The organism is Paenibacillus sp. UNC496MF, from assembly GCF_900113915.1.
Classification (GTDB): domain Bacteria; phylum Bacillota; class Bacilli; order Paenibacillales; family Paenibacillaceae; genus Paenibacillus_Z; species Paenibacillus_Z artemisiicola.
In genome coordinates, this window is record NZ_FORE01000004.1 from 829,351 (window position 1) to 887,021 (window position 57,671).

At 63.6% G+C, this 57,671-nt stretch carries 52 protein-coding genes and 1 pseudogene (2 of these 53 only partly in view); 47 read left to right on the forward strand and 6 right to left on the reverse strand.

Annotation, left to right across the window (positions count from 1 at the left end):
• From BMZ79_RS03710 to BMZ79_RS03720, 3 genes are all read left to right on the forward strand, one after another.
• Positions 1 to 124, forward strand: partial view of a copper amine oxidase N-terminal domain-containing protein gene (locus tag BMZ79_RS03710; RefSeq protein ID WP_177221995.1) — the end only. The gene continues 1,886 nt to the left of window position 1, outside the view; the window shows 124 of its 2,010 coding nt (coding positions 1,887-2,010); the start codon falls outside the window, past its left edge; it ends in the stop codon at positions 122 to 124.
• 234 nt (positions 125 to 358) lie between these two features.
• Positions 359 to 721 (forward strand): hypothetical protein, encoded by a 363-nt coding sequence (locus BMZ79_RS03715; RefSeq protein ID WP_090636633.1) that lies wholly within the window; start codon positions 359 to 361, stop codon positions 719 to 721.
• A gap of 358 nt (positions 722 to 1,079) precedes the next feature.
• The gene (locus BMZ79_RS03720) at positions 1,080 to 3,557 is read left to right on the forward strand and encodes a golvesin C-terminal-like domain-containing protein (protein WP_256252532.1); all 2,478 of its coding nucleotides are present in this window, start codon (positions 1,080 to 1,082) and stop codon (positions 3,555 to 3,557) included.
• A gap of 88 nt (positions 3,558 to 3,645) precedes the next feature.
• Here the strand turns inward: BMZ79_RS03720 and BMZ79_RS03725 are convergent, their stop codons facing one another.
• The 3 genes from BMZ79_RS03725 to BMZ79_RS03735 are packed head-to-tail and all read right to left on the reverse strand — an operon-like array spanning position 3,646 to position 7,128.
• On the reverse strand, positions 3,646 to 4,707 hold the full coding sequence (locus BMZ79_RS03725; RefSeq protein WP_090636634.1) for a Ger(x)C family spore germination protein: 1,062 nt from the start codon (positions 4,705 to 4,707) through the stop codon (positions 3,646 to 3,648).
• Positions 4,704 to 5,795, reverse strand: a complete 1,092-nt coding sequence (locus BMZ79_RS03730) for a GerAB/ArcD/ProY family transporter (protein ID WP_090636636.1) — start codon at positions 5,793 to 5,795, stop codon at positions 4,704 to 4,706. Before BMZ79_RS03730 ends, BMZ79_RS03725 begins: the two co-directional genes overlap by 4 nt.
• 1 nt (position 5,796) lies before the next feature.
• On the reverse strand, positions 5,797 to 7,128 hold the full coding sequence (locus tag BMZ79_RS03735) for a spore germination protein (RefSeq protein ID WP_177221996.1): 1,332 nt from the start codon (positions 7,126 to 7,128) through the stop codon (positions 5,797 to 5,799).
• 297 nt (positions 7,129 to 7,425) lie between these two features.
• Between BMZ79_RS03735 and BMZ79_RS34650 the strand changes: the two genes are divergently transcribed.
• From BMZ79_RS34650 to BMZ79_RS03750, 4 genes are all read left to right on the forward strand, one after another.
• The gene (locus BMZ79_RS34650) at positions 7,426 to 7,566 is read left to right on the forward strand and encodes a hypothetical protein (protein WP_218154643.1); all 141 of its coding nucleotides are present in this window, start codon (positions 7,426 to 7,428) and stop codon (positions 7,564 to 7,566) included.
• A gap of 189 nt (positions 7,567 to 7,755) precedes the next feature.
• On the forward strand, positions 7,756 to 8,799 hold the full coding sequence (locus tag BMZ79_RS03740; RefSeq protein ID WP_177221997.1) for a phosphotransferase enzyme family protein: 1,044 nt from the start codon (positions 7,756 to 7,758) through the stop codon (positions 8,797 to 8,799).
• A 239-nt stretch (positions 8,800 to 9,038) separates the two neighbouring features.
• A complete protein-coding gene (locus BMZ79_RS03745; protein ID WP_090636642.1) occupies positions 9,039 to 9,392 on the forward strand; it encodes a hypothetical protein in 354 nt (117 codons plus the stop codon).
• 120 nt (positions 9,393 to 9,512) lie between these two features.
• Positions 9,513 to 10,817 (forward strand): phage tail protein, encoded by a 1,305-nt coding sequence (locus BMZ79_RS03750; RefSeq protein ID WP_090636644.1) that lies wholly within the window; start codon positions 9,513 to 9,515, stop codon positions 10,815 to 10,817.
• Between the two features lie 175 nt (positions 10,818 to 10,992).
• On the opposite strand, the gene BMZ79_RS03755 is transcribed toward BMZ79_RS03750, so the two are convergent.
• The gene (locus BMZ79_RS03755) at positions 10,993 to 12,546 is read right to left on the reverse strand and encodes a glycosyltransferase family A protein (protein WP_090637128.1); all 1,554 of its coding nucleotides are present in this window, start codon (positions 12,544 to 12,546) and stop codon (positions 10,993 to 10,995) included.
• A 191-nt stretch (positions 12,547 to 12,737) separates the two neighbouring features.
• Between BMZ79_RS03755 and BMZ79_RS03760 the strand changes: the two genes are divergently transcribed.
• The 4 genes from BMZ79_RS03760 to BMZ79_RS03775 all read left to right on the forward strand — a co-directional run bounded on the left by BMZ79_RS03760 (position 12,738) and on the right by BMZ79_RS03775 (position 16,056).
• Positions 12,738 to 13,601: a glycosyltransferase family 2 protein gene (locus BMZ79_RS03760; protein ID WP_090636646.1), complete on the forward strand. Its 864-nt coding sequence runs from the start codon at positions 12,738 to 12,740 to the stop codon at positions 13,599 to 13,601.
• A 52-nt stretch (positions 13,602 to 13,653) separates the two neighbouring features.
• On the forward strand, positions 13,654 to 14,793 hold the full coding sequence (locus BMZ79_RS03765) for a DegT/DnrJ/EryC1/StrS family aminotransferase (protein ID WP_090636647.1): 1,140 nt from the start codon (positions 13,654 to 13,656) through the stop codon (positions 14,791 to 14,793).
• The gene (locus BMZ79_RS03770; RefSeq protein ID WP_090636649.1) at positions 14,790 to 15,473 is read left to right on the forward strand and encodes an acetyltransferase; all 684 of its coding nucleotides are present in this window, start codon (positions 14,790 to 14,792) and stop codon (positions 15,471 to 15,473) included. Before BMZ79_RS03765 ends, BMZ79_RS03770 begins: the two co-directional genes overlap by 4 nt.
• Before the next feature lie 178 nt (positions 15,474 to 15,651).
• Positions 15,652 to 16,056 carry a YciI family protein gene (locus BMZ79_RS03775; protein ID WP_090636650.1) on the forward strand — a complete coding sequence of 135 codons (405 nt, stop codon included), beginning with the start codon at positions 15,652 to 15,654 and terminating at the stop codon, positions 16,054 to 16,056.
• A gap of 137 nt (positions 16,057 to 16,193) precedes the next feature.
• Here the strand turns inward: BMZ79_RS03775 and BMZ79_RS03780 are convergent, their stop codons facing one another.
• A complete protein-coding gene (locus BMZ79_RS03780) occupies positions 16,194 to 16,895 on the reverse strand; it encodes a C40 family peptidase (protein ID WP_256252533.1) in 702 nt (233 codons plus the stop codon).
• Between the two features lie 326 nt (positions 16,896 to 17,221).
• On the opposite strand from BMZ79_RS03780, the gene BMZ79_RS03785 reads away from it, so the two are divergent.
• The 27 genes and pseudogenes from BMZ79_RS03785 to BMZ79_RS03910 all read left to right on the forward strand — a co-directional run bounded on the left by BMZ79_RS03785 (position 17,222) and on the right by BMZ79_RS03910 (position 45,417).
• Positions 17,222 to 17,587, forward strand: coding sequence for a hypothetical protein (locus tag BMZ79_RS03785; protein ID WP_090636652.1), 366 nt, complete (start codon positions 17,222 to 17,224; stop codon positions 17,585 to 17,587).
• 111 nt (positions 17,588 to 17,698) lie between these two features.
• A complete protein-coding gene (locus BMZ79_RS03790; RefSeq protein WP_090636654.1) occupies positions 17,699 to 18,094 on the forward strand; it encodes a YkvA family protein in 396 nt (131 codons plus the stop codon).
• 279 nt (positions 18,095 to 18,373) lie between these two features.
• The gene (locus tag BMZ79_RS03795) at positions 18,374 to 19,270 is read left to right on the forward strand and encodes a L,D-transpeptidase family protein (protein WP_371263623.1); all 897 of its coding nucleotides are present in this window, start codon (positions 18,374 to 18,376) and stop codon (positions 19,268 to 19,270) included.
• A 408-nt stretch (positions 19,271 to 19,678) separates the two neighbouring features.
• Positions 19,679 to 20,659 carry an aldo/keto reductase gene (locus BMZ79_RS03800; RefSeq protein ID WP_090636658.1) on the forward strand — a complete coding sequence of 327 codons (981 nt, stop codon included), beginning with the start codon at positions 19,679 to 19,681 and terminating at the stop codon, positions 20,657 to 20,659.
• A gap of 106 nt (positions 20,660 to 20,765) precedes the next feature.
• Entirely contained in the window at positions 20,766 to 21,680 is a 915-nt protein-coding gene (locus BMZ79_RS03805) for an aldo/keto reductase (protein WP_090636661.1), read from the forward strand.
• A 355-nt stretch (positions 21,681 to 22,035) separates the two neighbouring features.
• Positions 22,036 to 22,764 carry an amino acid ABC transporter ATP-binding protein gene (locus BMZ79_RS03810; RefSeq protein WP_090636663.1) on the forward strand — a complete coding sequence of 243 codons (729 nt, stop codon included), beginning with the start codon at positions 22,036 to 22,038 and terminating at the stop codon, positions 22,762 to 22,764.
• Between the two features lie 93 nt (positions 22,765 to 22,857).
• A complete protein-coding gene (locus BMZ79_RS03815) occupies positions 22,858 to 23,751 on the forward strand; it encodes a transporter substrate-binding domain-containing protein (protein WP_090636665.1) in 894 nt (297 codons plus the stop codon).
• An 80-nt stretch (positions 23,752 to 23,831) separates the two neighbouring features.
• Positions 23,832 to 24,485: an amino acid ABC transporter permease gene (locus tag BMZ79_RS03820; RefSeq protein ID WP_090636667.1), complete on the forward strand. Its 654-nt coding sequence runs from the start codon at positions 23,832 to 23,834 to the stop codon at positions 24,483 to 24,485.
• A gap of 63 nt (positions 24,486 to 24,548) precedes the next feature.
• On the forward strand, positions 24,549 to 25,199 hold the full coding sequence (locus tag BMZ79_RS03825) for an amino acid ABC transporter permease (RefSeq protein ID WP_090636669.1): 651 nt from the start codon (positions 24,549 to 24,551) through the stop codon (positions 25,197 to 25,199).
• Between the two features lie 99 nt (positions 25,200 to 25,298).
• Positions 25,299 to 26,603 carry an ATP-binding protein gene (locus tag BMZ79_RS03830; RefSeq protein ID WP_090636671.1) on the forward strand — a complete coding sequence of 435 codons (1,305 nt, stop codon included), beginning with the start codon at positions 25,299 to 25,301 and terminating at the stop codon, positions 26,601 to 26,603.
• A 3-nt stretch (positions 26,604 to 26,606) separates the two neighbouring features.
• Positions 26,607 to 27,509, forward strand: coding sequence for a response regulator (locus tag BMZ79_RS03835; RefSeq protein ID WP_090636672.1), 903 nt, complete (start codon positions 26,607 to 26,609; stop codon positions 27,507 to 27,509).
• 269 nt (positions 27,510 to 27,778) lie between these two features.
• Positions 27,779 to 28,762 (forward strand): LacI family DNA-binding transcriptional regulator, encoded by a 984-nt coding sequence (locus BMZ79_RS03840; protein ID WP_090636674.1) that lies wholly within the window; start codon positions 27,779 to 27,781, stop codon positions 28,760 to 28,762.
• A 5-nt stretch (positions 28,763 to 28,767) separates the two neighbouring features.
• On the forward strand, positions 28,768 to 29,703 hold the full coding sequence (locus tag BMZ79_RS03845; RefSeq protein WP_090636676.1) for a carbohydrate ABC transporter permease: 936 nt from the start codon (positions 28,768 to 28,770) through the stop codon (positions 29,701 to 29,703).
• Positions 29,704 to 29,715: 12 nt separating this feature from the next.
• Positions 29,716 to 29,835, forward strand: a pseudogene (locus BMZ79_RS35555) (pentapeptide repeat-containing protein); the annotation flags it as partial.
• Positions 29,836 to 30,027: 192 nt separating this feature from the next.
• Entirely contained in the window at positions 30,028 to 30,762 is a 735-nt protein-coding gene (locus tag BMZ79_RS03850; RefSeq protein WP_256252534.1) for a carbohydrate ABC transporter permease, read from the forward strand.
• 135 nt (positions 30,763 to 30,897) lie between these two features.
• Complete coding sequence (locus tag BMZ79_RS03855; RefSeq protein ID WP_090636680.1) at positions 30,898 to 32,373, forward strand: ABC transporter substrate-binding protein; 1,476 nt, start codon at positions 30,898 to 30,900, stop codon at positions 32,371 to 32,373.
• Between the two features lie 29 nt (positions 32,374 to 32,402).
• Positions 32,403 to 33,749 carry a sulfatase family protein gene (locus tag BMZ79_RS03860; RefSeq protein WP_090636682.1) on the forward strand — a complete coding sequence of 449 codons (1,347 nt, stop codon included), beginning with the start codon at positions 32,403 to 32,405 and terminating at the stop codon, positions 33,747 to 33,749.
• Positions 33,750 to 34,107: 358 nt separating this feature from the next.
• Positions 34,108 to 34,497 carry a hypothetical protein gene (locus BMZ79_RS03865; RefSeq protein ID WP_090636684.1) on the forward strand — a complete coding sequence of 130 codons (390 nt, stop codon included), beginning with the start codon at positions 34,108 to 34,110 and terminating at the stop codon, positions 34,495 to 34,497.
• A 29-nt stretch (positions 34,498 to 34,526) separates the two neighbouring features.
• A complete protein-coding gene (glpX, locus tag BMZ79_RS03870) occupies positions 34,527 to 35,513 on the forward strand; it encodes a class II fructose-bisphosphatase (protein ID WP_090636686.1) in 987 nt (328 codons plus the stop codon).
• A 910-nt stretch (positions 35,514 to 36,423) separates the two neighbouring features.
• Entirely contained in the window at positions 36,424 to 38,172 is a 1,749-nt protein-coding gene (locus BMZ79_RS03875; RefSeq protein ID WP_090637132.1) for an ABC transporter ATP-binding protein, read from the forward strand.
• Between the two features lie 65 nt (positions 38,173 to 38,237).
• Positions 38,238 to 40,265 carry an ABC transporter ATP-binding protein gene (locus BMZ79_RS03880; RefSeq protein ID WP_090636687.1) on the forward strand — a complete coding sequence of 676 codons (2,028 nt, stop codon included), beginning with the start codon at positions 38,238 to 38,240 and terminating at the stop codon, positions 40,263 to 40,265.
• A gap of 810 nt (positions 40,266 to 41,075) precedes the next feature.
• Entirely contained in the window at positions 41,076 to 41,294 is a 219-nt protein-coding gene (locus BMZ79_RS03885; protein WP_090636690.1) for a hypothetical protein, read from the forward strand.
• A 23-nt stretch (positions 41,295 to 41,317) separates the two neighbouring features.
• Entirely contained in the window at positions 41,318 to 42,034 is a 717-nt protein-coding gene (locus BMZ79_RS03890; RefSeq protein WP_090636692.1) for a hypothetical protein, read from the forward strand.
• Complete coding sequence (locus BMZ79_RS03895) at positions 42,031 to 43,236, forward strand: glutathionylspermidine synthase family protein (RefSeq protein ID WP_090636694.1); 1,206 nt, start codon at positions 42,031 to 42,033, stop codon at positions 43,234 to 43,236. Before BMZ79_RS03890 ends, BMZ79_RS03895 begins: the two co-directional genes overlap by 4 nt.
• An 8-nt stretch (positions 43,237 to 43,244) precedes the next feature.
• On the forward strand, positions 43,245 to 43,937 hold the full coding sequence (locus BMZ79_RS03900) for a hypothetical protein (RefSeq protein WP_090637134.1): 693 nt from the start codon (positions 43,245 to 43,247) through the stop codon (positions 43,935 to 43,937).
• Positions 43,937 to 44,329 carry a DUF350 domain-containing protein gene (locus BMZ79_RS03905; protein WP_090636696.1) on the forward strand — a complete coding sequence of 131 codons (393 nt, stop codon included), beginning with the start codon at positions 43,937 to 43,939 and terminating at the stop codon, positions 44,327 to 44,329. Before BMZ79_RS03900 ends, BMZ79_RS03905 begins: the two co-directional genes overlap by 1 nt.
• Before the next feature lie 71 nt (positions 44,330 to 44,400).
• Positions 44,401 to 45,417, forward strand: coding sequence for a potassium channel family protein (locus tag BMZ79_RS03910; RefSeq protein ID WP_090636698.1), 1,017 nt, complete (start codon positions 44,401 to 44,403; stop codon positions 45,415 to 45,417).
• Between the two features lie 142 nt (positions 45,418 to 45,559).
• Here BMZ79_RS03910 and BMZ79_RS03915 read toward each other — a convergent pair whose 3' ends face one another.
• Positions 45,560 to 46,489 carry a hypothetical protein gene (locus tag BMZ79_RS03915; RefSeq protein ID WP_256252535.1) on the reverse strand — a complete coding sequence of 310 codons (930 nt, stop codon included), beginning with the start codon at positions 46,487 to 46,489 and terminating at the stop codon, positions 45,560 to 45,562.
• A gap of 322 nt (positions 46,490 to 46,811) precedes the next feature.
• Here BMZ79_RS03915 and BMZ79_RS03920 point away from each other — a divergent pair, with 322 nt between their 5' ends.
• The 9 genes from BMZ79_RS03920 to BMZ79_RS03955 all read left to right on the forward strand — a co-directional run.
• Positions 46,812 to 48,500 (forward strand): type 2 periplasmic-binding domain-containing protein, encoded by a 1,689-nt coding sequence (locus BMZ79_RS03920; RefSeq protein ID WP_090636700.1) that lies wholly within the window; start codon positions 46,812 to 46,814, stop codon positions 48,498 to 48,500.
• Positions 48,501 to 48,558: 58 nt separating this feature from the next.
• Complete coding sequence (locus BMZ79_RS03925) at positions 48,559 to 49,482, forward strand: ABC transporter permease (protein WP_090636702.1); 924 nt, start codon at positions 48,559 to 48,561, stop codon at positions 49,480 to 49,482.
• Between the two features lie 10 nt (positions 49,483 to 49,492).
• A complete protein-coding gene (locus BMZ79_RS03930) occupies positions 49,493 to 50,374 on the forward strand; it encodes a carbohydrate ABC transporter permease (protein WP_090636703.1) in 882 nt (293 codons plus the stop codon).
• Positions 50,375 to 50,478: 104 nt separating this feature from the next.
• Positions 50,479 to 51,609, forward strand: a complete 1,131-nt coding sequence (locus BMZ79_RS03935) for a glycoside hydrolase family 88 protein (protein WP_090636704.1) — start codon at positions 50,479 to 50,481, stop codon at positions 51,607 to 51,609.
• A 381-nt stretch (positions 51,610 to 51,990) separates the two neighbouring features.
• Entirely contained in the window at positions 51,991 to 54,330 is a 2,340-nt protein-coding gene (locus tag BMZ79_RS03940) for a helix-turn-helix domain-containing protein (protein WP_090636706.1), read from the forward strand.
• Between the two features lie 12 nt (positions 54,331 to 54,342).
• Positions 54,343 to 56,028: an extracellular solute-binding protein gene (locus BMZ79_RS03945; RefSeq protein ID WP_256252536.1), complete on the forward strand. Its 1,686-nt coding sequence runs from the start codon at positions 54,343 to 54,345 to the stop codon at positions 56,026 to 56,028.
• A 103-nt stretch (positions 56,029 to 56,131) separates the two neighbouring features.
• Positions 56,132 to 57,253 (forward strand): VanZ family protein, encoded by a 1,122-nt coding sequence (locus BMZ79_RS03950; RefSeq protein WP_090636709.1) that lies wholly within the window; start codon positions 56,132 to 56,134, stop codon positions 57,251 to 57,253.
• A 175-nt stretch (positions 57,254 to 57,428) separates the two neighbouring features.
• A complete protein-coding gene (locus BMZ79_RS33515) occupies positions 57,429 to 57,635 on the forward strand; it encodes a hypothetical protein (RefSeq protein ID WP_143088883.1) in 207 nt (68 codons plus the stop codon).
• Positions 57,636 to 57,671: the start of a glucuronyl esterase domain-containing protein gene (locus tag BMZ79_RS03955; protein WP_090636711.1), read on the forward strand. Its footprint extends 885 nt past the window's final position; the window shows 36 of its 921 coding nt (coding positions 1-36); the start codon lies at positions 57,636 to 57,638; its stop codon lies beyond the right edge, outside the window. It abuts the gene before it with no gap.

Sequence of the window (57,671 nt, forward strand, 5' to 3'; positions counted from 1 at the left end):
AGCGTCGGTGCTCTATCGGACGGGCGACGGCGAGGAGCCGGTGGACCTCGTGTTCACCATCGCGTCGGGCAGCAATTTGCCGATCGCGATGACGTTCACGCCGCTGCCGCCGATCCGGCAATAGCCCTTCGGCTCAACCGCAGGCAGCCGCCCGCAAGCCTTCCGCCTATATATCGGCGGGACGGCTTGCGGGCGGTTTTTTTTGCGCGGACTTCTCTCGTCAAGGGACAAGCGCTGTTGCCGCGAGCCGATGCGAACATATAGTAGATCACGGGATTCGAAGGGACGGGCTCGGGCGCGCCGCGCCGGAGACGGACCCTTCGGATTCCGCGACATCGCGCGGAAAGGAGGGATTCCCATGCCCTTCTCGACAGGCATCATCACGAACACGAGAGCGACGGGCACCGCGGCAACGACCGTCGTCGTGAACACGCGCAACGAGAACCTCTCGGCCGCGTCGACGATCACGATCGTACTCTACGCGTCCGTCGATTCCCACACGTTTTACACGGCGTACGTCACGTCGTTCGTCATCCCGCCCAACTCGTTCGACGTCCGGACGTTCTTCATCAGCGGCAACGTCGCCTACGAGGTACAGACGAACACGTCGTCCCCGCAAGTGCTGTTCTCGGTTTACGGATTGGACGAATTCGGCAACCTCGTTACGGAGCAAGGCAAGCTTCAGGCCGATCTCAGCTTCATCGGCTCGCTGACGCTGTAACGCAAGTCCGGCTCCATGAGGGCCAGGAGCGGTATGAGGCAGTCCGACGCTTGCGCGGTAAGCGATGGACTGCCTTTCGCGCGTTCATGCTCCAAATCGGCGCAACGGAACCGGGCATTCGCCGTTCTTTTATCGGCCTATGCCCGCATATATGGATATTGGAAGCGCATTCCAGGGGGGCAGAGACGCATCGGTTATGGATTCCAAGGCAGAAGGGAGGAGACGCGCACACACTTACCCGATTGACGCGGCAGGAATACGCGCAAAATGTAAAGCGCTTACAACTGGAGGGGTATGCCTATGGAAAAGCGGTTCAAACAAACGCTGCGCTTTTTTCGCGGTGGCGTTCGCCGTCTGTTTGACGGCCGGTAACGTAGAAACGGCGCGGGGAGAAGGCGCGAACTTCATCACGCGAAGCGGCGACAAGCTGATGGACGGCGGCACGGAATACCGGTTCATCGGCACGAACGCGCCGTTCCTGGAGCGGGCTTGGGCCGATCCCGCGGAGATCGAGGACGAAATAAGGGCGGCCAGCCGTTCGGGCATCGGCGTCATCCGCCTCTATCCGTTCGAGGTACGCATGAGCGGAGATCCCGCCGGCACGTTCCGGCACGTCATGGGACCCGGATCCTACAATGAAAGCGCATTCAAGTTATTCGACAAGGTGCTCCAGCTCGCCAACGCGTACAACGTCAAGCTGATCGTGCCGTTCGTGGACAGCTACACGTACGTCGGCGGCACGGCCGACTGGGCGGCTTTCCGGGGCCAACCGGCCGACGCCTTCTGGAGCGATCCCGTCGTCCGGCAGGATTTTAAACAATTCATCGCCTACGTGGTGAACCGGGTCAACACGTATACGCAAGTGCCCTACAAGAACGATAAAGCCATTCTCGCCTGGCAGCTCGGCAACGAGCTGCGGTCCACGGATGCTTGGACGAGCGAAATGGCCGCCTACGTCAAGAGCCTGGATCCCAATCACCTCGTCGGCGACGGCGGCTATGTGCGGGCGCAGGGCATCCGGGCGAACGCGCTGAACGACCCCAATATCGATTTTATTGATCCGCATATCTATCTATACCACAATTATGCCGATCCGCTCGCCAAGCTGAACGAGTGGCGGACGGCCACGAAAGACAAGAAGCCGCTCCTGATCGGCGAATTCGGCGATTTCCCGCCCGCCGTGAACGAACAGCTGCTGCAAACCGTTCAGGCGAACGGGACGGCCGGCGCCATGATCTGGGGCAGCATGCCCCATCACCGGATGGGCGGCTGGCATTGGCCGCCGGTCGGCGACTGGTCGTACCTGCGCTATCCCGGCTTCGCCACGGGCGATTGGGCGAACGAATCGGCCGTCTTCGGCCAGCTGCGCGCGCAGGCGTACGCCATCCGCGGCGCGGCCGTGCCGTCTTGGACGCCGCCGCCGGCGCCCGCGCTGTTTCCCGCCGATTCCGCGCATACGCTGTCCTGGCTCGGCGTCTCGACCGCGTCGGCGTACGACGTCGAGCGCGCGGACGCGCCGTCCGGGCCATGGAGCGTCGTCGCGGCGGACGTGACGGACGACGTCGTCGCGCCGGACGATTACAACTACGCCGTGCCGTTGTTCGACGACGCTTCCGCCGCCGCCGGTACCCGCTATTACTACCGAATCCGGGCGAAAAGCCCGGACGGCGCCTATTCGCCGTATTCCAACGTCGTCGGGCCGATTACGTCCCGGACGGCGCTTGTCGTCGACAACGGCGGCGGCGGCTACTCGGAGACGGGAGCCTGGTCCGACAGCGCGCTTCCGGCCAGCTACGGCGGCGGCTCCCGGTACAGCAATACGGCGGGCAGCACGGCCGCCTGGGCGCTGAACGTGGAAACGCCCGGCTATTACAACGTGTACGTCCGTTATCCGTACCATCAAACCTCGTCGCAGAACGTCGCTTACGCCGTCCGGCACGACGGCCGGACCGACGCGATCCCCGCCGTCGACCAGACGACGATCGCCAAGGGACAGTGGCGGCTGATCGATACGGCGTTTTTCGCGGCCGGAGGCGAACAAGGCATCACGCTGACCGCCGGATCCAAGGCGGGTTCGGGCAACGTCACGCGCGCCGACGCGGTGATGCTGGAGCCGGTCGCGTACGGCGATCTGTTCCAAAGCGGCGTCCTCGCCGGCTGGACATCCGGCAGCGGCTCGTGGGCGCCCGCGGTCGACGTCGCGAAGTCGCTCGTCTCGCAGACGCTCAAGCAGTCCGCGGCGGGCATCGCGGAGGCGCGGGCGGAGGGGACCTACGGCGATCTATCCGTCACGGCCGCCGTCAAGGCGTACGACCGGACGGCCGCGGATTCCTCGTCCGGCCTGATCGCCCGGGCCAGCGCGGACTTCGCCAGCTATTACACGCTGCGCCTCAATTACGGCCAGCATAAAATCCAGCTGTACAAGAAAGCGGCCGGCAATTGGACGAAGCTCGGCGAAGCGGAGCTGCCCGCGAGCCCGGGCGCGTGGTACGTGCTGCGTCTCGAGCTTCGCGGCGGCGCGATCGCCGGCTATGTCAACGGCATCCGCAAGATCGCCGTCAGCGACGGTACGCTCACGCAGGGCTACGCCGGACTGCGCACCTACGAGCAGACGGCCGTCTTCGACAACTTCGTCGTCGCGGTCCCGGATCCGCCGCCGGCCGGCGGGAAGAGCGCCGAAGCGGCGACGGGCGGGGCGGCCGTTCCGGATACGACGGCGGCGCCCGGAGCGCCGGAGACGTCCGAAGCGCCTGAGGCGCCGGTACCGCCGGTCGCGCCGGTGCCTCCGAAGGCCGACGGACCTCCGAAGGCGCCCGAGACTCCCATGCCTGCATGAACCGAATAAAACAAAAGCCGCACGGCCATTGCCGCGCGGTTGTAGTCGATCGAACCGTGCGTCCGGCCTTGGGCCGGCCGTTCCTGCCCTAGGTCTTCAGATTGCCCGTATTGCGAATGACCGTATTGACCTTCAGCTCGATTTGAAGCCGCGGCAAGTACTTGGTCCGCCAGTCGGCCAGCTGCGGACGCGGCAGCTCGTCCCGAAAATGCTGACCGAGGCCGAAAATGTCGGCCTCGTGATGCCTCGCCTTCGCGATAATCGCTTCGAACCGTTCGGAAACGACCCGCCGCAGCTCCGATTTTATCGCTTCGTCGGTCGGATCGCCGCGCTTGTCCATGACGATGACTTTAAGGCGGATCGTGCTTTTGAGCTGCGGCCGGCCGCTTCGGATCGTGCCTTTGTTCCGGATGCGGCTGCTCGTGATTTGGACGGTGGCGTGGCCCATCACTTCGATTTTTCCCTGCGTGTTCATGCCGTCGAAGACGTTGTACAGCAGCGTTTCCTCGTTGTTCAGGCGCCCGACCATCTTGCCGTTCTTCAGGATCGCCGAGCCCGTGCTTCGGATAATCGTCGTGTCGCCCGATTTCACGATCGGAATGACGACGTCGTGCGTGTAGGAGTGAATGCTGCGGAAGATGCGCCAGGTCGGGGTATACGCGATGTCGGGGCTCCAGCCGGCGCTCTTCTGGAAGAAATCGTAGATCGCGGTGTTGTTGTCGTCGGCCCGGGCCTGCATATGCTTGAAGAAATCGGCGAGCGGCTCGTCGCACACGACGAACATCGTCTTGGGCGCGATATGCCGGGAGCGGACGATGCTGGCGATGCCTTCGGACAGCCCGTTCTGCGCGAATTCGCGGTCGACGATGATGACCTTCAAGTGAAGCAGGTCGACCTGGCTCTCCATGTTCATGCTGATATGATCAATGACTTTATTGATGGAATCCCCCGTGTCGGAGATCACCTGAATGCCTTCGGAATCCGACTCCGAGACTTCCGGGATGTCCAGGAAGAGGGCGTATTTGCCCGCGTGATAGGAGATCCCCATGGCGATCGGCAGCGAGCGGTGGTTGATGTCCTTGTTGGTCCAGCAGCCGGCGAGCAAGAGCAGCAGCAGGACCGCGGCCGCCGTTTTCGACAGTGTTCTCATGGCGCCTCCTTCTGCAGCTGGCCGACGTAACGGCGGCCGACGGCGAACACGACGAGCGGCGTCACGACGGTCACGTAGCCCCAGAGGTACGAATGCCAGCGGAAAATGGCGTTGACCGCCTTCCAGTCCGGAATGACGAGACAGACGACGAACAGGACGGAGGCGAGCGCCGGCAGCAGAATGCCCGACCGGACGTTGCGGACGCTGAGGCGGAACACGTTTTCCATTTGCCAGATGAGCGCCGCGATGAACAGCAGGATGAAGGCAAGCAGACCAAGCACCAGGAACATCGTTACCCGGTCGAACATGAGCCACTCGATGTCGATCGTGTCGGCGGTGAAGATGAACGGGAACTCCAGCTGGCTGGCGGTCTCTTCGCCGAGCGTCATGAGCGGAATGTAGACGGACATGAGGTACATGGGAACGAGGAGACCGCAAGCGATAAAAATACCCCGGGCGGTAAACGAGACGTAGGACGGAACCAGTCCCATGAACAAGAAGCAACCCGTGAACACGAACAGGCTCTTGTAATACGAGGCATGCCCGAGAAACGCGAAATCCGCCGGTTTCCGGGGAAGGAGCGGCATCGCGTAATGCGGATCGATGTTCTGGAGCGACGCGGCGAGCACGAAGAAGACGGAAGGCAGGAACAGGACGGCAATCAGCAGGCCTAGCCGCATCAACCCCTGAATGCCGCCGCGCAGCACGATGTACGTCGGGATGGCGATGAACATGAAGTCGAAATGCCAAAGCGGCATCGACGACGAGACGATGATCGAGATGATCTCCGCGAACGCCCGGACCGTCAGGGCGGCGAGCGCGCCGATGTATACCCACAGCGGCAAGAGCGTCGCCCAGGCGAGCCAGCGGTTCTTCCGCATGAGCACGCGGACCATGTTATGGCCCTTATAGTAACGGATGCCTTTCAGATAAAGCGCGATGATCGCGACTTGAATCAACAGTCCGGTCGCGATGGGCAGCCAATGGATCTCCTTCGTGCTGGCGATGATGTCCGTGGGGAAGAGGAAGAACATCATGCCCGTATGCATCAGGAAAAACGCCAGCGGCACTTGCATGTTTTTGAACACGTCATTCACCTTCCGGTTTGTTCAGCTGCAAATAAGGAATGTCCAGCGTTTTCTCGCAGGCCAGATACGCGCAAACCAAGACCAGTCCGGCCATCGTGCCGAGCACGCCGTAAAGGGCGGACAGAACGAGCGTGACATACTTGAACATCCGGAACGTCAGCACGTTCTGAAACCCGACCGCGGTCGCGCCGGAAATCGTGCCGGCCGCCAGCACGATGATGAGCAGATTGCTGACCAGCTTCGCCGCCACGGCCGCCTGTCCGAGCACGATGCCGCCGACCATCGTGATCGCGGGACCGATGCTGGCCGGAAGCCGGATGAGCGCCTCCATCAGCAGCTCCAGGATAACCATCATCACGAGCGTTTCGACGAAGGCGGGGTAAGGCACTTCCAGCCGGCTCTTCGCGATCGAATGGGCCAGCTCGAACCGCAGCACGTCGGGATTGACCGAGACGAGCGAGACGTAGAGCGCCGGCAGGAGGATCATCAGGAGCAGGCCGAAGACGCGATAGCACCGCAGCACCATCGCGATCGCGAACGGATAGTTGCGGTCTTCCTCCGACATGATGAAGTCCGATGCCAGGCTGGGCACCACGATCGCGTAGGGCAGGCATTCGATGAAGATGACGGCCCGTCCGTTGCGCAAAGCCCGGACCGCGTTGGCCGGCGTCTCGCACGTGCGGAAACGGGTCACGAAGCCGGACTTGGACAAGCCGAGCAATTTAATCAAATCCTGCAGATTGCCGATGTCCAAGCTCGCCTGAGCGGTCCGGGAGGTCAGCCGGTCGGTCAGCTTGCGCAGCAGCGTAGGATGGATTTCGCCTTCGAGGTAGGCAAGCGTCACGCGGCTTTTGTAGGTACGGCCGAAGCTGTGCGTCGAGAAATGGAAGTTGTCCGAATTGATCCGCATGCGCAGCATGCCGAGGTTCAAGTCCATGTCCTCGTTGAAGGCGCCGCTCGGGTTCAGGATCGGATTCTCCGTGAGCGGCTCCGACACGGAACGGTGCAGCGGCTGCGTGATCGGGAACAGGCTGAAGACCGTCTCGGACGGCTCGTGGACGACGAGCAGCCTCGCGTTCCTCAGCTCGGCGGTCAGCTCGTCCAGCCGTCCGTTCTCCAGCTTGCGCCCGATTCCCGCCAGCATGCGCAGCAGCTCGCCTTCCGAGCTGCCGCCGTCGTGCAGCTGCTGCCGGAGCATCGTCAGCGATTGGGGGAAGTCGATCATCGTCTTGAAGCCGGCAAGAGCAACCGGCGCGCCCCCGAAGTAAGCGCGGCGTAACATGAAATCCTCGTCTTTCGCGTAATGCCGTTCCAATTCCGTCGCAATCGACATGATTCGCCCTCCTTTGCCGGGTGTCCGCGTCATGTTTCGCATGGTACCGATATACTTGTCCATTATCTCTCATTGGCGAGCGCGCTAAACCTGAAAGGGGGCGATCGCCCGGCAAAGCGGGGGAGGACGTAGGAAGAACGCTTGCGGAAGATGCGGGGGCGGCAAGACGGCTCGCGAATTTTGTTAATGTCATTAATAACTGTTTGTTAATGACATTAACAGAGTCCGCGATTGACTCGCCGACAGCTCTGCGATTCGAATGAAACGACGCGTTCTTTCGGGCATTTTATGTATTTCATGGCATTAATTAAAGCGCTGGCCGCTTCCGCCTTTCGACAGCTCGTCGTCTGCTCGTTTTCGACAAAGATTCGCGCCGGCGGCCGCGTCGTCGCGATCGGAGCAGGCGAATCGGGTACGTTCGGGCTTGATCGGGCATAACGGCGAAGCGCCGCGCGGGGGACTTTCCCGGGCGGCGCTTTCGGCGTTCGCCCGCTCGTGAACCGCACGGATCGGCCCGCGCGCTTGATCATGCAGGAAGGCGGACGTTTCGCGCCGAATGGACAGAGGACGAAGTCTAGCCAAGCTTGCCCGCAGTCTACGCAAAGAGGCGCAATGAGGAGGGATCCGATGAAAGTTCGTTATCCGATCGCGGACGACGCGCTCGCAAGCAGCCTGGAACGCGCCTATCCGATTCGTATCCGGGAAATCCGCTTTATTCCGTACGGCGATTCCGCGTACTCGTACAAGCTCGTCTGCGCCGACGGAGCCGCCTATTATCTGAAGCTGTACGATCACGGAAACGACGCGCAGCGGAGCGGGATCGGGCGGCTGCCGCGGTACTTGCCGCTGACCCGGCGGCTGCATGACGAGGGTTTGTTGCCGAACGCGGCTTGCCCGGTTCCCAATCATCGCGGCGAGCTGTCGTCCGCCTGCGAGGGATACACCGTCGTGCTCTACGGCTTCATCGAAGGCGAGACGCTGGCGGACGCTTATCCGTTCCCCGACGGCCTGCTCGAGGAAGTCGCGGACGCGATGGCCGGCATCCATCGGCTCGCTTCCGTCGCGGCCGCCGAGGGCGTCGCGGCCGAGTCGTTCGAGCTGGACTTCGAGGATCGGCTCGCGTCCAGCCTGTCCGCGCTTGAGCGGAGGGACTTCGCCGAGAGCCCCGTCCGGCTGGCCCTGCAGGCGCTCGTCGCGCCCGAGAGCCCGCGCCTCCGCGGGCTGATGCGGCTTGTCCGCGAGCTTCGGCGCGATGCCGTCGCGGATGAGCGCGAATACGTGCTCTGCCACGGAGATCTGTGGGGCGGCAACCTGATTCGGGGCGAACGCGGCTTGTACGTGCTCGATTGGGAGAACGCGCTGCTGGCGCCGCCGGAATTCGATTGGTTCGGCTATATCGGCGACCGGTTCGGGCGCTTCATCGCCGCCTATGAGCGTCGCCGGGGATGTCCGGCGGCGATTGACGCGCGTCTGCTGCGCTTCTACGCGTACCGCCATCACTTGCGCAATCTGACGAACTGGCTGCTGAACATCCTGGAGCGCAACGGCGACGACGCGCAGAGCGCGCACGATTTGGACCTGATCGCGCATCATTGCTTGAACCGGCTGGATGCGATCGAACCGCACGCCGCGCGCGTGGAGCGCGAATTCGGCCGGACGGGACGTTCCTGACGGTCATCTTAATCGCTTCATCGAAATCGGACAGCGGCCGCGGCCGGCTGTCTTTTTCGGCGTTTTTGGGCGTGATTTTCCGTTTCTCTATGAAAAGGCGATGAAAAACAGGGCGTTCGAACAGACCGCTCTAGCGGCGCGTTCATAGAGTATAAGGAACTCTAGCTCGGCCCGCTGTCCGATTAACGGGGCAAGGGACGACGCACCTAGAGGGATAGGAGAAGGGAGGTGTCGGCTTCGTGGCAATCATCTCGACGGGACCTATCGACAACAGTCCGACGGCCGGACTCGGCATCAGCCAGCAGGCGGCGATCCATCTGGCGAACCGCAGCGCTTCCGGATCGGCGACGGTGCTGATACAGGGCTACCATCTGACCGGTTCGAGAACGTTGTACGTCCTCGAGCAAATCGTGCTTGCCCCGAATGAGCATGCGGTCAAGCGGTTTTTCTCCGGTCTTGCCGCATTCGAATTCGTGCTGGACGTCTCCGGTCCGGGGCAAGCCGGAGTCGAAGCCGCGCTGATGGGCGTCAGCGCGAGCGGCGCGATCGTCGCGGCCGTACGCATGGCGGCGGCCGAAGGCTTGCGGCGCTGACTCCCTCCTGCCGGTCGGGCGCCCGACCGTCCGGCGGCAACGGCAAGCAAGGCAAGACAGGCGGCGGATAGGGAATCCCGCAGCCGCCGATTTTCATTCGAAGAAAGGAGGTAACGACGCATGTCGATCTTATCTACGGGTCCGATCGCGAACGATCCCGTGAACGGCGTTTCGCCGACGCAGCTGGTTACGATCAAATTGGACAACCGTGACAACGCGAACACCGGCTTCGTGCTGATCGAGGGCTACTTTTTGACTTCGACGCGCGTGCTGTACGTGCAGGAACTGGTGACGCTCGGACCGAACGGCGTCGTCACCAAGTCGTATTTCGCGGGGCTTAGCGCGATCGAATTCGTGTTTACCACGAGCGGGTTGGGCGCGGACGGCATCCAAATCTCGCTCTGGGGCAAGGACGCGGGCGGCCAAATGGTAGCGGCGCACCGGTTCGTATCCGGCGAGCTGCTCGGCTCCGCCATCGGCGGCGTTCAAGGCCCTGCTGGCCCGCAAGGACCGCAAGGCATGCAAGGGCTTCAAGGACTCCAAGGGCTTCAAGGCACGCAGGGAACGATCGGTCCTCAAGGAACCGCGGGACCGCAAGGCAGCCAAGGACCGCAGGGTACCGGGGCGCCTGGACCGCAGGGCGACGCCGGGCCGCAGGGCGATCAAGGGCCGTCCGGCGACCAAGGGCCGCAGGGCACCGGGGCGCCGGGCCCGCAGGGCGACCAGGGTCCGCAGGGCGCGCAAGGACCGCAGGGCTCCGGCGCGCAAGGCGAGGCAGGACCGCAAGGCGATCAAGGCGACGCCGGTCCGCAGGGCGACCAAGGACCTCAAGGAACCGCGGGAGCGCAAGGCGCGGCAGGTCCGCAAGGCGCAGTAGGGCCGCAAGGCGCGCCCGGACCGCAAGGCGACCAAGGCGACGCCGGTCCGCAGGGCGACCAAGGACCGCAAGGAGCTACGGGAACGCAAGGCGCGGCAGGACCGCAAGGCGACCAGGGCGACCAAGGCGACGCCGGTCCGCAGGGCGACCAGGGACCGCAAGGCGTAACCGGTGCGCAAGGCGCGGTTGGGCCGCAAGGCGACCAGGGCGACCAGGGCGACCAAGGCGATCAAGGCGACGCCGGTCCGCAAGGCGACCAGGGACCGCAAGGAGCTACGGGAACGCAAGGCGCAGCCGGACCGCAAGGCGACCAGGGCGACCAAGGCGATCAAGGCGACGCCGGTCCGCAAGGCGACCAAGGTCCGCAAGGCGTAACCGGTGCGCAAGGCGCGGTTGGGCCGCAAGGCGACCAGGGCGACCAGGGCGACCAAGGCGACGCCGGTCCGCAGGGCGACCAAGGACCGCAAGGCGTAACCGGTGCGCAAGGCGACCAAGGACCGCAAGGCGCGACGGGTGCGCAAGGCGACCAAGGTCCGGCAGGACCGTAACGTACGGCGGTTTCACGATTATTGTTTCGGCAATACGGAACGGCTCGGCGGTTCGATGGAACCGCCGGGCTTTTTTTTGCTGCCGTCCTATTCGAAGCTTACAACGCGAACTACCCCGCTCCCGCGGGGTTGTTCGGCTTATGCATGCCGACGCGGCCGACGCGGCCGGCGCGGCTCAAGGCACGATGACGATCTTCTCCTTGCAGGACGCGATCATCGCGGCGTAGCGGATGCACGTCTCGACGTCGTCCCCCGGCTCCATCGGCCACCACCGGACGGCACCCGTCGGCGCTTGGGCGGCGCAGCCTTCCAGCCAGTCCGGAATGCGGCCGACGACGACGATCTGCGCGTGCTTATAGCCGGTGCGACGACCTTTATCCAACTCACGGATCAGCTCGGGATGGTCCGTATCCGGTTCGGAATAGGGGAGGGGGAACAGGATCGCGGGCCGCGAGCCGTCTTCGTCCGCGACGTGCGCGGTCAGCCGCGCCGGATCGTCCGCCGGTGTTTGCCATACTCTGCGATACGGGAACGGCCGCTCGGGGATGCCGAGCTGCCGCAGACGTGCCGCGATGCGCGGCTCGTACGTCCGGTTCAGCTCCTTGACGAGCGCCTGGATCTGCTTGTTGCGCCGGAAGGTCGTATTGCCGCTGCTCGCGTTGCGGTACTGGACGTAGAGCAAGTCGGGCACGGCGACGAAGCGGGTGCACAGAAACGTGCGCACGAGCAAATCGTAATCGTCGGCGACGAGCAGCTCGCTCCGATGGCCGCCGGCCAGGTGGTAGCAGTCCCGCGTCCACGCCCGCGGATGGTTCGGCAGGCCGACGAGGTGTCGCAGCGTGCTCGCGTTCATCGTGGAATGCTTCTGAACGTTCTGCCACCGGTTCATGCCGCGCAGCCATACCCGGTAATGCAGGCTGTAGCCGAACCCGCAGTCCCAGCCGTACCAATGCGCGCGCAGCGTCTCGTCGTAAACCTCGGCGCAGTCCCCGTACGCGAAGCCGCAGTCGGGATGCCGCCGGAACGCCTCGACGAGCTTCGCCAGGCAGTCCGGCATCAACTCGTCGTCATGGTCGACTTCGACGAGAATTTCGCCCGCGCACAGGCCGGCCGCGTACCGCTTGATCGCGCCGATATAGCCGCTGCGGTCGTCCTGCCGGTACCGGCGGACGCGGGGATCGGCGAGCGGCAGCAGGTGCTCCCGGTACGTCTCGTCGCCGTCGCCCGAATCGTCCACGATGACCCATTCCCAGTTCGCGTACGTTTGCTTCAGGAGGGATTCGTAGGGACGGCGGATCTTCTCCTCCGACCGGTAAGCCGCGGTGAACACGGAGACGAGCGGCGTATCGGACGCGAAGCGAGACGGCGGGATGGGGCGGTTCTCCGGCAGCGGATCGGTGGCCTTCAGCCAGCAGTAAAACAGCTGGTCGGGCCCGACTTCGTCCGGCGTCCGAAAGTGGAGCCACCGCCGCTTCTCGTGAACCGGCAGCGCGGCAAGCGCGGGGAATTCCCGCCAGTCCTCGCCGATCGACGCGTAGACGCGGGGGGCTCGCGGCCCGGACTCGGCTAACGGCCGGTCCGCTTCGTATCGCTTCGCGGCGATATGGCGTTCGGCCAATCGCTCGATAAGACGCTGCAGCCGCTGGTCATCCTCGGCCGTCCCGCCGGCGGCGAACAGATGGGCCGTCAGCAAAGGCGTTTTCTCTATTGAAGTTGAAGGCGAAGGCATGGGCATGGGCACTCTCCTTTTTCGGCAGTCCGAGCCTCGAAGGCTGCGTTTCTATTATATGTATGTCCCCGCCGATGCGAGGGTCACCGCGAATGGACGCGCGTCCGCCGAACCTTCCCGCGGAAAATCGCATATGAATAACCAACTCTATTCATTCGTTCGCCGAAGGCGATAGAAAGGCAGGGCACCGCGTGGATAATCCGCTCGTCAGCGTCGTCATTCCCGCCTACAACCGGCCGCATACGCTGCGGATCGCCCTCGACAGCGCGCTTGGGCAGACGCACGCGAATCTCGAGGTCGTCATCTGCGACGACAGCTCGAACGACGGCGTGCAGGAGATGATCGGCGACTATCTCCGGGCAGATTCCCGCGTCCGTTATTACCGGAACGAGCGCAATCTGTTCGTGGGCAATTGGCATAAGGGCTTCGATTTGGCGAAGGGCGATTATATCAATTACTTAATGGACGACGACGTCTTCCACCCGGAGAAGCTCGAGCGGATGCTGCGCTTTTACCGGGAATTCGGCGACATCGCGCTCGTGACGTCCTACCGGCAGACGATCAACGCGGCCGGCCAGGCGCTTCTTCCGCTTCAGGCGACGGCCAGGCTGTACGGCGAGACCCGGATCATGGCGGGCCGGGCGCTGGCCGATTACGCCATGTCGCGGTGCTTGAACGTCATCGGCGAGCCGACGACGGTGCTGTTCCGGAAAGCCGACCTCACCGACAAATTCGGCGTCTTCGGGGGCAAGCAGTATACGCTGCTGAACGACATGGCCGCCTGGCTCCATCTGCTGGGCAAAGGCCGGGCCGTATACATGCCGGAAACGCTCAGCTATTTCCGCCTGCATCCGAGCCAGAACAACCAGACGCTCGGACGCACGGCGTTCGCCGAGTGGCTGGACCTCGCGGTCGCGGCGCGGGCGAACGGTTTCCTGCGGGACGACGCCGCGTACCGGTCCGCTCTCGAGGCGTTCCTCGGGCGAATCCGAGGCAGCGCCGCCTTCGCCGAGGACGCCGCGCGCGCCGGGGAGATTTTGCGCGAATTGGACTGAACGCGCCGATGGGTCAGGCGGCGTACGAAGCGATGCGGAAAGAAGGCTGGCTATGTTCGACATCCCGTTCCTGCGGCCGAATTTGGTCAAGAAGGAAACTTATCTGCCCTACCTGGAGCAAATCGAAGCTTCGCGGATCTATTCCAATTACGGCCCGCTGAACGGCCTGTTCGAGGAGCGCGTCCGCGACCGCCTGTTCGGCGGAACCGGCGGCGCCGTGACGATGCACAACGCGACGGTCGGACTCATGCTCGCGATCGACCAGAGCCGCCGCCCGGGCGGGGAGTTCGCGATCATGCCGAGCTTCACGTTCGCCGCCACGCCGCTCGCCGCCAAGTGGTGCGGCCTGACGCCGTATTATCTCGACATCGAGCCGGACACGTGGCAATTGGACCGGGCGCGGCTGGTTGAGGCCGTCGACCGGCTGGGCGACCGGGTGGCGGTCGTCGTGCCGTACGCGCCTTTCGGCACGGCCATCGACTTGGCGCCGTACAAGGCGCTGCAGCGGCGCGGCATTCCGGTCGTCGTGGACGCCGCCGCCAGCTTCGGCACGACGGAGCCCGGGACCGGCGCGCACTTCGGCCAAGGCTTCGACGGCTCGGTCGTCTTCAGCTTCCACGCCACGAAGTCCTTCGGCGTCGGCGAAGGCGGCCTCGTATACAGCGCGAATCCGGTGCTCGCCCGGCGCGTCCGGCAGGCCGGCAATTTCGGCTTTTCCGGCGCCCGCGAGTCCGTCCTGCGGGGCTTGAACGGCAAAATGTCCGAGTATGCCGCCGCCATCGCGCTCGCGACGCTCGACGCGTATCCGGCGAAGCAAGCGGCTAGACGGGGCCTTCTCGGCCTGTACGCGAAGCTGCTGGCGGAGGCGGGGCTCTTCGCGGACGGCTGGGCGATGCAGCGGCTCGCGGGCGGCGTGGCGCCGCAATTCATTCCGGTTCTGGCCCCCGAAGGCCGGCGCGGCCAAGACGTCGTCGCGGCGCTCGCGCGGCGCTCGATCGAGGCCCGCACGTACTTCTCGCCGGCCTGCCACCAGCAGCCGCAGTTCCGGGACGACCCGCGCGGCGCGCTCGACGTCACCGAACGCGTCGCGTCGCGCATCGTCAGCCTGCCGCTGTGGGAGGAGATGGACGAGGCGGTCGTCCGCGCGGTCGTGGAGGCGCTTCGCGGCATGGGCGGGGAAACGGCGTCATGAGCGATAACGGGAACTTCCTTCGCGGCGGCATCGTGATCTGGGGGGCGGGCGGGCATGCGCGCGAGACGCTGTGGCTGTGCGAGGAGCTCGGCGCGGCCGTCCTCGGCTTCTTGGACGAGCGGCCGGAAGCGAAAGGCGGGATCGTCGAGGGCTTGCCGATTCTGGGGACGCTGGCGGACATCGAAGGGCTGCGGGACGAGGCGCTGCTGGTCTGCGCGGGCGTCGGCGATCCGGCGCTCAAGCGGCGGTTCGCCGAGGAGACGGTCCGCGCCGGCTTCCGCGCGGCGCCGCCGCTGATTCATCCGCGGGCCGCGGTCAACCGGCGAACGCGAATTGGCGACGGCAGCGTGATTTTCGAGGGCTGCAGCGTGTCCGGCAACGTCGCGATCGGGGAGCACGTCATCGTCAACCGGTGCGCGAGCATCAGCCACGACGCGGTGATCGAAGCGTATGCCACGATCGCGCCCGGCGTCCGGCTTGCCGGCAACGTCTTCGTCGGCGAGGGCGCTTACGTCGGCATCGGCGCGTCGGTCCGGGAGAAGCGCCGCATCGGCCGATGGTCCGTCGTCGGAGGCGGCGCCTTCGTCAAGGACGACGTGCCCGAGCGGACGATGGCGGCCGGCGTGCCGGCGGAAGTGAAGAAACGGTTGGACCGCGAGGAAGGGAAGCGGCCGGAATAAGACGTGGAGAAAGCCGCGGCAATCGCGGCTTTTTGGCGCGGGTTCGGGTATAATCGGGATACAAGCACGCAGGCGCGATTTTTTTGTCCGTCGCGTCGATTCGGCCGCCGGCCGTTCGTCGTTCTTATGGAAGCGCAAGAGCGCCGATCCGAATCCATTCGCAAAAGGAGAATGAATCATGCTATTCGTATGCCTGGGTTACCTCGATCGCGAAGCGATGGACGCCCGCCCGAAGGCGGAGATCGAAGCGGTCATGGCCCAATGCGGGCCGCATCTCGAGGAGCTGTACGGCACCGGCCGGGTCTTCCTCGACGCCGGATTGGATGCCGCCGGCAAATCCGTCAGGCGGGCGGAAGGCAAGACGGTCGTGACCGACGGCCCGTTCATTGAATCGAAGGAAATGATCGGCAGCGCGTTCTTCGTCGAAGCGGAGGATCTGGACGAAGCCGTCCGGATCGCGTCGCTGCATCCCGCCGTGCGGCTCGCCGAAGGCGAGGCGTTCGGCTGGGGGCTTGAGGTCCGGCCCGTCCATTACTTCGAACGCAGAGATCCGCAGCGCCAGGAATCTCGGAAACAGCCGTAAACATCCGGCTCACGGGAAGCGCGAAAAAGACCCGCAAGCGGGCACGATCCGTCGTGTCCGGCTTGGGGTCTTTTTCGCGATGCGGTCATGGCGCGCCCGGCAAGGAACGAACGCGCCGTGCCGATCGGCACGGCGCGTTAGACGCGCTGGCCGCGGATGTAATGGCTCTTCCAGTACGAGCTGTTGAAATCCGAGACGACGACGCCTTCGCCCGGCAGGTTGTTGATGAACCGGCCGTTGCCCATATATATGCCGACGTGGTTGATTTGCCCCGGCTTGCTGACGCTGAAGAAGACGAGATCGCCGGCCTTCAGCTGGCTGCGCGACACGTACGAGCCGATCCTGGCTTGGGCTTTCGAGCCCCACGGAATCGATTTGCCGTTCAGCTGGAACACGTATTGCGTGAACGAGGAGCAGTCGAATACGAGCCGCTTCTGATCGCGTTCCCCGAAGACGTATCTCACTTTGCCGAGGTACGATTTCGCCGTGTTGACGATGGCGCTGCCCGAAGCGCCGCTGCTCGGATTCGGCTGCGGCTTGCCGGATTCTTGGACCGTGACGTACGAACGGGACACGTAGCCGGTGCGGCCGTTATAGTCGACGAGCACCCAATAGTTGTTCGCCGCTTCGACGGGAAGCACGGTTCCGGCTTTGACGAAACCGATAATCGAAGCGCTCGTGCTCTGGCCGGAGCGGAAGTTGACGCCTTTGTTGACGGTTGCCGTCGCGACGGGCGATGCCGACGCGGACGACGCGAATCCGCCGATCGCGGATAGGGCCAGGCCCAGGCTTAACGTGATGACAGCCGCCGATTTTCCAAGGTGTTTCTTAAGACGCATGGTCGTAGATGGCCTCCTTATGTATCGTGGGATGGAATCCTTGCTTGTCCTACTCTACCATAGCCAGGTCTGCCACCATTTACCTGCGAAGGATGAAGCTGACGCCCGCGCTGGAGAAATCACCATTTATTAGAACTTCATGAGAAAAATTAAGAAATCATTCCTTGACAGGAAATAAACGCTCAAGCCAGCATAATTTCGCCAATCTATCGCCGATGGAACCGATCGCCAAGGGGAAGCGGCGCTTGACATTCGCCGGCAGTAGGCATACATTTGTATACATAACATATTGTATACGATTGTATACGAAATGAGGAGGCATTAACATGCGAGACGGCAGGCATGGCCCCAGAGGGCCTCATGACCACCGCGATCATCGCGGGCACCGGGGACCCGAGCATGACGAACGGGGCAAGCACCGGTTCCAGAGCGCGCAGACGTTCCGCCGGGGGCGGGCGATCGCGTTCCTCGAGCGGCTGCAGGTTCGGCGTTCGACGCTGCTGCGGCAGCTGAACCAGCCGGAATACGACGCGATCAAGCCGATCATCAGCGGGGAGCTGAAGGCGACCGACGCGATTATCCAAGAGTTCATCCATACGTTCGAGCTGCTGGAAGCCGAGCCCGCCAAGGATCCGGCCAGCAAGCCCGAACAAGGCGGGGAGAGCGCGGGATCGGATCCGGAAGGCGGCTGAGGAACCGCGGACCGGCGCGGAGCTTCCAAGCTTCCAAGATTCCAGTCCCGCTGCCGCCATGTCTCTGCTATACTTCTGAATGCGAGGCATTCCGTTCGAGGAGAGATGCGTGTGGCGGCACGGCTGAAGGCTTGGGCCAAACGGCTGAAACGGCAAGTATTCGTGCTCTATTACGCGTATCGCGACGAGCGCGCCCCTTGGCTTGCGAAACTGGTTTCCGCGTGCGTGGTCGCGTATGCGTTCAGCCCCGTGGACTTGATCCCGGATTTCATTCCGGTGCTGGGCTATTTGGACGACGTGATCTTGATTCCGCTCGGCGTGATGCTGGCCCTGCGCATGATGCCCGAACCGGTGCTTGAAGCCGCGCGAACGAAGGCGGACGAGCGCTTGGCGGCGGGGAAGGGGAAGCCGAAAAATTGGTTCGCCGGCCTCCTCATCGTGGTGGTCTGGCTGGCGGCCGCTTGCGGCATCGCGTTATTGTCGTTCTACCGCTTGAAGGGCGGCTGAACGGCGGACGCCGCCGCGCATGGCGGAACCGATCGACGATACGAAGGCAGCCGGGGATCCGGCTGCCTTCGTCGCGTTTGCCCGCTATGCGCCTGCTATGCGCCTGGGATACGCGAGGCAATGACTCGGCCGTATCATGCGCCTCCGTTCCGCATGCGCGTCGCGAGGCTAAAGATTATTCCAAATCCGCGTCCGGCATGGCAAAGACGCTTCTCTCGGTTCATATAGTGAGTCATGGACTTTCTATTCGAACCGAAAGCGAGGTTGTCCAGCACGAGCATGAAACGAATGCATTGGAAAGCCGGTCTCGCCGCAATCGCCGGTTTGCTGCTGTGGAGCGTCCTGTTCGCGGCGCCGGCGAGCGCGGCGGCAGCGAAGAACCAGTTGATTATCGTGAACAAGCAGACGAACGAATTGGCCTTTTTCGAGAACGGCGCGCTGGTCAAGACGTTCCCCGTCGGCACGGGCAGAACGCCGGACCTGACGCCCGAGGGCACTTTCCCGATCGTGAACAAGATCAAGAACCGGCCGTATTACAAGGATCACGTGCCCGGCGGGGATCCGCGCAATCCGCTCGGCGACCGCTGGCTGGGGCTCGAGGTCGACGGCACGCACGGCACGACGTACGCGATTCACGGCAACAACAATCCGAAGTCGATCGGACATTACGTCAGCGCGGGCTGCATCCGGATGAACAACGACGCGATTCATTGGCTGTTCCCGCAAATCGAGCTCGGCACGAAGGTCGTCATCACGTCGTCCGGGCATACGTTCGCCGAGATCGCGGCCGAGCACGATTATCCGGTCTGGCAGCATTACGAGGGCAAGCTGTCGCTGAACGGCCAGGCGCGGACGCTGAGCCGCGACGTCATCGTCGCCGACTCGCGCGTCTTCGTCCCGATGCGGGAACTGTTCGAGCTCCTGGGGGCGAGCGTCGCGTGGGACGGGGAGACGAAGACCGTCACCGCCGCCATCGGCGGCCGGACGATCACGCATGCGCCGCAGACGGGCACGGTGACCGTCGACGGCAGGACGATGTCCATCGCGCCGTCCCTCGTCGCGTCGAACGCCGTGCTGCTGCCGGTCCGCGGCATCTCCGAGCTGATCGGGTACGACGTGAGCTGGGACGGCCGGGCGAAGGAAATTCGTCTGACCGCCAAAGCAAGCACATCCTGAATACCCGCGGCGCATGCCGCGCGGGCAGCCGAAGGAGAACGTCATGGGGCTTTCGGCCGCTCGGGCGGCCATGTCCGCAATGGAGAGGCGGCCGGTCGGCCGCCTCTTTGCCGTTTTTCGCCGCGCTCTCCGCCGCGCGTTCCCGCGCTCTGCGGCGGATTTCCGCGGAAGCGGTTCGGTTCGGGTAAGTAAGTAACAATTATTTCACTTCTTCTCGCGCCGGGACAGGTTCTCTATAATGGATAGTGGCAACTCGCGGGCGGGCGACCCAAGCGCGGCTGAACTCGAAAGCGCTTTTTCAGCCGGCGCCGCCGTCCGTCCGAGCCGAACGAAGCTGTTCGTCGCACCCGTCGCACGGATCTCCGGGACGAACCGGAGGAATCGAATCACGAATAGGAGGCATCGCGGATGAAGTACACCTATTTGGGAAAGTCCGGCTTGAAGGTCAGCAAATTATGCCTGGGCACGATGAATTTCGGCCCCGAAACGGACGAGCAGGAATCGTTCCGGATTATGGACGCCGCCTTGGACGCGGGCGTCAATTTCTTCGATACGGCCAACGTGTACGGCGGCCAGGGCAATCGGGGGAGAACCGAGGAGATCATCGGCCGCTGGTTCGCGCAGGGCGGAGGCCGCCGGGAGAAGGTCGTCCTCGCCACCAAGGTGCACAGCAACATGGACGACGCCTTGGACGGGCCCAACATGACGAACGGGCTGTCCGCCTACAAAATCCGCCGCCATCTGGAAGGCTCGCTCCGCCGCTTGAACACGGATCACGTCGAGCTCTACCAGATGCACCACGTCGACCGCAACGTCGGCTGGGACGAGCTGTGGGAAGCCTTCCAGGTCCAGATCAACCAAGGCAAGATCGGCTACGTCGGCGCCAGCAATTTCGCCGGCCGCGATTTGGTGAAGGCACAGTACGAAGCGAAAGCAAGACATCATCTCGGCCTCGTGTCCGAGCAGCATAAATTCAGCCTGTTGTGCCGGCTGCCGGAGCTTGAAGTGCTCCCGGCCGCGCAGGATCAAGGCATCGGCGTCATCGCCTGGAGTCCGCTGGACGGCGGCCTGCTGGGCGGCAACGCGCTCAAGGCGTCCGGCGGCTCGCGCAGCACGCGTTCGCAGGAGCGGGTCGACGCGCACCGGAGCAAGCTCGAGCAGTTCGCCAGCCTGTGCCGCGAGCTCGGCGAGAGCGAAGCCAACGTCGCGCTGGCGTGGACGCTCGCGCATCCGGCCATGACGGCGCCGATCATCGGGCCGCGGACGCTGGCGCAGTTCCAGGATACGCTGCGCGTCGTCGACATCGCGCTGTCGGACGAGACGCTGAAGCGGCTCGACGAGATTTTCCCGGGGCCGGGCGGCGAAGCGCCGAAGGCTTACGCGTGGTAACGGAACGTCCTCAACGATGTAAACGCTAAGAATACGAATGTCATCGTCCGAGCGATGCATGGCAAAGCGATTCGAGTACGATTCAGATTTAAAAGGAGGCATTCCCATGACAACGCTGCAAACTTCGACCCTCGGCCGGACCGGCCTCGAGGTCACCCGGCTGGGCTTCGGCGCGATGGAAATCCGCGGGCCGCGCATTTGGGGCGGTCGCCCCGTCGCGGACGGGGAGGCGGACCGGATTCTGAACGCCGTCCTCGACGCGGGCATCAATTTCATCGATACGTCCTACGACTACGGTTTGAGCGAGGAATACATCGGCCGCTTCATCAGCAAGCGCCGGAGCGAATACGTCCTCGCGACCAAATGCGGCTGCACGGTCGTGAACGCGGGCGATCATGACGATACGCCGCACGTATGGACGCGGGACAACCTGCTCCGGAACATCGACGTGAGCCTGAGCCGGATGAAAACGGACTACGTCGACTTGCTGCAGCTGCACAATCCGACGCTGGACCAGACGGAAGAAGGCAGCCTGATCGACGTGCTGAAGGAGATCCAGGCATCGGGCAAGGCGCGCTGGATCGGCATCTCCTCGACGCTGCCGCATCTGCCGGCGTACATCGATACCGGCGTCTTCGATTCGTTCCAAATTCCGTATTCCGCGCTCGAGCGGGATCACGAGAACCTGATCGCCAAGGCGGCGCAAGCCGGCGCCGGCACGATCATTCGCGGCGGCGTCGGACGCGGCGAGCCGGGGCACGGCCTCGGCAACCAGGACCGCTGGGCCTTCTGGGAGCAGGCGAAGCTCGACGAGCTGCTGGACGAAGGCGAGAGCCGGACCGGCTTCATTCTGCGGTTCACGCTCAGCCACCCGCAGCTGACGACGACGATCGTCGGCACGAAGAATCCCGAGCATCTGGCCGAGAACATCCGCATCGCGGAGAGAGGGCCGCTTGCCGCGGACGTGTACGAAGAGGCGAAGCGGCGCCTGAGCGCCGCGGGCCAGCAGCCCAAAGCGTAAGACCGGCGATGTCGTCTTGATTCTCTACCTCTTCTTATCAGATTGATCGCGTCGCCAATCCGCCCGTTCGGGCGGATTTTTTTTGTTCTCGCCGCTTGTCGGACGAGCGGCTCCGGTTGCCGCCGGGTTTCCGGCGCGTTGCCGGCCGCGCCTTCATTCGCCGCGAGACGCCCGGACGCATCGAATATGACGTCGGAATTGCCGCTCGAAGGCGGTTTTTTTCGTGATTTTACGTAGGATTCGGTCGGATCGCGTAGGAGGGCCGTATCGTGGACCTAACATCGCGTGATTTTACTTGACATGACTCGTCCATCGGCCGGGCAAGCCGCGGCCAGGGCGGAAAGGAGGAGGTTCGATGATTGCGTTCGAGCAAGTCGAGAAGCATTTCGGCGACTTTCATGTCCTGAAGGGCATCGAGCTTCGCGTCGAGCCGGGCGAGGTCGTCGTGGTCGTGGGCCCGTCGGGGTCGGGGAAGAGCACGCTGCTCCGGTGCATCAACCGGCTGGAAACGATCTCGGGCGGCAGCTTGACCGTGCTCGACGTCAAGCTCGGCGACAAGGGGACCGACATCAATCGGCTGCGGCGGGACATCGGCATGGTGTTTCAGCATTTTAACCTGTACCCCCACATGACCGCCCTCGGCAACGTCTCGCTCGCGCCGATGAAGGTGCTCGGACAGCCGCGGGCGGAAGCGGAGGCGACGGCGAGGCAGTACCTGGAGAAGGTCGGCATCGGAGACATGGCGGACCGGTATCCGGCGAAATTGTCCGGCGGCCAGCAGCAGCGCGTCGCCATCGCGCGGGGACTCGCGATGAAGCCGAAGATCATGCTCTTCGACGAGCCGACGTCCGCGCTCGATCCCGAGATGGTCGGCGAAGTGCTGGACGTCATGAAGGCGCTCGCGCGGGAAGGGATGACCATGGTCGTCGTCACGCACGAGATGGGATTCGCCCGCGAGGTGGCGGACCGCGTCGTGTTCATGGACCACGGTCGCATCCTGGAGGTGTCCCCGCCGGAGGTCTTCTTCGAGCAACCAAGGGAAGAGCGGGCGCGCGCGTTTCTTAACCGGGTGCTTCATCATTAGCCGGTCCTTGCCGATCGCGGGGTCCGCGGCATGCCCGCCCGCGCATGGCACGAGATTCCGTTCACGTTCAATCATGGAGAGGGGATAGGTAAGATGAAACCAAGAAAATGGCTGTTTGCCTGCGTCCTGACGACTTTGATCGCGGCGATCGCGCTTACCGGCTGCGGCGCGAAGAACGACACGAACGCCGGATCCAACGGCGCATCGAACGGCAACGCGGCGAGCGGCGACGCGGCCGGGAACGCCGGCGGCGACCAGGCGGCGGGATCGTCGGCGCTCGACGCCGTCAAGAGCCGCGGCAAGCTCGTCGTCGGGGTCAAGTTCGATACGAAGCTGTTCGGCCTGAAGGACCCCGCGAGCGGCAGCGTCGAAGGCTTCGACGTCGACATCGCCAAGGCGCTCGCGAAGGAAATCGTCGGGGACGAGACCAAGATCGAGCTGAAGGAAGTCACGTCGAAGACCCGCATCCCGATGCTCAACAACGGCGACATCGACATGATCGTCGCCACGATGACGATAACGGAGGAACGGAAGAAGGAAGTCGACTTTTCGGACGTATACTTCAAGGCGGGCCAATCGCTGCTCGTGAAGAAGGGCAGCCCGATCAAGAGCATCGACGATATCAAGAAAGGCACGAAGGTGCTGGCCGTCAAGGGCTCGACGTCCGTGGACAACATCAAGGAGAAGGCGCCCGACGCGACCGTGCTGGAATTCGACAACTACCAGGACGCGTTCAGCGCCCTCAAGGCCGGCCAGGGCGACACGCTGACGACCGACAACGCGATTCTGTACGGCATGGCCGCGCAGGATCCGAACTACGAGGTCGTCGGCGAGCCGTTCACCGACGAGCCGTACGGCATCGCGATCAAGAAGGGCGAAACCGCGCTCCTGGACGCCGTCAACGCCGGGCTGAAGAAGCTGAACGACAGCGGCGCGTACAAGGAGATTTACGAGAAATGGATCGGCGAGACGCCGGCGGCGAATTAACGTAAGCAAGCGCGAAGCGCGACCGGCCTCGCCGCCGGCGCGCTTCGCGCTTGCCCGATTCGGGCGGAAGGAGGGATACGATGCCGGATCTGTCGATTTTTACGGACCATTTCGGGTTATACATGAAAGGCTTCGGCAACACCGTCCTATCGAGCGTCATCGCCCTGCTCGGCAGCTTCGCGCTCGGGACGGTCGCGGCCGTCTTCCGCATCTCGGCCGTCAAGCCGCTGCGGTGGGCGGGGACCGCCTTCGTCGAGTTTATTCGCAACATTCCGATCCTGCTCGTCGTCTTCGCGTTCTACTACGGGCTGCCGACGCTGGGGGTTACGCTGAGCGGGTTCGCCTGCGGCACGATCGGCCTGACCGTATATACGGCGTCCTTCGTCGCCGAAGCGATCCGCGCGGGCATCCTGAGCGTGCCGGCCGGGCAGTCGGAAGCGGCCAGGGCTTCGGGCATGAGCTACGCGCAGACGATGCGCCACGTGGTGCTGCCGCAGGCGATCAAGATCGTCGTTCCGCCGCTCAGCAACCAGTTCATTAATCTGGTTAAGAATTCCTCGGTGCTCGGCGTGTTCGCCGGCTTCGACCTGATGTACTACGGCGATCAAGTGGCGAGCAAGACGTACGCGACGTTCGACACGTACCTGTTCGTCGCGGCGCTCTACCTCGTCCTGACGCTGCCGCTCAGCTGGGCGGCGCTCCGGCTGGAACGCCGCTGGGCGCGAAACGGCTAGCATTTCCGCGAACGGGCGCGGGGCCGCCAAGCCCGTCAATTCCGATATTAGGAGGATCGAAGGATGGACATCGCCGGCGCATTCGCCTACCATAATCTCATCTTTATCCTCAAAGGCTTCAGCATGACGCTTTGGGTCGCCTTCGTCGCGATCGTCGCGAGCTTCGCGCTCGGCGGCATCGCCGGGACGCTGCGCTATATGCGCATTCCGGCGGTCTCGCCGGCGATCGGCGCGGTCGTCGAGATCATCCGCAACCTGCCGCTGCTGCTCATTTTATTCTTCACGTATTTCGCCATGCCCGACGTGGGCATCAAGCTGAGCGTCACGAGCGCGGCGATCGTCGGCTTGACGGTCTTCGAGGCGGCCATGATTTCGGAAGTCGTGCGCGGCGGGCTGAACGCCGTCCCGAAGGGCCAGATCGAAGCCGCGCGCTCGTCGGGGCTCACGCGATCGCAGACGATCCGGTACATCGTGCTGCCGCAAGGGCTTCGGGCCATGGTGCCGCCGCTCGTGAGCCAATTCATCTCGCTCCTGAAGGACACGTCGCTCGCCATCGTCATCTCGCTGCCGGAGCTCATGCATAACGCGAAGATCATCATCGCCCAGCAGTACGACTATACCGTTCCGGTGCTCGCGGTGGTTGCCGTGCTGTATTTCGCGGTGAATTACGCCTTGTCGATCGCGGCGCGGCGGCTCGAGAACAAACGCGTCTAACGCCTTCCGGGGAACGGCGCGCCGCGGGCTAGCCCGGATTCCGAAGGGCGCCGCGTTCGCGCGCGCCGGCCGCGCCGCCGGGCAGGCTCATGGGAGTGGGTGCCTATCGCTATCGCGAAGCCATACGGATCCAAAACCGAAAACACGCAAATCGCCGTCCTCGCCGTCGTCGTCGCGGTGGCGGGCGAATTCAAGATCAACCCGTTCAGCGGCGACCTGTTCCGCATCGGTCTCGGCAGCAGCGCCTTCCTGTTCCTGCTGCTCTTCATGCGCCATCTGCCGTTCCGCAGGACGGGAATCGCCGTCGGAGCGACGGTGCTGCTATTTCGGGTCACGCTCGACGGCGCGGCCGAGGGCGCGGAGTTCTCGCTGCCGGGCAGCCTGCACGTCCATTTCTCCGCGATGCTGTATTACGTCGTCTTCGGGGCGGGCATGGCGCTCGTGCAAAGCCGGCTGAAGCAGCTGGATCCGCTCATTCTCGGGGCGTGCGCGACGCTGATCGACATCGTCTCCAACGAGACCGAGCTCCTGTCGCGGAGCCTCGCCTTCGGCCTGCCCGTATTCCGCGCCGACCAGATCGGCGTCATTTCCTTGATCGCGGCGGTGCGGTGCTATTTTACGGTCGGCATCTACAGCAGCATCGCGGTGAACCAGATGCGCGTCGTGCAGGCCGAGCAGCAGAAACGGCTCGAGCAGATGATCGGCGTCGGCAGCGGGCTGTACGGCGAAGCATTCTACCTGCGCAAGTCGATGGACGTCATCGAGCAGATCACCGCCAAGAGCCACGACCTGTACGAACGCCTGAACGAGGAAGGGTTGCGGGCGCACGGCCGGGCCGTCCTCGAACTCACGCAGCAAATCCACGAGGTGAAGAAGGACTCGCAGCGCATTTTGGCGGGGCTGACCAAGCTGGTCGACCTCGACCGCGCCGCCGAGATGACGCTCTCGGAGATCGTCGGCCTCGTCGCGAAGTCGAACGGCAACTACGCCATGATGCTGGAGAAGGACATTCGCATGGAAACGGAAGTCCGCGCCGATTATTCGACCCGACACTACATCCCCCTCCTGACGGTGCTGAACAACCTGGCGGCCAACGCGGCCGAAGCGATCGTTACGCGCGGCACCGTGCGTTTCAACGTCTACGAACGGGGGGACGAGACCGTCTTCACGGTCGCGGATACCGGAACGGGCATCGCCGAGCAGGACCGGGACCTCGTGTTCGAGCCCGGGTTTACGACCAAATTCAACCAGGAAGGGACGGCGGCGACCGGCATCGGCCTGTCGCACGTGCGCGACATCGTCGGTTCGTTCGAGGGCAGGCTGCGCCTGCTGACGACGGGGAAGGACGCCTTGACGACGTTCGCGGCGGCGTTCCCGACGGAGCGGTTGAAGAAAGGGGGATAGGCCATGCCGACGTATTGCATTATCGACGACGACGCGGTAAGCAGGCGGATGCTCCAGACGATCATCGAGAAGGGCGGGGTCGGCGAAGTGGTCGGGACGGCGGCGGGCGGCACCGAAGGCGCGCAGCTCATCCTCGACGAGCGGCCCGACGTCGTGCTGATCGACCTGCTCATGCCGGACCAGGACGGCCTCGAAACGATCGCGGGCCTCAAGAAGGCGGGCTACGAAGGCCGGTACGTCATGATCTCCCAGATCGAGAACAAGGACATGATCAGCAAGGCGTACCAGGCGGGCATCGAATTTTATATCCAGAAGCCGATCAACCGGGTCGAGATCGAGGCGGTGCTCGGCAAGGTGAGCGAGCAGTGGCGGATGGCGCGCTACTTGAACGAAATCAAGCAGTCGATCGCGAAGCTCGACCGGCTCGACCCGGAAGCGGCGGGCGAGCGGAAGAAGCCGGGCGCGCGCGAGGTCATGCGGACGATCCTGATGGACCTCGGGATCGTCGGCGAGAGCGGGAGCGGCGATATCGCCGACATGACGGAATACTTGCTGCGCCATCATCGCGGAGGCGGACTTCCGCCGCTCAAGTCGCTGTACGAAGCGTGCATCCGCGCGGGCAATCCGAACGGCGCCGACGCCGAGAAGGAAGGGAAGGCGGTCGAGCAGCGCGTCCGCCGCGCCGTCCTCGCCGCGCTGACCAACCTCGCCAGCATCGGGCTGACGGATTACGGCCATCCGAAGTTCGAGCATTACGCGCCGCTCTATTTCGATTTTCGCGACGTGCGGCTCAAGATGAAGGAGATCGACGAGCAGGCGCTGCAGGAGAAGCCGAAGGTGAACATCAAGAAGTTTCTGCAGGTGTTCTACCTGGAGACGCTCGACAAGCTGAACGGCGCGCAATAACGGCGGCGGCAGCACGAGAGCAAGTTCAAGGATTCCTTGACGAGCGCATCCGATTATAGCCGGGCTTTCCCGTTATTTCAAATTCGCGCTTGACGGACGTCGGTTCGATTGCTAGAATAAACCACAGTAAAGAACTTGGAATTATCAACTAAATACCCGTTGACCGGCCGACCGGAGACACGCGATTCACGCGCTGTCTCCTTTTTTGCGTTTTCCGGTACTCTACCGGAACGATACCGCGATCGGTCGAAGGAGGAGAGAGCCCGAAGATGAACATTCGCAAAATCGCCGAGATGTGCGGCGTGTCGGTATCGACCGTCAGCCGCATTCTCAACAACAGGCCCGACGTCAACGAAGAGACGCGGGAGAACGTGATCCGGTTCATGAACGATCACGGCTTCCGGCCGGCCGTCGTCGCCAACCGGCAGGAGACGGTCGGCATCGTGACGCCGGACGTGTCGTTCCCGGAGTACATGGGGGAGCTCATGAACGGCCTCATGGAGCAAGCCTACGCCGCAGGTTTGTATCTGATGCTCGTGCCCTACCAGGACAGAACGTTCCGGGATGCCGGCGCGGCGGCTCATTTTTGCCGGTCCAACGGGCTGAGAGGCCTGATCGCGATCAACCCGCCGCTGGGGTCTCCGCTGCCCGGCGCGCTCGTCGCGGCCCGTCTGCCCCACGTGGTCGTAGCCGCCTCCTATCCGGACAGCGACGTGTCCTGGGTCGACGTCGACAATGCCGACGGCTGCCGTCAGGCCGTACGCCATCTGCTCGCGCTCGGCCACCGGCGGATCGCGCTGCTGCATCCGCCCATCGCGCACCCGTGCGACGCCGACCGGGCCGAGGGCTACCGGGAAGCCCTGCGCGAAGCGGGCATGGAAGCCGATCCCGGCTGGGCGCAGGAATTGAATCCGCGGCGGGAGCCCGTGCGGGATACGGTCCGCAAGCTGCTGCACGACGCGCGGCCGACGGCGGTGTTCTGCTCGACCTACCGCGGCACCCTGGCCGTCAGCGCCGCGCTGGGGGAACTGGGACTTCGCGTGCCGGCGGACGTCGCGGTCGCGGGCTTCGGCGACTACGACGTCTCCCCGCTCATGAACCCGCCGATGACGACGGTGCACCAGCCGATCGCGGACATCGGCCGAACGGCCGTGGCGGCGTTCGGCGAGCTGCTGCGCCAGACCGACTACGCGAGCATTCAACGGCTGCTGCCGGCGCGCCTCATCGTGCGCGCGTCGACGAAAGGAGCGTGACCGGGATGGCCGACATGAAGGCGGACGCCGGCGCTCGCCCAAGCAAGCCCGGCTTGCTCCGCAAACTATGGCGCGTCCGCCATGCGTATTTCTTCCTCATTCCGATCTTCGCGGTGCTCGGCACGTTCAAATACGGGCCGCTCGTCGTCGCCGCGCAGAAGTCGCTTTTCGATTGGAACGGGGCGAACGTCGACAACTTCGTCGGCTTCGCGAATTACGCGAAGGCCCTGCACGACGAGTCGTTCCGGCGCTCGATCGGCCATGCGCTCGCCCTGACCGCCGGCGCGCTGGCCGAGACGCTCACGCTGCCGCTGCTTGCCGCCGCGCTCGTCTTTCACGTCAAGCGCAAGCGGCTGGCGGAATGGGCGCGCGTGCTGTTCATCGTGCCGCTGATCGTGCCGACGCTCGTCGTCATCAAAATCTGGACGTGGGTGTACGCGAGCCAGAACGGCATCTTGAACGGCCTGCTGGAATTGATCGGCCTGGACGGCTGGACGCATGCCTGGCTGGGCGAAAGCGGCACCTCGCTGTGGGCGCTCCTGTTCTACAATTTCCCATGGATCGGCGGCATCTACTTCCTGATCTATTTGGCGGGGCTGCTGAACATTCCGGCCGAGCTCTTCGAGAGCGGCAATCTGGACGGCATGAGCGTCTGGCAGCGGTTCCGCTACCTCGAGCTCCCGCTGATCCGCGGGCAAATCCGCCTCGTCGTCCTGCTGGTCGTCATCGGCCAGCTGCAAAATTTCGAGCTTCCGCTCGTCTTGACCGGCGGCGGTCCCGGCGAATCGTCGCTGACGCCCGCGCTGTACTTGTACGACCGCGCGTTCGCCTACAACGAGATGGGATACGCGTCGGCGCTCGGGATGCTGCTCTTCGCCGGCATTCTGCTGGTCACGCAGGCGCTGCAAAAGCTGTTCAAATCGGGCGAGACGCCGGGGTAGGAGGGAGACGCGATGAAAGCGAACCAGTCGAATGCCAACGTATCGAATGTAAAGCCGGCGAATGAGAGTCTAGCGGAAGCTGATCTATCGAAAGCCGATCTATCGAAAACGAGCCTGTCAAAAGCACAGCTTTCAGGAGCAAGACGCCCGGAAGCGAACCGACCGGAAACGAATCGCCCGAGAGCGAACCGACCGGAAGCGAACCGACCGGAAACGAACTCGGCGAAAACGAACAGGCCCAAAGCCTTCGCGCTCGGATCCGTTCTCCAATACGCCGCGCTCGCGCTCCTGCTGGCCGCCACCTTGCTGCCGTTCTACATGACGTTGATTAATTCATGGAAGCACCGCATGGATATCTATAAGCATTTTTGGGGCTGGCCCGCGCACTTCTACGCCGATAATTACGTCACCGCCGCCGGCTACCTGCTGCCGTACATGGCCAATTCGATCGTCGTAACCGCCGGCATCACGGCCGCCGTGCTCGTCCTGTCGTCCATGGCGGCGTTCTCGTTCGCCGCCTACGATTTCCCCGGCAAGGGGCTGCTGTACACGCTCGTCGTCATGCTCATGATGATCCCGGGCTTCCTGCTGCTCGTTCCGCAGTTCGTGCTGGTGAAATCGTTGGGCTTGCTCGATTCGTATGCCGGCCAGATTTTCCCGCCCGCCGCGGTCGGCTCCGCGATGGGCACGATGCTGATCCGCGAATTCCTCGCCGGGCTGCCGGCCGGCTTGCTCGAGTCGGCGCAGCTGGACGGTGCCGGTCCGTGGCGGATCTTCAGCCGAATCGCGCTGCCGCTCGCCAAGCCGGTATTGTCCGTCGTCGGCATTCTGACGGCAATCAGCGGCTGGAACAATTACATTTGGCCGCTCGTGATCATTTCGGACGAGAAGCTAAAGCCGGTCATTCTCGTGCTGGGCACCGTCTCCGGCACGGTCGAGCAGGGAACGGGCCTGCAGCTTGCCGGCTACGTGTTCGCGTCGCTGCCGTTTCTCGCGCTGTTCCTGTTCGCGACGAAGCCGTTCATCTCGGGTCTGACGTCGGGGGCGATCAAAGGCTGAAACGGCCCCGCAAATGGCTGATTACGTTCCGGAGGTGTTGAATGCTTCCGGCTTCCGCCCTCGCGGAAGCCGCTGGACGAAGAATTCGCGGTAGGCAGGCGCACGATCATTTTGTACGATAGGAGAGAAACAACCATGACATGGAAACGCATGAACGCGCCGGCGGCGCTGGCGCTCGGCTTCGCGCTGCTCGCGGGCTGCTCGAACGGGAACGGGAATGGGTACGCGGACGGTCCGGCGGCCGGAGGCCAAGCGGACGGTAAGGGGGGCGGCGCCGGGAACGCGAAAGTCGTCGTCTCGTTCACGACGAGCAAGAGCAAAATCGAGGAAGACAACAAGGTCTACGAGGACCTGGTCAAGGCGTACAACGCCGATCCGAACGCGAAAGCCGAAGTGAAGCTGACGCTCGCCAATTGGGGCGACGACGGGACCGCGCAGCGAACCTGGGTCACGACCCAGCTCATCGGGGACAACGCGCCGGATTTGTTCCAATCGAAGTACCTCTGGTCGCAGGAGGATTTCGGCAAAGGACTCGTGACCGAGCTGACCGCCGATCTGGCGCAGCCGAATCCGTACGCCGGCGGAGCGGATTGGCGGAGCTCGCTCTCCGATACCGTCATGGCCAACATGTTCGTGCCCGGGACGGACAAAGTCGCGGGGGTTCCGACGTATTCGGGAACGATCCGGCTGTTCTACAATAAGGATCTGTTCGATAAAGCCGGCGTCACGGCGCTGCCGGAGACGTGGAACCAGTTTCTGGCCGCGCAGGAACAGCTGCAGCGGGCGGGCGTCGCGCCGATGGCCATCGGCTTCGCCAAGCAGGGCGGGGACCGGCCCGACTGGATGCTGCGATATTTGTCCGACCAGACGGTCGAGCAGCTCGTCCCGGGGATGGACCTCGACGGCAACAAGCTGATCGGCTCCAACGAGATCGTGGCGGCGATCGACGGCGGCACGCTCGACTTCGGCAAGGAACCGTGGAAGGACGTCTTCCCGATTCTCAAGGATTGGACCAAGTATTGGCCGAAAGGCTTCAACGGCATTACGCTCGACGACGCGAACGAGATGTTCCTGCGCGGCGACGCCGCGATGACGCTGGCGCCGCCGGATTTCGTCAAGCAGCTGGAGGGGATGAATTACGGCGTCATGCGCGTGCCGTACCTGACGAAGGAGAATCACCCCATGGCCGAGGGCAAATATTACGAGGTCGCTTCCGGCAATCCGGACGGCGTCTACGTGATGCCGAATTCGATCTCGGCGGAGAAGAAGGCGGGGGCGGTCGATTTTCTGATGTACCTCACCTCGCCGTCCGTCCAGAAGCAAATCGCCGAGCGGCTGTACCGGGCGCCGGTGCTGAAGGATGCCGAATTTCCCGACAACATCAAGCCGTTTCTGGCGGTCAACGAGCCGTTCAAGATGAACCTGTTCGGTCCGGCGTTCAGCAAGAATCTGTACGATACGTTCGGCAAGGACGGCCAGCTGTATCTCGACGGGTCGATGTCCTTGGACGACTTCATCGCCAAGATGAACGCGGTGGCGAAGCAGGAAGCGGACGCGCTGAAGCAGTCGCAGGGCTGGAACGAAGCGAACGGCTACGGCACGAAAAAGTAGCGGCAAATCGGCCGCGAAGGGAGAAGCTTATGACGACGAATGGGCAGCGACCGAACATCATCGTATTTTTCACGGACCAGCAGCGCTGGGACACGACCGGCGCGCACGGCAATCCGCTCGGGCTGACGCCGAACTTCGACCGGATGGCGCGGGAGGGCACGCACGCGGCGTACTCGTTCACGTGCCAGCCGGTATGCGGCCCGGCGAGGTCGTGCTTTCAGACCGGCAAGCACGCCACGACGACGGGTTCCTACCGCAACGGCATTCCGCTCGGAACGGAGCACGGCACGCTGGCGGAGCATTTCGCCGCAGCCGGCTACCGGACCGGCTACATCGGCAAGTGGCATCTCGCGGACGAAGAACCGGTGCCGCCCGGCAAGCGCGGCGGCTACGATTATTGGCTGGCGTCCAACGTGCTGGAATTCTCGTCGGACAGCTACGATACCGTCATGTACGACAACGACGGCAACCCGGTGAAGCTGCCGGGCTACCGGGCCGATGCGCTCACGGACGCGGCGATCCGGTACGTCGACCGGAACAAGGACGATCCGTTCTTCCTCTTCTTGTCCTATATCGAGCCGCATCACCAGAATCATCTCGACAATTATCCCGCGCCGATCGGCTATGAGGAGAGGTACGCGGGCAGATGGACGCCCCCGGACTTGGCCGCGCTCGGCGGCAGCTCGGCGCAGCATCTCGGCGGCTACTACGGCATGGTCAAGCGGCTGGACGAGGCGCTCGGCCGGCTCCTCGACGCGCTGCGGAGTCTCGGCTTGGCCGACAACACGGTCGTGCTCTTCACTTCGGACCACGGCTGCCATTTCAAAACCCGCAACGCGGAATACAAACGCTCCTGCCATGACAGCTCGATCCGCGTCCCGACGGCGATCGTCGGCCCCGGCTTCGACGGCGGCGGCCGGCTGAAGCGGCTCGTCAGCCTCGTCGATCTGCCGCCGACCTTGCTCGACGCGGCGGCGATTCCCGTGCCGGGCGAGATGGAAGGACGCTCGCTGCTCGCGTCGCTGCGGAACGAAGACGGCGGCGCGCCGAACGACGTGTTCGTGCAGATCAGCGAGTCGCAAGTCGGCCGCGCGCTCCGCACGGCGCGCTGGAAATACAGCGTCTCGGCGCCCGGCAAGGACGGCTGGACCGACGCGGCGTCGGATACGTACGCGGAGGAGTTCCTGTACGACCTGGAGGCCGATCCCCATGAGCTTACCAACTTGATCGGCTTGGACCGCTACGACGACGTGGCCGCGTCGCTGCGCGCCCGTTTGCTGGAGCGCATCCGCGAAGTCGAAGGGACGACGCCCGCCATCGAACCGGCGGAACGCAAGCCTTCCGGCCAGCGCCGCGTCGCGCTTCGCGAGGTCTGATTACGGATGCCGGCCGGGCATTTCACTCGCCATCGATTTAACGATTTAACTACATTAATTACTTGCGGAGCGGGGTCGACAACCGCCGTTCAACCCGGAACGTGGCCATATGAAGCCGCATCGCTCGCCGTTAGCCGTCCCGTTTTCATCCGAAAACGAGGCGGCTTTTTTTCGTATTCGCGGCCTTGATGCGCACGCGCGAGATACCTCCCGAGTGGTCATAGACGTCATCTATTGCTCCTCTGAAAACTATATATTACTTCAATGGGGACGATTCGTATTATAGTGTAGCTACGAACGGCACAACCGGTGCGCATTCGAAACCAACGCTAAATTTAACCATCAGGAGTGATCATACATGAAGGACTATTACGTAACCGACAAGGCGCATATTTACTGGGACGAAGCCATCGAAACCGTCGTGATCCGCTGGCACGCCTTCGCCAGGGGCGATGAATTCCGCGAGCCGCTCGATAAAATGATCGAGCTCGCCGTCATGAAGAACGCCAAAAAAGCGCTATTCGACTCCAGCCACATTCTGGTCGTCGCCGAAGACACCAAGTGGCTGGCCGATGAATGGCTGCCGCGCCTCTTGAACGCCGGCATCCATTACACGGCGACCGTCAATCCGATGCGGTCCGCGGTTGCCCGAGCCGACGCCGGCAGCGTCGATCCGGCGCCGCTGCTGCACCACGAATTCGCGGGCATGTGCCCCGCTGTCGAGTGGTTGTCCGGTATTACGGCGTAAACGCCGGCCGGCGAAAGGAGAGAGGACACATGGAACGGGAATTGGCCTTGGAAGTGGTTCGCGTAACGGAATTGGCGGCGCTGGAATCGGCGCCGTGGATCGGCAGAGGCGATAAAACGAGCGCGGACGACGCCGCCACGACGGCGATGCGGACGATGTTCGATTCCGTCTCCATGCGCGGCACCGTCGTCATCGGCGAAGGCGAAATGGACGAAGCGCCGATGCTGTACATCGGCGAGCCGCTGGGCAACGGCGACGGACCGGAGGTCGACGTCGCGGTCGATCCGCTCGAGGGCACGAATCTCGTGGCGAGAGGCTTGAACAACGCCCTCGCCGTCGTCGCCATCGCGAACAAGGGGCAGCTGCTGCACGCGCCGGACATGTACATGCAGAAGCTCGCCGTCGGTCCCGCGCTCGCCGGCAAGCTGCATCTCCTCGATCCCGTCGAAGTAACGCTGGCGAAAGCCGCCGACGTCCTCGGCAAACCGCTCTCCGACTTGAACGTCATGATTCTCGACCGGGAGCGGCACGCGCCGATTATCGGGACGATGCGCCGGCTCGGCGCGCGGATCTCGCTGCTGTCGGACGGCGACGTCGCCGGCGCCATCGCGCCGGCGTTCCCGGAGACGGGCATCGACCTGTATCTCGGCTCGGGCGGCGCGCCCGAAGGCGTGCTGGCCGCCGCGGCGCTGAAAGCGCTCGGGGGCGAGATTCAAGGGCGCCTGCTGCCCGAAAATCCGGAGCAATACGAGCGCGCCGTCGCGATGGGACTCGCCGATCCCGACCGCGTGCTGGCGATGGAGGATCTTGTCGGCACGGACGACGTCATTTTCGCGGCGACCGGCGTGACGCACGGCGAATTTCTGGAAGGCGTGCGCTACCTGCCGAACCAGCGAGCCGAGACCCATTCCATCGTGATGCGCGCCAAGACCGGCACGGTCAGGTTCATCAAGACGATCCACTATCTGCCGAATAAGACGGTCCGCCGCGAAGAATCGGCAAGCCTTACGGGCTAAAACGGCGGAACTCATTCGGCGCGGCATGAATAAGATTCGCGGCTCGGCGGAAAGGTAACGAACGAGAGCAACATCCGATCTGAAGGCTGATCCGTTTGCCCCGCGATTCGCGTCATGCACGGCAGTTCCGGGCGTGGCGCGAGCAGCGGCGCTAGCGGAATCCATGCTTGCGCCGTCCGGGGCGGATCGGTTCGAGACACCTGCTTCGCTTAGAAATTGGAAAGTTCAGAAAACTTGAATAAATAGCTGGCGCATTGTCCGCGGCTGTGGTACAGTGTGTGTACACGAAAGGAGGTGGTCAACATTTCTAGTTCCATGTTGATCGCGTCCCTTACCCGGTCCGCCCGGATCTAATCCGGACGGAGGCGCGGGATGCGGATCGATGCAGTACAAAAAGCGCCTCGGGTACCCGTCGTTTTCGGACGACACGGAAGATCGCCGCGTTCGGCTTAGGCCGGGCGCCGGCGGTCTTCTTGTTTTTAAGGCCCAATGAACGGCTTGACGAAAGGGCCGATTGTAAAGAGTTCATGGAATTTTCAAATTGCCCATTGACAGCGCTCGCGCATCGATGGTAAATTGTCACATATACTTTGAGGAACGGAAAGGAGGGTTACGACTATGCGGTACGATCGATTGGTTCTCATTGCGCTGCCGGCTGCCGGCGGCGTCCGCAATCGCATAGGACGTAACCCTCGCGCGGTCTGACCGCGGCAGGACGGAGAACGCGGGTTCCCGGTCTGCCCATCGGAAGGCGCACGGTTGCGGCGACGTAATCGTGCGCCTTTTTTGCGCGCTCGGCAAGGCATTCGCGGCATCGGTCCGCGGTTGCCCGGACACCGGGGCTCAGGCGTATCGCTTACGGCGGTACGTCTTTTTTGTTCTTTACTAGCGAGAAAGGTTGTGGATGGACGTGTTTACCGTACTGAAGAAATTAAGCTGGTTTTTCAAAATGCGCTGGAGGCGCTACACGATCGCGGTCGTGCTGCTGACGATCGTCGGCATCATGGACGTTCTGCCGCCCAAGCTGATCGGAACGGCGGTCGACGGCATCCAGCAGGGCACGATGACCCCGGGGAAGCTGACGGAACTCGTGGCGTTCTGGGCGGGCCTCACCGTCGTCGGCTACGTCATCACGTGCGTCTGGTGGTCGCTGCTCTTCGGCTCGTCCTTCGTGCTGGAGCGCACCTTGCGTTCGCGGCTCATGCGGCATTTCATGCGAATGACGCCGACGTTCTACGAGCGCAACCGGACGGGCGATCTGATGGCGCGGGCGACGAACGACCTCGGCGCGGTGTCGCAGACGGCCGGGTTCGGCATTTTGACGCTGATCGATTCCACGCTCTTCATGCTGACGATCCTCGTCATGATGGCCGGCGTGATCAGTTGGAAGCTGACGCTCGCGGCGCTGCTGCCGCTGCCGCTCATGGCGCTCATCATGCAGCATTTCGGCAAGAAGATCCACGAGCGGTTCACGGAGCAGCAGGACGCCTTCGGCAACCTGAACGACCAAGTGCTCGAATCGGTCTCCGGCGTGCGGGTCATCCGGGCGTTCGTGCAGGAGGAGGCGGACCGGAGACGGTTCGGCGCGATGACGGACGACGTGTTCCGCAAGAACATCGCCGTGGCCAAGATCGACGCGCTCTTCGAGCCGACGGTCAAAATTTTGGTCGGGATCAGTTACTTGATCGGTCTCTGCTACGGCGGGGTGCTCGTCTTCCGGACCGAAATCTCGCTCGGCGAGCTCGTGTCGTTCAATATGTTTCTCGGGATGCTGATCTGGCCGATGTTCGCCATCGGCGAGCTGATCAACATCATGCAGCGGGGCAACGCGTCGCTCGACCGCATCAACGAGACGCTCGGCGCGAAGCCGGACGTGGAGGATGCCGAGCGGACCGTGCCGCTGCAGGTGCCGGAATCGCTGGAGTTCAACGGCGTAACGTTCCGGTACCCGTCCTCGACGATCGACAACCTGGTCGATGTCTCGATCACGCTGAAGCGCGGCCAGACGCTCGGCATCGTCGGACGGACGGGCAGCGGCAAGACGACGCTTCTGAAGCAGCTGCTCCGCGAATACCCGCTCGGCCAAGGCCGCTTGACGGCCGGCGGCGTCCCGCTCGGGGACATCGCCCTGCGCGAGATCCGCGGCTGGATCGGCTACGTGCCGCAGCAGCCGATCCTGTTCAGCAAGACGATCCGCGAGAACATCGGCTACGGCCTTGAAGGCGAGATGGACGAAGCGCAGCTCGGCAAGGCGCTGGACCTGGCCGCGTTCCGCAAGGACGTGACGTTCCTGCCGGACGGCCTCGAGACGCTGGTCGGCGAGAAGGGCGTCGCCCTCTCCGGCGGACAGAAGCAGCGGGTCAGCATCGCCCGCGCCGTCATCGCCAATCCGGAAATCCTCATGCTCGACGACGCCCTGTCCGCGGTCGACGCCAAGACGGAGACGGAGATTCTCCAAGGCATCCGCAGGGAACGCGCCGGCAAGACGACGCTCATCGCGACGCACCGGCTGTCCGCCGTGCAGCACGCGGACTGGATCATCGTCCTGGACGAAGGCCGGATCGTCGAAGAAGGCGCGCACGAGCAGCTGATCCGGAACGGCGGCTGGTACAAGGAGCAATACGATCGCCAGCAGCTCGCGACGGCGGTCGAAGCGTAGGCGCTCCGATGCTCCGACGCAACGGCTTGAACAGAACGAAGGAAGAAGAGAAGGTGGAACCTCCAATGGGCAACAACGGCAAACGATTATTTCAATACGCCTGGCAGTTCAAGAAACCGATTCTGCTCGCGCTTCTGCTGCTCGCGCTGGCGATCGCCGCGGAGCTGGTCGGCCCGTTCGTCGCGAAGCGGATGATCGACACGAACATCATGGGCATCGAGAAGCCCTGGTACGAAACCGCGAGCCAAGGCGATCCGTACGCGGTCGGCTATCAAGGCCGCGCCTACAAGCGCGCCGACCACTGGCTGGCCGGCGAAACGAAAGGCCGCGAGGCGCGCGTGCTGCAAACCGGCTTGACCTACTACTTCGTCGACGCGGCCGGCGTCCCCGATACCGGCAAACGGACCTTCGCGGACGGCGCGCTGACGGTCGAGGCGAGCGACGGGAACGCGCAGCGGTTTCCGGCCGCGAAGCTGAGCCGCGGCGAGATTTACGGCTTCTACGAGCCGGAGTTCCCGAGCATCTACAAGCTCGCGGCGTTCTACGTCGGGCTGCTGCTCGTCGGCGCGGCGCTGGCTTACGGCCAGCGGTATTTGCTTCAAGTATCGGCGAACCGGATCGTGCGCAAGATGCGCAACGACGTCTTCCGGCACATCCAGGAGCTGCCGGTGCAGTATTTCGACAACCTCCCGGCGGGCAAGGTCGTCGCGCGGGTGACGAACGACACGGAAGCGATTCGCGAGCTGTACGTGTCCGTGCTGGCGAATTTCTTCTCCGGCTTGATCTACATGGTCGCCATCATCGGCGCGCTGTTCATCCTGGACGAGACGCTGGCGCTGATCGCGCTGCCGATGCTGCCGATCCTGTACCTGTGGATCGTCGTCTACCGCAAGTTCGCGTCGCGGTACAACCACGTCATCCGATCCCGTCTGAGCGACATCAACGGCATGATCAACGAGTCGATCCAAGGCATGCCGATCATCCAGGCGTTCCGCCGGGAGAACGAGACGATGGCGGAATTCCGCGAGATGAACGACGATTACTTCAATTATCAAAACAAGCTGCTGACGCTCAATTCCTTGACGAGCCACAACCTGGTGAACGTGTTCCGGAACGTGATTTTCCTGCTCGTCATCTGGCTGTTCGCCGGCGGGTCGCTCTCGTCGGCCGTGACCATCGGCGTCCTCTACGCCTTCATCGATTACATGAACCGGATGATGCAGCCGATCGTCGGCATCGTCAACCAGCTGTCCAACCTGGAGGTGGCGCGGGTGTCGGCGGAGCGCGTGTTCGCGCTGCTCGACGAGCCGGGCGTCCCGGTCTCGGAAGAGCGGATGCCGCGGTACAAGGGGAACGTCGGCTTCCATGACGTCTCGTTCGGCTACAAGCCGGGCGAGGACGTGCTGAAGAACATCAGCTTCGAGGCGAAGCAGGGCGAGACGGTCGCGCTCGTCGGCCATACCGGCTCGGGCAAAAGCTCGATCCTGAACCTGCTCTTCCGGTTCTACGACGTCGAGCGCGGCGCGATCACGATCGACGGCGCGGACGCCCGCGGTCTCTCGAAGCAGGAGCTCCGCGAGCATATGGGCATCGTGCTGCAGGATCCGTTCCTGTTCACGGGGACGATCGCCTCGAACGTCAGCCTGGACGATCCCGCCATCACGCGGGAGAAAGTCGAGCAGGCGCTCCGCGACGTCGGCGCGTACGACATGTTCATGCAGCTCCCGAACGGCCTGGATGAACCGGTCATCGAGAAGGGCAGCACCCTGTCCGCGGGACAGCGCCAGCTCATCTCGTTCGCGCGGGCGCTCGCGTTCGACCCCGCGATCCTGATCCTGGACGAGGCGACGGCGAGCATCGACACCGAGACCGAGGCCGTCATTCAGCGGGCGCTCGACGTGCTGAAGCGCGGGCGCACGACGTTCGTCATCGCGCACCGGCTGTCCACGATCCGCGCGGCGGATCAGATTCTCGTCCTGGACCGCGGCCGGATCGTGGAGCGCGGCAATCACGACGAGCTCATGGCGTTCGACGGCAAATACCGCGCGATGTATGAGCTGCAGCAGGGCGCGGGGGTCGCCGTCGGCGCGTAAGGCGATCCGGCTCGCCGGCCGGGTGCGTGCGGTTGCCGCCCGCGTCCGCTGAGGCTAGCCGCGCGACCTCGTCGTCCTCGCCATTGCGAGAGCCTGCCGGCGGCGCGTCGGCGGCGCTACACGTACGCCGTTCAGGCGCGCGAAGCGCGATTCGGCGCCAGGCGCAATTTCCAATTCGCGAAAGCCGCATGCCAACGATAGGCATGCGGCTTTTTTGTGCGTTCGCACCGTATCCGGGAGCTGGTTTGCATCGGCCCACTGCTTGGTTCGGAGGCAGAAGCCGGCGATTTCCGCGGTAAATCGTTGCTGGCGTGACACCAATCGCGGCACCGTTCGTATGAATCGGTAGCCAGGATCGCGATCAGGCGCAGCGCTAGTTGGCCAGTAAAGCAAGCTTGCAAAATGGAAAAAAACGTGAGAAGCGGATTGAAAAGAATGGAAGGAAAGGAGAATCACACGCTTGCTGCAACTTTGACGCCGTCGACAGCGTCAGTTGCTGCGAGGTGATAAACATGTAAATATTTACATTAATGGCGGCTGCGTCCGTAAGTCCGGCGCTCATAACGGGCTGCGGCGCCGAGGGGCCGGTTGCCCCGGGCACGACGACCTCGCGCTCCGCTTCGTGGGCATACGCGTTCGTTGTCCATGACGGCGTCGTGCTTTATTAATGTAGAAATCGCGAATGGGCGGCGCGGATCGCGTACCATCATTTCCCGCGCGTGTCGAAACAACTCGGAGATTGACAATTCTTTTGCCTATCGCTTACTGTAAAATCTGGTAGAGACTCCAAATTCGAGAGGATGGCAAGAAGTGGAACACGGAATCGGCGTCATTTTGTACGAGAAGGAAGCGGACGGCGGCTTGGCGAAAATCGACGAGCGGGACTGGACCCCGGCGATGGTCGCGTCGCTCGAGCACGTCAATTACATTACGGTCGGCGGACGCGAATACGAGACGCTGGAAGGCCGTATGAATCTAGATAGCGGCAAATTGGAAATTCTCGTCGTTCCGATGCGGAACGACGGATGACGCAGCGAAAGGGGAGCCCTCGATTGACACGAAACGAACAACCGCATGAGTCGGTCAGAAGCAAGCTGTTTACGAAGGACGGCAAGCCGCTGCGGGTGCTCTCGACGTCGCTCGGCCTCGCGCTGCTGGCCAGCGTCGCGTTCGGCGCGGTGAGTCACGCGGCGGACGGAACGACCGCGGCGCCGGAACAGCCGAAGCTGGTCGAGTACTCGACGGAAGCGGTGAAGGCGTACTTCGATCCCGCCGTCGATTGGAACCTTCCGATGCTCGGCGAGGACGACGAAGACGAGCAGGACCAGACGGCCGTCGCATCGGGGGGGGGCGGCGGCGCGGGCTCGGCCGGCGCAAGCGGCTCCGGCCACGAGACGATCATCATCAACAACGGTTCGCATTCCAGCTTCGGCTGGGACGATCTGCTCCTCTATCATTTGCTGTTCAATAACGGCGGCTCCTACTCGACGTCGTCGTGGTCGAGATCGCATACGACGTACTACGCGAACACGAGCACGCCGTACAAAGCGAAGAGCTTCACCGGCGACAGCTTCCAGAACAAGCCGGTCGTCGGCTCGGCCGTGCGTCCGAAGACGACGACGGGGTCGGGCACGGTCACGCGGCGCTCTTCGTCCTCGAAGCCCGGCGGCATCGGCGGCACCTCCAGCGTGATCAGCGGCTCGAAGTCGAGCTCCGGTTCGTCGAGCCACGGCGGCAGCTCCCATTCGTCGGGAGGCTTCGGCGGATGACGACGCAGGCGTTCGAAGTGCGCGGGACGCCCGATCCGGACCGGGCCTCGCGCGTCGCGCGGCTGCGCGACATCGGCTTCGCCTGGGCGGATCTGGAGGACGAAGCCTATTGGCTCGACCAGATCGTCGTCATGCGGGAGGAGACGTACGCCGAGCTCGAGGCCGCGGCCGCGAAGCTGTGGCGCGTCTTCGACAAGGCGGTCCGCTTCGTGCACGGCAAGCGCGAGCTCTACGAACGGCTCGGCATTCCGGAGATTCTGTGGGAGACGCTGGATCTGCTGCCGCTCCCGGCGGAGGGCTTGATCAGCCGCTACGCGCGATTCGACTTCGCCGTCTCGGACGAAGGCGCGATCAAGCTGCTCGAGCTGAACGCCGATACGCCGACCGGCTACGTCGAAGCCGCGATCGCGACGCCTTGGCTGTGCGGGCAGGCGGGCATCGCTTCGCCGAACGCGCGCATGGCGGAGTTCGTCGCGGCGGCCTGGGCGGAGGAACGGCCCGATACCGCCGCCTGCGTCGGTTACGGCGAGCACCTGGAGGATTCCGGCACCATCGAGGCGCTCGTCCGCCACAGCGGCCTGAACGTCCGCTGCGTCGATTGCCTGGAGCTGTGGGTGGATGAAGGGGTGCTGAAGGACGGGCAAGGCGCCGCGATCCGGCGCATGTTCGCCTTGTACCCGAAGGAATGGCTTGCCGTCGACGAGGGCGGCGACGCGCTGCTGTACGCGGTCGACAGCGGCAATCTGGCGCTGTTCAACAACCCGCATGCCATCCTCCTGCAGTCGAAAGGACTGCAAGCGGCGATCTGGGGCTTGTACGAGCTGAATCAGCTGTACGACGCCGAGGAACGGAAGGCGATCCGCCGCTATATGCTGCCGACGTACAACAAGGCCGTCTTCCAGGGCAGCTTCGTGTCGAAATCGATGTTCGGCCGCGAAGGCGGCTCCGTCCGGATGTTCGACCGGGAGGGGCGCCTCGAGATCGAGGACCGGGACGGCTTCGATACGAGCGCGCTGTTTCCGACCGTGTACCAGAAACGGGCGGAGCTCGCCCGCATCGCGACGGCCGCGGGCGACTACCATCTGCTGACGGGCCTGTTCGTGCTGAACGGCACGCCCTGCGGCCTGCTCGGCAGAGCCGGCGGTCCCATTACCGGCAATACGAGCCATTTTATCCCGCTAGGAGTGAAGGAACGAGGATGATCGAGAATATGACCACACCAACACCCGGGTCGGCACCGTCCCGGGCATCGTCCGGCGCCGCGCGCCGCTTCCGTCCGAGGCTGCTCGGCCTGCTGGCGACCGGCGCGCTCGCCGCGCTGCTGCTCGGCGCCTGCGGGAACGACCGGACGTCGGTGCTGAGCGCCAGCGCATCGGCGAACGCGCAGGCCGAGACCGCCGACCCCGACCGGATCCCGTGGGATTACCGGCTCGTCCAGGGCACCGTCGGCGACCTGATCGGCGGCGACATGACGATCCTGCCGGACAACGCGCTGCTTCCGAACGACGGCAACTACGCCACCGGCGACAAGGTCTGGACGCTGCAGTTCATGAGCGCCGACATGACGACCGGCGCGAGCGGCAACAACGAGGTCAAGCTTTCCGCCTGGACGACGATCAAGTCGTATCCGGACGAGGCGAAGGCGAAGGCCGACATGGCCAATTTGAAAATCTCGCTCAAGACGAACGTCAGCCTGGTCGGCGTCTACAAGACGAGCTACCAGGGCAAAACGCGCAATTTCGCCGTCATTACGCTTCCGTCGGGCAACCAGCTGAAGCAGCCGATCGACGACGCGCGGTACCTGAAGCTGAAGAGTTTGAAAGAAGTGCCGGTCATGGTCGAGGAAGTCCACGACTACGCGAATTATGATTTGGCGTACGCGAAATTCAGGGGGTGGGCATGATGGTCGTGGTAACCAATTTAATCATCAGCATCGTCGTCATTATTCTTCTTCAACTGCTCGGCATGCTCGTCTTCAGCTGGATGACCCCGTTCAAGGACATGGAGGAGCTGCGAAAGGGCAACACGGCCGTCGGCCTCGCGCTCGGCGGCAAATTCATGGCGACCGCGATCATACTCGGCGTCGCGGCATACACGAACACGTCCATCTGGTATTTGATGCTGTGGTTCGCCGTCGGCTACGTCTGCTTGATCGCCGCGTATTGGCTCTTCGAGCTGGCGACGCCGGGGCTGAAGGTCTCCGAGCATCTGCAGCAGGGCAACAACGCGATCGGCATCCTGCTCTGCGCGGTATTCCTCGGCACGAGCTTCGCCGTCAGCAGCCTGATCGTCTAACGCGCCGCGCGGAGGGAACGGGACTGCCCGCCGAATCACGAGGCTGAACCGAACGGGAGAGGAACATCCGCATGCATTTTTTGCTTCGCGTGCTGCTCAAGACCATGCATTTCAAAAACACGTCGATCATCCTGACGGCGCTCGTCTTCATCCTCGCGTGCTCGACGCTCGCGCTGGCGCTGGAGCCGGAGACGTTCCATTCCTGGTTCAACGCGCTGTATTGGGTGCTGACGACGATGTCGACGGTCGGGTACGGCGATTATTACGCCAAGACGGCGGCCGGCAAGCTGCTGACGATCTTCCTGTACGTTTTCGGAATCGGGCTGCTCAGCCTGCTGATCGGCAAAGTCATCGATTCCATCGCATCCATCCAGCGGCAGAGGGAGGCCGGGCAATTGCGGTTTCAGGGGAAAGGGCATTTCATCATCATTAATTGGAGCAAGAAGGCGCAGTACGCCGTCGACGAAATCTCGGCTTGCCTGCCGGACGCGGATATCGTCATCATCGACGAGTCCGACCGGCATCCGATGCAGCGGAAGAGCCACGTGCATTTCATCAGCGGCGACCCGGCCTCCGACGAGGTCCTGGAAGAGGCGAATCTGACGGTGGCGCGCGCGGCGATCATCTTCGCGGACTCGCGCATCGACGAAGCGGCGCTGGCCGACGGGAAGACGCTTCTGATCGCCTCGAGCATCGAGCGGCTCGCGCCGAGCATCCATTCCACGGTCGAGATCGTGCACGAGAAGAACGTCCAGAACTTCCGCTACGTCAAGGTGAACGAATTCGTCCTGTCGCATGACGCGATCTCGCGGCTCGCCGTCCGGGCGGCGCTGCAGGAAGGCAATTCGGAAATCTTCAGCCAGCTGCTCAGCCGGCAGCACGGCGACGATATCTACGAGGTGCCGCTGAAGCCCGAATGGCGGACGTACGGCGACGCCTTCCAGGAGCTGCTGAGCCGGGGCGCGACGTTGATTTCCGATCGCGGCGACCTCGGGGTGAACCGCAAGCTCCGCGAAGCGATTCCGCCGGACGCGAGACTGTTCGTGATCGCGGACAAGTCGACCGTCGACGCGATCTTGGGCTCCTAGGCCGCGGCAATTGTCGGGCCTGGGAACGGTAACGGCAGGCGGGGGTTCATCGATTGCCGACATTCCCAGCAAGTTAAACCCACAAGACCATGCCTTGCGGCGCCGCCGCGGACATGGTCTTTTTGGTCTGTTAGGACGCCTCTTACCGCAACTGCGCGCTGTCGCCGGAAGCGGAGGCGCCTTTGCCCGCACCCGGTTCCAGGAACGCAAGCCGGAAGGACACGGCGCCGGCCGCGAGCGAGATCAGGAAGCAGGCCGCGGCGGCGAGCGGAAGCGCGGACCAAACGAAGAGCGCGCGGCCCAAATACGTCTGCCAGCCGATCGCGAGCAGGCCGAGCAGGAACGAGATTCCCGCGGCGTGGATATAGCCGCGGCTCGCGAAGCCCCGCCGCGCGGCGCGGGCCGAGAGCCAAGCGACGGCCGGCAGCGCCTGCAGCGCGTGGAAGCCGAGGCCGTGCAGCCAGATGAGGTTGCCGTCCGTCCCGACGGTGCGGCCCTGGTTCATCGAGATCCAGATGCCGGCCGCGAAGGAGACGACCACCGCCGCCATGGCGTAACGGATGCCGATCGCCAGCTCGGGCTGCCGGCGGTAGGCGCCGGGCCGGAAAAAATAGCCGGCGAAGAAGAGGTAGTAGAGAATCAGCAGGGCAGCGACGCTCGCGAATATATTGCCGACCGCGACGTCGAACGCCGCCGCGCCGTCCTCCAGGAACCGCGGATTGACGCCGCGGGCGTTTTGGACCGTTTCCGCCGCGTACGAGTAGAGAGCCAGCGGAACGTACGACCAGCGGAAGAAGGCCCGGACCTTCGGTCCCGCGCCCGAGAGCGGGACGATCGCCGCCGTCGACAGCACGAACAGTCCCAGCGCCGCGTCGAACGAGAACGCATGCGAAATGTCGCCGCCCGGCGCGACCGCCGCGCCTCCCGTCAGCCACCATATGCCGCAGACGGCCGCGAGCAGAAACCCGAACAGCCCGGTCAGCACCAGCCATTTCTCGCCTTGAAAGAACCGGGGGATCTCCTTGGCTTCATACCGATTTCCCGCCTTTGGCGAGAACATCGCGTTTTTCATTTTCCTTCACTCCTTATCCCGTGGGATGTGCTGCTTTCATCGTACCGCTGCTATTTATTGGAAAAAACCTGCGCGGGACCGAGGCCCGGGTACGGCTTTGGTCGAGGGCCGCCCCGGACTTGGAACGGAGCGGAACGTCCCGACGCGGCTTGCGAGCGAAATCATCGATCGCATTGGCGAAATGATCAGCCGGCGCGCAGGAATTCGGCATCGCATTGGCGATTTTGCGCATATCGGGCAAGGGAGGCGCCCCGTTACTCTGAAAGGGCGAGAGCGCTTGCAGGCCTCTCGCCACGATACGATTCAACGGAGGGTGAAACGCATGAGAAAACGATTGGCTGCCGGCCTGAGCGTCGTCCTGCTCGGCTCGCTGCTCGCGGCTTGCTCGTCGGACGGCGGGAACAACGCGGGTACCGGCAACGCAAACGGCGGCAACGCGCAAAACAACGCGCAGGGCAAGGGGAACGGGGCCGCGGAAGAAGGAAACGCCGGATCTCCCGCGGGGGACGGCGAAGCGGGGGCGTATCCGATCAAGACCGACAAAACGCTGACGTACTGGGGCGAAATCACCGGCAACCTGGTCGGCGTCAAAGCGTCGCACGACGAAGTTCCCTTCTTTCAGGACTGGCAGAAGAAGACCGGCGTGAAGCTCGAATTCACGGCGCCCCCCGCGGGCCAGACGAAGGAAGCGCTCAACGTGATGCTCGCCTCCGGCGATCTGCCGGACATGCTCGAGTACAACTTCCTGGGCTTCCCCGGCGGACCGGAGAAGGCGATCGGCGACGGCTACATCCTGAAGCTGAACGACCTGATCGACAAGAACGCGCCGAACCTGAAGAAATTTTTGCAGGACAATCCCGACATCGACAAAATGGTCAAGACCGACAGCGGCAGCTACTACGCGTTCCCGTTCATTCGCGGCGACGAGTACCTGCGCGTCTTCCAAGGACCGATCATCCGCAAGGACTGGCTCGACGAGCTCGGGCTGCCGATGCCGGAGACGATCGACGATTGGACGGCGACGCTGCGCGCGTTCAAGGAGAAGAAGGGCGCGGCCGCGCCGCTCTCGTTCGTCAGCAAGCCGCGGTTCTTCAACGAATCCGGCAACGGCGCGTTCATCGGCGCGTTCGGCGTGAACCGCGGCTTCTACCAAGAGGACGGGAAGATCAAATTCGGACCGGCCGAGCCGGGCTTCAAGGACTACCTGTCCCTGTTCCACGACTGGTACGCGGAAGGGCTCATCGACAAGAACGCCGCAACGGCTGATTCGAAAGCGCTCGACAGCAACATCGCCTCCGGCGCGACCGGCGCCACGGTCGGCAACGCGGGCGGGGGCATCGGCAAGTGGCAGCCGCTCGTACAGGCGAACGACCCGAAGGCCGTCCTCGTCGCCGCGCCGTATCCGGTGCTGAAGAAGGGCGATACGCCGAAATTCGGCCAGCGCCAGCAGGCGTACTCCTCCGAAGGCACGGTCGCGATCACGACGTCGGCGAAGGACCCGGAGCTGGCGGTCCGCATGCTGGATTACGGCTACAGCGAGGAAGGACACATGTTCTTCAATTTCGGGACCGAAGGCGTCAGCTACAACATGGTGGACGGCTATCCGACCTACACCGACCTGCTGATGAAGAATCCGGACAAGCTCGCGCCGGCGCAGGCGATCTCGGAGTACGCCCGCGGCAGCTACAACGGACCGTTCGTCCAGGACAAGCGCTACGCCGAGCAGTTCTTCGCCCTGCAGACGCAGCGCGACGCGATCGGCATCTGGGCGAAGACCGACGCGGCCAAGTACAACCTGCCGCCGCTCACGCCGACGCCGGAGGAGAGCTCGGAATACGCCGCGATCATGACCGACATCGACACGCTCGTGGACGAGATGACGCTGAAGATCATCCTCGGCACCGAGCCGGTCGACAAGTACGACGATTACCTCGCGAAGATGAAGTCGCTGAACCTCGACCGCGCGCTCGAGATTCAGACGGCGGCCTTGGCGCGGTACGACAGCCGGTAAAAGACCGGAGAGGGGCCGCGGCCCCTCCCCTTACGAAACGAGGTGAACGCATCGCGCCATGTCACAGCCGTCCACGGTCAAGAACCGATTCGCGCGGGATTTCCTGCTGAACAAATATTTGTACCTGATGATGCTGCCGGTCCTCGCGTACTACGTCGTCTTTCATTACGCGCCGATGTACGGAGCGCTCATCGCCTTCAAGAACTACTCGCCGATGAAGGGCATTCTCGGCAGCGACTGGGTCGGCTTGAAGCATTTCGAAGAGTTCTTTCGCAGCTACTATTTCGTGCGCATTCTCAAAAACACGCTGCTCATCAGCCTGTATTCGCTGCTGTTCGAGTTTCCGGCGCCCATCCTGCTGGCGCTGCTCATCAACGAAGTGCGCCACCGGATGTTCAAGCGCGTCGTGCAGACGATCACGTACATGCCGTACTTCATCTCGCTCGTCGTCATCTGCGGCATCATCACCGACTTCACCAACGCCGACGGCCTGATCAACCGCCTGCTTACCTGGATCGGCTACGACGGGCAGGCGATGCTCCAGAAGCCCGGGCTGTTCCGGCCGATCTACATCTCGTCGGAGATCTGGCAGCGGATCGGCTGGGAATCGATCATCTACATCGCGGCGCTGATGAGCATCGACCAGGAGCAGTACGAAGCGGCCCGGATGGACGGCGCCAGCCGGTTCAAGCAGATCGTCTACATCACGCTGCCGGGCATCATGCCGACCATCGCGATCATGCTGATTCTGCGGATGGGCAACCTGCTCAACGTCGGCTTCGAGAAAATCATTCTGCTCTACAACCCGGTCACGTACGAGACGGCCGACGTCATCTCGTCCTTCGTGTACCGGAAGGGCCTGCTCGAATTCGGCTGGAGCTACAGCTCGGCGGTCGGCCTGTTCAATTCGTGCATCAACCTGATCCTGCTCGTGACGGCCAACGCCGTCAGCCGCCGAGTGAGCAAGAGCAGCCTATGGTGAGGTGAGAAGGATGAAAACGGAAACGGGCTTCGTCGACCGGGCGTTCGACGTCGCGATATATGCCGTCCTGCTGCTGCTCGTCGTCGCCACGCTGTACCCGCTGCTGTACGTGCTGTTCGCTTCGTTCAGCGACGCCGGCCGGCTGATCGTGTACAAGGGGATTCTGTGGAAGCCGCTCGGCTTCAGCCTCGAAGCCTACAAGAGCGTGCTGGCGAACCCGGGCATCGCGATCGGCTACCGCAACACGCTGTTCATCGTCGTCGCCGGCGTCCTCGTCAATCTGTTCATGACGGCGCTGGGCGCCTACGTGCTGTCCCGCAAGAACGTCCTGTGGAACAACGTCTTCATGTTCATCATCGTGTTCACGATGTTCTTCGGCGGGGGACTGATCCCGCTCTATCTGATCGTGAAGGGCGCCGGGCTGCTGGACTCGCTCTGGTCGACGATCGTGCCGTTCGCGGTCAGCACGTTCAACCTGATCATCATGCGGACGGCGTTCATGGGCATTCCGGACAGCCTCGAGGAGTCGGCGAAGATCGACGGCGCCAATCATTTCACGATCCTCTTCCGGATCATCATCCCGCTGTCGATGCCGGTCATCGCCGTCATGATTCTGTACTACGCGGTCGACAAGTGGAACGGGTGGTTCTACGCGTCGGTGTTCATCAAGAGCCGCGAGCTGTTCCCGCTGCAGCTCGTCCTGCGGGAGATCCTGATCGCCAACTCCACCGACAGCATGTCCGCGGGCGCTTCGGCCGGCGACCGGTTCCAGATCGGCGAGACGATCAAGTACGCGACCATCATGGTCGCGACCGTTCCGATCCTGTGCGTCTACCCGTTCGTGCAGCGGTTCTTCGTGAAGGGCGTCATGGTCGGTTCGCTGAAGGGCTGATTCAAGACGTAGAATCATAGGCTGAATGATAGGTTGTTCATTGGGCCGATCCGCGCGGGGCAAGCCTGTACCCGCGCGGTCAACGAAAAGGAGGCATGAGAGACATGATCGAAACGGCAGCATGGAACGAAACCGCAAGCGCCGCCGTCTGGGCGCGCGTTCTCGCCAAGGTCGACGCCATGCGGGCGGCCATGGGCGGCCGCTCGCCGCACGTCGCCGGCGATAATGGCAAATACGACGATTTGCGGCTTGATTGGTGGACGTCCGGCTTCTGGCCGGGCATGCTGTGGCTCGCCCACGACGTGAGCGGCGAAGTCCGATTTCGGGAAGCCGCCTGGAGCTGGGACGAACGGCTGGAGCGGCTGATGCTGGAGGAGAACCGCTTCGACCACGACGTAGGCTTCCAATTCCTGCCCACGGCGGTGTTCAAATACGCGCTGACCGGCGACGAGGACGCGCGGCGGCGGGGGCTGTTCGCCGCGAACTTCCTGGCGGGCCGCTTCAATCCGCGGGGCGGATTCATCCGCGCCTGGAACGGGGACCGGACCGGGTGGGCGATCGCGGACACGGCGATGAACCTGTCGCTGCTGTTCTGGGCCGCGAAGGAGAGCGGGGATCCGCGCTTCGCGCATGTCGCGAAGCTGCACGCGGACACGGTGCTGCGGGAATTCATCCGGCCGGACGGCTCGGCGCACCATATCGTCCGGTTCGATCCGGAGACGGGCGAGCGGGCGGACGCCCTCGGCGGCCAAGGCGCGGCGCCGGATTCCGCCTGGAGCCGGGGCAACGCCTGGGTGCTGTACGGCATGGCCAATGCGTTCCGGCATACCGGGGACCCCGCGTATCTGCAAGCGTCGCAGCGGGTGGCGCATTATTTCGTCGCCCATTTGCCGGAGGACGCCGTCCCGCACTGGGATTTCCGCGCGGACGTGGAGCTCGGCGGCGAGCCGCGCGACACCTCGGCCGGCGCGATCGCGGCGTCGGGGCTGCTCGAACTCGCGGACGCGCTGCCGGAGCGGGAAGGCCGGGCTTACCGCGCGGCGGCCGGGCGCATCCTCTCCTCCCTCGACGCGCGTTACGCGACGTGGGACCGGCCGGACCATGAAGCGATTCTGACGCAGGGCACGGGCCACAAGCCGGCCGGACAGAACGTGAACGTCTCGCTGATTTACGGCGATTACTTCTTCATGGAAGCGGTCGCGAAGCTGAACGGCTGGACGCGGCGGATTTTCTAAGCGCGTCGATCCGGCACCCGGCCTCCGGCAGCTCCGGGACGCATGGGCGAAGCGCGGTCGACAACCGCCGGACCCCGTTCGGGCGGCCCTGATCGGCTGGGCGGCTCCTTCAGCCCGGCCGACGACGATTGCTCGGCCGGCGGCAATAACCGGCCGGCGGCGCCGAAATTCGATATCTCCGCGAACCGCGGCCCGAAAGGACGACAGGCGTCCTTTCGGGCTTTTCGCGTGCCCGGGCGGCGAAGCCCGGCGCAATGTTGTCGTTTTTGTAAATCGTTTTTTCGTTTTTCTCCATTCCGTTCCAGCGGCGCGAGTCGGTATAATGGAGGTCTGAACGCGTCCTTCCAGACGACGAATCCGATACTTGCGGGGGATGGGAGCTTGCCGACGATTCGCGGATTATGGCACAAACGCAAAAGCATCGTGTTCACCTGGCTGATCTCCTACAGCGCGGTCCTGTTCGTCCCCATCGCGATCAGCCTGGTCATTTATTCGCAGGCCAGCCACGCGCTGAAGGGCGAGATTCACCGCGCCAACGACGCCCTGCTGAAGCAGATGCGCTATACGATCGACAACCAGGTCGATCTGATGAAACGGCTGGATATGGAGATTACGTGGAACGACAAGCTGCAAAGCTTGATGTACTCCAGCAAGCCGGCGAAGGAGGCGCCGTTCACCGCCTACCAGCTGGCGAAGGAATTCCGTCTCTACAAGACGTCCTACGCCTCGATCGACGAATTTTACGTCGTCTGGGACCAGGGCGGGGCCATCCTGCGGCCGGGCAACATCCGGGACCTGCGGACCGCCTTCCGCACGCTTCACGATACGGGGGACTTGTCCTACGACGATTGGTCGGAAACGGTGCGCGGCCCGGCGGCGAACCGCTTCGCGGTGCTGCCGCATCTGGGCGCGGGAACGTCGGACGACGCGATCGCGTACATCACGCGGCTGCCGGACGATCTGAGCGGCAACCCGACGGGGTCGATCGTCGTGATGGCGGACGCCTCGAGGTTCCGGAAGGCAATCGAAGGCATCTCGGATTTCGGCGAAGGGCTGCTGCTTATTCTCGACAAGGACAACGATATTCTGCTGTCGAGCCGCCCGGACGCGCCGGAGCTGCAGCCGTTCCTCGAGGGCGGACATGTCCGCCTGACGCAAGCGCGGATCGGCGACTCGGAGCTGTTTTACATGCCGTCCGCCGTGTCGGACTTGAAATACGCGCTTATCTTCCCCAGCGCCGTCTACTGGAAGAAGGCCGAGTACGTCCGCAGTTTCGCGTCCATCAGCATTCTGCTCAGCCTGATCGGGGCCGGCATCCTGACCTGGTTCTTCACGCGCCGGAATTACACGCCGATCCACGAACTTATGCAATCGCTTACAGACCGCAACGCGCCGACCGAACGGGGAGACGGCAACGAGCTCCGGTACATCCAGCGCGCCGTTCTGAACGCGAGAAGCGAGAAAGAGCGGATCGCGACGCAGCTGCAGAAGCACCAGCAGACGCTGCGCTCCAACATGATTTACCGGCTGCTGAAGGGCAAGCTCGACGCGCGCGTCCCGTACGAGGAAGCGTTCCGCACCTTTCATATGGCGCTGCCGTCGAACGAATTCGCCGTCCTGCTGTTCGTGCTGGAGAACGAAGAGAGCCTGTACGCCAAGCTGCCGGGCATCGATCTGAACGAGCGGGCGCGGCTCGCGCCGTTCATTATCGGCAACGTCGTCGAAGAGCTGGCGCTGCAACGCCAGCACGCCGGCTACGTCGCCGAAGCGGACGACATGCTGGCCTGCCTCGTCTGCCTGAAGCCGGATGCGCCGGACGTCCGCGGCGAGCTGACGGCGATCGCTTCCGAGGCGCAAGCCTTCCTGCGCCGGTACGACATGGAGCTCACGATCTCCGTGAGCGGGTGCCATTCGGCCTGGGCCGGGATCGCGGCGGCGTACCAGGAGGCGGTCGACGCGATGGAGTACAAGATGGTGCTCGGGAAGCAGGGCATCCTCGCGTACGAAGATATTTGCGCGAACCCGGCGGATTCGTCCGGTTCGGGGTATTACTACCCGCTGCAGGCGGAGCAGCAGCTCATTAATTTCATCAAGGCCGGCGACTTCGGGCAGGCATCGTCGTACATGCGCGAGATCACGGAACGCAACTTCGGCGGACGCGTCATGCCGCTCGCGCTGGCGCGCTGCCTGCTCTTCGACCTGGTCGGCACGATGGTCAAGGCGATCGGCGAGCTCGGCGAAGGCAGCGCGTGGGAGCGCGATGCGGGCTGGATGGACGCCGTCATCGCCAGCGGCACGCTGCAGGAGATGCAGGAGGCGCTGCAGACCTTGCTTCGGGACGTCTGCGCGTTCGCCGCGGAGAAGCGGGCGAGCAACGCCGCGCTGGAGCGGGAAGGCTCGCTGCGCGAGCTGACGGCCGAGGTGGTCCGGTACATCGAAGCCCATTACACGGACGCGAATCTGAACGTCAACGCGATCGGCGAACGCTTCGACCTGAAGGGCAGCTACCTGTCGCGGCTGTTCAAGAACCAGACGGGCGAGGGCTTGCTCGACTGCATTCACAAGACGCGGATCGCGCGGGCCAAGGCGATGTTCCGCGCAAAGCAGGAATCGATCAACGACATCTCGCGGCTCGTCGGCTACAACGACGCCGCCACGTTCATTCGCGTGTTCAAGAAATACGAGGGCATCACGCCGGGCAAATACAAGGAAATCGTTTAAGGGGGCCTTGTCATGCGAAGAAGAAGCGCGCGGCTCATGGCGGCGGCCGCGGCGACGGTCGCGCTGCTGGCGCTGGTCGGCTGCAGGGAGAGCGCCGGCGTCCGGCCGGCGGACGGCAGCGCCGCCGAGCCGAAGCAGGCGGACGGCGCGGCGGACGAACCCGACGACCACGACCATGGCGGAAGCGTCAAAGGCGGACAGGCTTCGATGACGTACTGGGCGGAGCTGAACGGCAACGCGGCGAGCGCCAAGCAGCGGTTCCGGGACGTGCCGTTCTTCCAGGAATGGCAGCGCGAGACGGGCGCCAAGCTGACCTTCATCCAGCCCCCGTCGAACCAGGCGAAGGAAGCGATCAACGTGCTGCTGGCGTCGGGCGAGCTGCCGGACATGATCGAATACGAATGGGCGAATTTCCCGGGCGGGCCGGAGAAGGCTATCAAGGACGGATATATTTTGCGGCTGAACGACGCGATCGACCGCTACGCTCCCAACCTGAAAGCCTACCTCCGCGCGCATCCCGACATCGACAAGCAGATTCGGACGGCGGACGGCAGCTACTACATGTTTCCGTTCGTGCAGAACGACGACCGGCTGCGCACGTACCAAGGCCCGATTCTGCGGAAGGATTGGCTGGACGAGCTCGGGCTCGGCGTGCCGGAGACGATCGACGATTGGCATGCCGTGCTGACGGCCTTCAAGGAACGCATAGGCGTCGAAGCGCCGCTTACGTTCCTCGGCGTGCCCAATCCGCTGTTCGGGATCGAAGGCGGCGGCTTCGTCGGCGCTTACGGCATCAAGAAGGGCTTTTATTTGGAGGACGGGCAAGTAAAATACGGTCCGCGGGAGCCCGGCTACAAGTCGTTCCTGACGCTGTTCCGGGACTGGTACGCGGAAGGGCTCATCGATCCGAACTTCGCCGCGGTCGATTCCGAGACGCAGGACGTCAGCATGCTGACGGGGCGGAGCGGCGCGAGCATCTGGAACGCGGGAGCGGGCATCGGGACCTGGCTCCCCGTGCTGCGGCAGGACGATCCGTCGGCGGAGCTGACCGCGGCGCCGTATCCCGTGCTGCGCCGGGGCGATCGGCCGCAATTCGGGCAGCGCGCCCCTGCGGTCGGGTCGAGCGGCGGGGTGGCGATTTCGAGCGCGAGCCCGAACGTCGAGCAGGCGGCCCGGCTGCTCGACTACGGGTACGGCCCGAAAGGCCATATGCTGTTCAACTTCGGCATCGAAGGCGTCAGCTACGAGATGAAGGACGGCTATCCGCGGTACACGGACCTCATCCTGAACAACCCGGACAAGCTGGCGCCGTCCCAGGCGCTCGCGATGTACACGCGGGCCAGCTACTTCGGGCCGTTCGTGCAGGACGTCCGGTACATGGAGCAGTATTACGCGATGCCGGAGCAGAAGGAAGCGATCCGGCTCTGGGGCGACACGGACGCGGCGAATCATACGCTCCCGGTGACGCCGAAGACGGAGAAAGAGAACGCCGAGCTCTCGGCCATTATGGGGGACGTTGCGGCGCTGACGGACGAGATGTCGCTCAAATTCATGCTCGGCATCGAGCCGACGGACGGCTTCGGCGCCTACGTCGAGCAATTGAAGTCGCTCGGCATCGACCGGGCGATCGAGATTCAGCAGACGGCGTACGACCGCTATCGGCAGCCGGTCCGCGGCGAGCGTCCCGAATCCGGCTGAAACCGGGGATTGTTCGCCGCGCCGGATACGGGGTAAGATAGGGGGAACCCATATCACGGAGCCGGCGCGGTCTTGCCGCCCGTCTCCTACGAAAGGTGTCGGCATGCTGACGGTTTATTTGTTTCCGATCTCATACGCGTTTCTGAGCTTTCCGGTCGCGGCGCTGCTGTTCACGCTGCCGTTCCTGCTCGTGCAATACCGCCGGCACGGGTACGTGCATAAATACCGGGCGCTGCTGCTCTACTTGTTCCTGCTCTATATGCTGAACGCGGTGTTTCTGATCCTGCTGCCGCTTCCGCCGAGCGTCCACAACGCGCCGCCGGCGGCCAGCTCGTACGCCCAATGGATCCCGTTCCATTTCGTGCTCGACGTCCTGAAAGAAACGGGCGTCGATTGGGAGCGGCCTTCGACGTATCTGCGCCTGCTGAAGGAAAGAGCGGTGCTGCAGGTCGTCTTCAACGTGCTGCTGACCGTGCCGTTCGGCATGTTCCTGCGATATTATTTCCGGACCGGCTGGCTGCCGTGCCTGCTGCTGACCCTCGGGCTCTCGCTCTTCTTCGAAGCGACGCAAGTGACGGGCATTTACGGCATCTACGATTACCCGTACCGGCTGTTCGACGTCGACGACGCGATGACGAACACGGCCGGCGGCATGTTGGGTTTCGTGGTCGCCGAATGGCTGTCCAAGCGGCTCCCGCGCATCGACAAGCTCGACGAACGCGTCGACCTGGAGACGAAGCGGGTATCGTATACCCGGCGGGGGCTGGCGTTCCTCATCGATTGGTGCGTGCTGAATCCCCTCGTGGCGGCGCTTGCGGTCTTGCGCGTCCCGCTCCCGTACGCGATCGCCGTGGCGGCGTATTTCATCGTCCTGCCATACTTCGCCAACGGACAGACGCTCGGCAAGTGGTTCGTTCGCATCCGCCTGCGCGGAACCGGCAGCCGGGTGCGTCTGCGCGAGCTGCTGGTCCGGTACGGGCTGCTCTATGGCGTCGTCGGAGGCGTCAACGCGCTGATGGTCGGTCTCGGCGCGCGGGGAGCGGGCAGCTCGATCGCCATCCTTCCGCTGCTGCTTGCCGTCTTCGCGGTCAACGCCGCGTTCGCCGTTCACCTCGTGATGTGCCTGTTCAACCGGAAACGCCAGCTGTTCTACGAACGGCGCAGCGGCACGGGCCATGTCATCACGCCCAAAGCCCGCAAAGCCGGCCGGCCGGGCGTTGACTGACCGCCTGCGTCTCTCAGCCGAAATGGCCGTACCGGGCATACGTACTTCATACGTAACAATTCAAACAATAATCCAAACGGCAATAAAAAGTTAATCGAAACGTTAATCGACATGCTATTCGAATCAATACGTTAATCAATACGTTAATCAATACGTACGAAAGGCGGAATCAGGCATGAATCCACATCCGCGAATACCCGAACGTTTGCGGGTGGCCGAGCATGCGGCGGACGAAGCGCTGCGGCGGCGTGCAGCCGAGTCGTGGCGAAGGGAAGAGCGTCCGCGGCTGCTGGAGCTGTTCCGGCAGCATATTTACGGCAGGGCCCCGGTCGGCCGTCCCGGCAGCCCGCGGTTCGACGTGACGGAAGAGAGCGGCGGGTGAATGAACGGAACCGCGACTCGCAAACGGATCGAGCTG

Excerpts from the sequence above, each read along its gene's own strand:
- BMZ79_RS03905 (WP_090636696.1), top strand. The coding sequence starts at position 43,937 with ATGGTCGTGGTAACCAATTTAATCATCAGCATCGTCGTCATTATTCTT.
- BMZ79_RS03925 (WP_090636702.1), top strand. The coding sequence starts at position 48,559 with ATGTCACAGCCGTCCACGGTCAAGAACCGATTCGCGCGGGATTTCCTG.
- BMZ79_RS03835 (WP_090636672.1), top strand. The coding sequence starts at position 26,607 with ATGCCGACGTATTGCATTATCGACGACGACGCGGTAAGCAGGCGGATG.
- BMZ79_RS03800 (WP_090636658.1), top strand. The coding sequence starts at position 19,679 with ATGAAGTACACCTATTTGGGAAAGTCCGGCTTGAAGGTCAGCAAATTA.
- BMZ79_RS03845 (WP_090636676.1), top strand. The coding sequence starts at position 28,768 with ATGGCCGACATGAAGGCGGACGCCGGCGCTCGCCCAAGCAAGCCCGGC.
- BMZ79_RS03795 (WP_371263623.1), top strand. The coding sequence starts at position 18,374 with ATGAAACGAATGCATTGGAAAGCCGGTCTCGCCGCAATCGCCGGTTTG.
- BMZ79_RS03915 (WP_256252535.1), bottom strand. The coding sequence starts at position 46,489 with ATGAAAAACGCGATGTTCTCGCCAAAGGCGGGAAATCGGTATGAAGCC.
- BMZ79_RS03770 (WP_090636649.1), top strand. The coding sequence starts at position 14,790 with ATGAGCGATAACGGGAACTTCCTTCGCGGCGGCATCGTGATCTGGGGG.
- BMZ79_RS03950 (WP_090636709.1), top strand. The coding sequence starts at position 56,132 with ATGCTGACGGTTTATTTGTTTCCGATCTCATACGCGTTTCTGAGCTTT.
- BMZ79_RS03900 (WP_090637134.1), top strand. The coding sequence starts at position 43,245 with ATGACCACACCAACACCCGGGTCGGCACCGTCCCGGGCATCGTCCGGC.
- BMZ79_RS03920 (WP_090636700.1), top strand. The coding sequence starts at position 46,812 with ATGAGAAAACGATTGGCTGCCGGCCTGAGCGTCGTCCTGCTCGGCTCG.
- BMZ79_RS03765 (WP_090636647.1), top strand. The coding sequence starts at position 13,654 with ATGTTCGACATCCCGTTCCTGCGGCCGAATTTGGTCAAGAAGGAAACT.
- glpX (WP_090636686.1), top strand. The coding sequence starts at position 34,527 with ATGGAACGGGAATTGGCCTTGGAAGTGGTTCGCGTAACGGAATTGGCG.
- BMZ79_RS03805 (WP_090636661.1), top strand. The coding sequence starts at position 20,766 with ATGACAACGCTGCAAACTTCGACCCTCGGCCGGACCGGCCTCGAGGTC.
- BMZ79_RS03775 (WP_090636650.1), top strand. The coding sequence starts at position 15,652 with ATGCTATTCGTATGCCTGGGTTACCTCGATCGCGAAGCGATGGACGCC.
- BMZ79_RS03860 (WP_090636682.1), top strand. The coding sequence starts at position 32,403 with ATGACGACGAATGGGCAGCGACCGAACATCATCGTATTTTTCACGGAC.
- BMZ79_RS03725 (WP_090636634.1), bottom strand. The coding sequence starts at position 4,707 with ATGAGAACACTGTCGAAAACGGCGGCCGCGGTCCTGCTGCTGCTCTTG.
- BMZ79_RS03820 (WP_090636667.1), top strand. The coding sequence starts at position 23,832 with ATGCCGGATCTGTCGATTTTTACGGACCATTTCGGGTTATACATGAAA.
- BMZ79_RS03785 (WP_090636652.1), top strand. The coding sequence starts at position 17,222 with ATGCGAGACGGCAGGCATGGCCCCAGAGGGCCTCATGACCACCGCGAT.
- BMZ79_RS03945 (WP_256252536.1), top strand. The coding sequence starts at position 54,343 with ATGCGAAGAAGAAGCGCGCGGCTCATGGCGGCGGCCGCGGCGACGGTC.
- BMZ79_RS03755 (WP_090637128.1), bottom strand. The coding sequence starts at position 12,546 with ATGCCTTCGCCTTCAACTTCAATAGAGAAAACGCCTTTGCTGACGGCC.
- BMZ79_RS34650 (WP_218154643.1), top strand. The coding sequence starts at position 7,426 with ATGGCATTAATTAAAGCGCTGGCCGCTTCCGCCTTTCGACAGCTCGTC.
- BMZ79_RS33515 (WP_143088883.1), top strand. The coding sequence starts at position 57,429 with ATGAATCCACATCCGCGAATACCCGAACGTTTGCGGGTGGCCGAGCAT.
- BMZ79_RS03740 (WP_177221997.1), top strand. The coding sequence starts at position 7,756 with ATGAAAGTTCGTTATCCGATCGCGGACGACGCGCTCGCAAGCAGCCTG.
- BMZ79_RS03810 (WP_090636663.1), top strand. The coding sequence starts at position 22,036 with ATGATTGCGTTCGAGCAAGTCGAGAAGCATTTCGGCGACTTTCATGTC.
- BMZ79_RS03880 (WP_090636687.1), top strand. The coding sequence starts at position 38,238 with ATGGGCAACAACGGCAAACGATTATTTCAATACGCCTGGCAGTTCAAG.
- BMZ79_RS03780 (WP_256252533.1), bottom strand. The coding sequence starts at position 16,895 with ATGCGTCTTAAGAAACACCTTGGAAAATCGGCGGCTGTCATCACGTTA.
- BMZ79_RS03895 (WP_090636694.1), top strand. The coding sequence starts at position 42,031 with ATGACGACGCAGGCGTTCGAAGTGCGCGGGACGCCCGATCCGGACCGG.
- BMZ79_RS03840 (WP_090636674.1), top strand. The coding sequence starts at position 27,779 with ATGAACATTCGCAAAATCGCCGAGATGTGCGGCGTGTCGGTATCGACC.
- BMZ79_RS03735 (WP_177221996.1), bottom strand. The coding sequence starts at position 7,128 with ATGTCGATTGCGACGGAATTGGAACGGCATTACGCGAAAGACGAGGAT.
- BMZ79_RS03815 (WP_090636665.1), top strand. The coding sequence starts at position 22,858 with ATGAAACCAAGAAAATGGCTGTTTGCCTGCGTCCTGACGACTTTGATC.
- BMZ79_RS03910 (WP_090636698.1), top strand. The coding sequence starts at position 44,401 with ATGCATTTTTTGCTTCGCGTGCTGCTCAAGACCATGCATTTCAAAAAC.
- BMZ79_RS03935 (WP_090636704.1), top strand. The coding sequence starts at position 50,479 with ATGATCGAAACGGCAGCATGGAACGAAACCGCAAGCGCCGCCGTCTGG.
- BMZ79_RS03855 (WP_090636680.1), top strand. The coding sequence starts at position 30,898 with ATGACATGGAAACGCATGAACGCGCCGGCGGCGCTGGCGCTCGGCTTC.
- BMZ79_RS03865 (WP_090636684.1), top strand. The coding sequence starts at position 34,108 with ATGAAGGACTATTACGTAACCGACAAGGCGCATATTTACTGGGACGAA.
- BMZ79_RS03715 (WP_090636633.1), top strand. The coding sequence starts at position 359 with ATGCCCTTCTCGACAGGCATCATCACGAACACGAGAGCGACGGGCACC.
- BMZ79_RS03750 (WP_090636644.1), top strand. The coding sequence starts at position 9,513 with ATGTCGATCTTATCTACGGGTCCGATCGCGAACGATCCCGTGAACGGC.
- BMZ79_RS03825 (WP_090636669.1), top strand. The coding sequence starts at position 24,549 with ATGGACATCGCCGGCGCATTCGCCTACCATAATCTCATCTTTATCCTC.
- BMZ79_RS03930 (WP_090636703.1), top strand. The coding sequence starts at position 49,493 with ATGAAAACGGAAACGGGCTTCGTCGACCGGGCGTTCGACGTCGCGATA.